Genomic DNA, 57,671 nt, shown 5'->3' with positions numbered 1-57,671 from the left:
TTTTGCAGACGGACCTGAGCCTGTAACAGCTCGGCTTGCATCGCGGTATTTTCACGACGTAACTGGGCTTCAGACTTGGTTTGTTGATTGAGCCATTCTCGCGATAACACCGGATAACTTGCTATGGCATATATGGGGTTATATGCCGCATACAAGACATCACGTGCGGGCTGAATCACATGTGGCATGCGCCAGTTAAAAAACAGCACAACCAGACATGTGATGACCGCAATGATAAATGAGCGAAAAGATGGCGGTTGTCGAGAAAACAGTTGTGTTTGCACCCGCCTTGTCCTTAACTTAACCTACAAATAACATGTCGTGATTTGGATTATCAAAGAATTCCAAGACTTTACCACCACCACGCGTTACACAAGTCAACGGATCTTCAGCCACAACAACTGGCAAACCTGTTTCTTGGGCAAGTAATTTGTCCAGGTTACGAAGCAATGCACCGCCACCCGTCAATACAATGCCACGTTCTGCAATGTCAGACGACAATTCAGGAGGTGTTTGCTCAAGTGCTGATTTCACAGCAGAAACAATATTTTGTAATGGATCTGAAATCGCTTGGGTAATTTCATCAGAAGTCACGGTAATGGCACGAGGTACACCTTCAGCCAGGTTACGACCGCGCACTTCAATCTCAAGTGTTTTCGAATCAGGATCTGGCAAGGCCATGCCGACTTCTTTTTTAATCACTTCGGCAGTCGTTTCACCAATTACGCAGCCATGCGCCTTACGCACGTAGTTGATGATCTGTTCATCAAATACGTCACCACCGATACGTAGAGAATCTGCGTATACACAGCCTTGTAATGAAATAATCGCAATTTCTGTGGTACCACCGCCTACATCCACAACCATAGAACCGCAAGCCTGCTCAACCGGCATACCGGCACCAATTGCTGCTGCCATTGGCTCTTCAATTAAACGCACATCACGTGCACCGGCATTGAAAACCGCTTCACGAATGGCACGGCGCTCAACCAATGTCGATTTGCATGGTACACAGACGACAACACGCGGTGCCGGTGGAAACAAACGCTTTTCATGCACTTTACCAATAAACTGGTTCAGCATGGTTTCGGTGACTTCGAAATCGGCAATCACACCATCTTTCATTGGGCGGATTGCGGTAATATTCGCAGGAGTACGACCAAGCATTTGTTTAGCATCAAGACCAACAGCGGCAACGATTTTTTGTGAACCACTGTGACGAATTGCCACAACAGTCGGTTCATTTAATATAATGCCTCGTCCTGGTGCATAAATAAGTGTATTTGCTGTACCTAAATCAATGGCTAGATCGGGCGAAAACAAGCCAATTAGTCTTTTTAGAATCACGGAGACGTTCTCGATTAAACTTTATGTGGACGCAAGGTGGCAACTTTAACTAAATGTGATGATTTGAACAAGTCAATCGCTTATTATAACGCACGATATTTTGAATTTTTTTAATACTGATTAGGTAATATTATGTCTACATCGGATGCACAGCATTCTGCAGATTTAAATGCACAAACAGTTTCAGGGATTGCACATCTCGCACGTTTATCGCTGAATGATACGCAATCTGCTGAATATGCTCAAAGTCTAAATAAAATTTTAGGCATGATGGAAACCTTAAAAGGCATTGACACTGAAGGTGTTGAGCCACTTAAAAGCCCATTTGACAATCCGCAACCCTTACGTGAAGACGTGGTAACTGAAGAAAATCATCGTGAAGAATATCAAGCTGTTGCACCTGCTGTGCAAGAAGGCTTGTACCTTGTTCCTCGCGTGATTGAATAATTTCCATTCAGTTAACCATTTTTGTTAAATTAAACGTAAAGAAATATTTCTCATGACTGATTTACATCGCTTATCAATTCGTGAACTTTCTGAGGGTTTGGCAAGTGCTAAATTCTCTTCTCGCGAATTGACTGAACATTATTTAAAACGCATTGAAAAAATTGATGCGCAAGTGAAGTCTTATGTGACTGTGACTGCTGAACAGGCACTTGCTCAAGCCGATGCAGCGGATGCGGCTATTAAAGCGGGTAATGCAACAGCATTAACTGGTGTGCCGATTGCACATAAAGATATTTTCTGTACCCAAGGCATTAAAACCACAGCTGGTTCTAAAATGCTGGACAATTTTATCTCTCCTTACGACGCGACCGTTGTAGCGAAAGGTAAAGCTGCGGGCCTTGTCACTTTAGGTAAAGTGAACATGGACGAGTTTGCCATGGGGTCAACTTCTGAGAACTCTTACTACGGCGCAACGGCTAACCCGTGGAACTTAAGCCATGTACCGGGCGGTTCATCAGGTGGTTCTGCTGCGGCAGTTGCTGCTGACCTTGCTCCGTTTGCAACAGGTACAGACACAGGCGGTTCTATTCGTCAGCCTGCTTCTTTCTGTGGTTTAACTGGTCTTAAACCGACTTATGGTCGTGTTTCTCGTTTTGGTATGATTGCGTATGCATCATCTTTAGACCAAGGCGGCCCAATGGCGCGTTCGGCTGAAGACTGTGCCTACCTGATGAACGTGATGGCCGGTCATGACGCCAAAGACTCAACTTCGGTTGAAAAAGACGTAGACAACTACGTTGCAAACTTAAACGGCACATCTGTAAAAAGTTTACGCATTGGTATTCCTAAACAGTACTTTAATGTTGCTGGCTTAGATGCTGATGTAAAAGCACGCGTTGAAGAATCACTGAAAAAGTTAGAAGAAATGGGCGCAACTTTGGTTGAGATTGATCTCAGCATGACCGATGCTTATGTTCCGACTTACTACCTGATTGCTCCTGCTGAAGCATCTTCTAACTTACAGCGTTTTGACGGCGTACGTTATGGCTACCGCTGTGAAAACCCGGTGGACTTAATGGACTTGTACAAACGTTCACGTTCAGAAGGTTTTGGTAAAGAAGTACAGCAACGTATCTTGATTGGTACATACGCGCTTTCTGCGGGTTATTACGATGCTTATTATGTAAAAGCACAAAAAGTACGTCGTTTAATCCAACAAGACTTCTTAAAAGCATTTGAATCTGTAGATGTGATTGCTGCTCCTGCTGCACCAACGACAGCGTATAAGATTGGTGCAAACCTCTCTCCAGTTGAAATGTACTTGGGTGACATTTACACCATCGCGGTGAACTTGGCAGGCTTACCTGCAATTAACGCGCCTGTAGGTTTTGACAAAGACAACTTACCTGTTGGCTTACAGCTGATTGGTAACTACTGGTCAGAATCGCAATTGTTGTCTGTGGTGCATCAGTACCAACAAGCAACCGATTGGCATACAAAACGCGCTGCAATTGCTGAGGAGAACGCATAATGGCTAAAAATGCTGCGAAACCTAAGTCTAACCTGATTGATGGTTGGGAAGTGGTGATTGGTATTGAGATTCACACTCAGCTTGCCACCAACACTAAAATTTTCTCAGGTTCTTCAACGACTTTTGGTCAAGACCCAAATACTCAAGCCAGCCTTGTTGATTTGGCGATGCCGGGCGTATTGCCAGTATTGAACAAAGAAGTGGTTGATCTTGCGATTCGCTTTGGTTTGGGTATCGATGCTTACATCGACCAAGCGTCTGTGTTTGCACGTAAAAACTATTTTTACCCTGACTCACCTAAAGGCTACCAAATTAGCCAAATGGACAATCCGATTGTGGGCTTGGGTCATATCGATATCCAACTTGAAGATGGCACAGTTAAACGCATTGGCGTAACACGTGCACACCTTGAGGAAGATGCGGGTAAATCGATTCATGACCAATTTGAAGGCATGTCAGGTATCGATTTAAACCGTGCGGGTACGCCTTTACTTGAAATCGTATCTGAACCCGATATGCGTTCGGTTGAAGAAGCGGTTGCTTATATTAAAGCGATTCATACTTTGGTGCGTTGGTTAGGTATCTCTGACGGTAACATGGCAGAAGGTTCTTTCCGTGCCGACTGTAACGTGTCGCTGCGTCGTCCGGGTCAACCGTTCGGTACACGTTGTGAATTGAAAAACCTCAACTCATTCCGTTTCATTGAACAAGCGATCAATGTTGAAATTGAACGTCAAATGGAAATCTTGGAATGGGACGGCACCATCGACCAAGAAACACGTTTGTTCGATCCTGTGAAGATGGAAACACGTTCAATGCGTTCAAAGGAAGAAGCCAACGATTACCGCTACTTCCCTGATCCAGACTTGTTGCCTGTGATTATTGCAGATGCGCAAATCGAAGCAATTAAAGCGACTATGCCTGAGCTTCCTGCTGCGCGTCGTGCGCGTTTCGTGGCGGACTTTGGTGTGACTGAGTACGATGCGCATGTATTGACGCTGACTCGTGAAATGTCAGAATTTTACGAAGATGTGGTGAAAGCTGCTGGCGGCGCTGCTCAAGGTAAAGTGTCTGCAAACTGGGTAATGGGCGAATTCTCAGGTGCTTTAAACAAAGCTAGCCTTGAGCTTCATGACTCTCCTGTATCTGCGGAAAAACTTGGCGGTATGATCGCGCGTATTGTAGACAACACCATTAGCGGTAAGATCGCGAAACAAGTGTTCGGCTTTATGTGGGACGAAGGCAAAACTGCGGATGAAATTATTGCTGAAAAAGGCTTGAAACAGGAAACTGATACAGGCGCGATTGAAGCGATTATTAAGGAAGTGCTTGCAGCGAACGAGAAGATGGTTGAAGAGTATAAATCTGGTAAAGAGAAAGCTTTCAACGGTCTTGTTGGTCAAGTAATGAAAGCGTCTAAAGGTAAAGCTAACCCTGCACAAGTGAATGAATTGATGAAGAAATTGATTGGTTGATTTATTAGCTAATCAATTGATTTCATGTTATAAAAACCTCGCTTAATGCGGGGTTTTTTATGAAAAATATGTTCTTTAATCTTATTGTTGTAAATGATCCATCAGAAATAGATGGTTTCGGGCAACCAACATTTTCAATTACCTTACCTACTTATAGATTTTTAGAACACACTAATGAAGAAATATATAATAATTTCAGAGAAGCTATCGATAATTTTTTATATGAAATAAAATATTATCCAACAATAATTGCTTTTGAAAACTTAAAATATTCAATTACTTTAGCAAAAATCACTGACACCATTATCTTTGATGAAAATAATAAAAAAATTACTGCTACTTTTAAAAAATTGATTACTAAAGAACTGGACGATTATGAATCAATAGAATTTATAGATAAAATTGATTACAGAGAAAAAATCCACGCTATTGATGATGAAAAAAGGATTTTAGCAAGTGCATTATTATTTTCTAAGCTAGAAATTTACCGCACCCATTGGGCAATCAAAAAAGCTAATTTATTTTCAATAGCTAAAGAAATTTCAATACTTCAAAACTTTTTAGAATTTCAAGACTCATTCCCACCAAAACCACAAAAATTAATTCCTGAAGGTAATATTCAAACTAATTTTGGTTTTTCCTCTATATCTCAAATATCATATCAACATAAAGAAATTATTTTTGTAAAAAATGTCTCTCAGTATATTAAAGAGGTACTATCTATTACAAATGTAAAATATAAAAAGGATATAAATGAATTTTTTTTTAGAGGACACAGTAAAGACACATATAAACTCAAACCATCATTGTTTAGGCCATATGGTAATAATGGAAAGGTTTATGAAAGTAGTGAACACTTATTATATCGTGAATTAATCACAGCAGAACCGAACTTTTTCAACCAAGAACCTTCAGCTATTGATACACTAGCTAGAATGCAACACTATAGTATGCCTACAAGATTACTTGACATTTCAAGCAATCCCCTTACTGCACTATATTTTGCATGTAAAGATCCTGATCATCACTTTACATTTGTGGATTATGACCCTGCACAAAAAATTAGTTCCGATGATGAAATCATTATAAAAGATAATAAATATCAGAAGAAAATATTTAGTAATGGTGAAGTAATATTATTTTTCATAAAAAAAGATTCTATAAGCTTTTATGATTCGGATAAAGTAACCTGCATAGCAAATCTAGTTAAACTTAATGATAACCAAAAAAATCATATAAGTAGATTAATAACAAAAAATACTCCAAGCTTTCATTTTATAAAAAAACATCTTCTATTTATATCAAACCATGTTAATAAAAAAATAAATATCAACTATAGGCTTCCCTGCGGCGATGTTATTTGTTCTCAATATTTACACTTTATTAGAAGTGAAAAACCATACTTTGAACCAAATATCTTGGTTCAAGATCTCAAAAAAATCATTTGTATTAAAGCCAAAAAACTAGACAAAAGAATTCAAGCCCAATCTGGATCTTTTTTACTCTTTGGATATGCTGATGAGCTACCACCTACCGGTAATGAAAATATCGAAATTATAAGATTTAAGATCAAACATGAGGATAAAGAAACAATATTAAGGGAATTAGATCTTCTAGGTATTAATGAAGCGACCATTTATCCTGATATTGAAAATTCTGCAAAATATATTAAGGAAAAACTCAAAAGAGAAAGTTAACCTGATGAGAATCAAAAAAGTATCCTCTATCGCCAAACTCGAAGACTTAGGGCGCATTCAGCTCTCAAAGTCATTTGTTATGCGTGACTTCTAATTGCCCTCATCCCCCGCCTTCTCCCAGTGGGAGAAGGAGCCTCCATTACAAATTAAATTCCATCATGAATTCTATAATGAATAATTCCCTCTCCTTCCAGGAGAGGGCTAGGGAGAGGTTTTTCTAAAAAAGAAGTGCAAGCGAGAATTATATTTATGCTATAAAATCAAAAATATCAAAGAAAAACAAAAATGACACCTGAACTTTTACTATTCACTATCCAAATTGCCATTAGCATATTTGCACTGATTATCATCATTTTGCTGATGATTCCTAAATGCCGTAAACGACTCTCTGAAATGCAACCTGAACCACGCAGAAAACAGCGTGGATTAGGTTTAGCCGATGGAATCGAATTTATTTTCTATCCTATTATTTGGCTATTTAAAATCATTACTGCCATATTTAAGTAAGCCAGCACTGATACCTTACATCCCTCTAATCGAACCCAACTTATTCCACACATCTGGCGTCAAAAAAGTCATCACCAATTTATTTAAATCTACATAGTGCACCACGCCTTTCAGCTGGTCTTTCACTTCTGGCGTTTTTAAAATTTCTTCACCCGTAATACTGCCGAGTTCCTGAAAACTATCACCCACAGCCTGCATGCCTTCGGCCTGAATCACTGCTTTGGTCTGAGCTGAACATTGCTCAACCAATATGCGTTGCAACACAGTGGCCAAGTTCTTATCTAACTGAGTTTTCTGCTCATCATTCACATTGCTGAATTTCTTCAAATCTGGATGTGCAGACAAAGCTGCAAAAGTCCATTGCAATACGGCGGTTTTATCTGCTGCGGTAGTAGATTTCACCAAACAGTTACTCAGCTGATCCACTGTTGGCCCAGCCACCGCGACTTGTGTTGTTCCCATAATGGCAGCTGCCATCAAAAGAGAGCCACCAATTCGGGAGAATCTACGATTAAAACCAGTAAAAATATTGTGCAACATAACTCGAATTTCCATTCTGAACTGCTGTCTTTGTATCATAAAGCACAGGGTACAGCCTGTTATGACTCTGTAAAATGACAAATCTCTAGTTCATCCTACGGCAAAATTCTGTTGTTTTAACTTAGGCCTTCATTCGACTAAAGAAACTTTTCCTTTACTGATATCTGTCATCTGCATGTGCTAATGTGAATTAAAAAGCAATATAAATCATATTCAAACAGAGGGAAAAATCATGGCTAAGCAAATCTTGATGCTCGTTGGCGACTATGCTGAAGACTATGAAACTATGGTGCCATTCCAGTTTCTAACAGGTCTGGGCTATACCGTACACGCAGTCTGCCCGGATAAAAAAACCGGTGACAGCATCGCTACAGCCATTCATGACTTTGAGGGCGAGCAAACCTATAGCGAAAAGCGCGGTCATAACTTTGCCATCAATTATGACTTTAATGCGGTCAATACTTCAGATTATGTCGGACTAGTGATTCCGGGCGGACGTGCGCCTGAATACTTACGTATGAATGCACGTGTTGTGGAAATTGTGCGTGAGTTTGATGCCGTTCAAAAACCGATTGCAGCCGTATGTCACGGCGCACAACTTCTTGCAGCAGCCGATGTACTTAAAGATAAAACCTGTTCTGCCTACCCGGCATGTGCAGCAGAAGTGAAGCTTGCAGGTGGTCAATATGCTGACATCGCCGTGACGGAAGCAGTAACGGATGGACATCTGGTCACTGCTCCAGCTTGGCCTGCCCATCCTGCTTGGATGGCGCAATTTGTGAAAGCACTCGGTGCAACGATTAGCCTGTAATACTCTGGCCACATTAAGATTTGAAAATTCAATATTCACGTTCCGTCGCATGATGGAACGTGACACTGATCAAGATGAGTAAAATCGTTTTTTACTTCATCTGTCTGAGCATATTCTTCGCTCCAGCGTGATTATAATTATTGGCCAGGTTCTGTAAGACTTTCACCGCTTGTCCTTTGGAATTGGCAAAGCGGTTGCTATAACTTGGTACACTGGTTAAACAACGTGCCACCAGCATTCCAGACTCCGTATAGACTCTGGTTCCCTCAGTTCCTTGCAACTTGCCATAATTATAAGCCCGTTGTGCATTATTACAGGCGGCCACCTGATTTTTCCCGCTGTTTAAATCACGGCGTGCAGCCACGTAAAATTTCATCTGTTGCTGCTGTGGCGTTTCCGCTACTTTTACAGTTTCCTTGACAGCCTGATCTGTTGCAGGCTTCACTTCTTTTTTCAGATCAGTGTCTTTTTTTACTTCCAGCTCTTTTTGAGCGGCAGACTTGTTTAACGCCTTTTTATTGCTTTGCTCATTGGCAGTTGTCTTTTTATCGGTAGTGTTTGTAATCGCTCCGCTATTTTTATAAAACTTTTTTGCTTCTTCTGCAGACATGATTTTAGTTTGCAGACTGACTACCCGTGCATCACTACCATCAGTCAATTTACGTTCAGCCACCGGTTCAATCGAGGCAATCCAGCTTTGACCATTATTTTGCACACACTTATATGCCCCTATGCCTTGCTTAACATTACCAGAAGCAGAGAGCAGTTTTTTATCCGACAGATTTTTGACCAAAGACATGGAACTTTTATATAAAAGCGTAAATTTGCCGTGCTTGGCCGAACAATAATTATTTAAATACTTTCGTGGATATAACGACTGTGGTTCTTGATCACTTTGTTTTGATCCCCAGGCATAGACATATTCCTTCGCCCGTCCATTGGGCTGATTGATATTTTTTTGCACAATCAGCTCCTGTGCTGAAGCAAATTGCTGAACAGAATCTTCCGAGCTTAAACTGTTCAGGCTGGTACAGCCGTGTAAAGCAATACCCACGCCCCCCATCAAAATGACTGTTTTGAAATTCACGTATTCATGCTCAATGCTGCTTTACTAGTGAAAATATATGAAAATCAGTAAAATCTCAAACACAGTACTTTGATTTTATTATTAATTTAACTTCACCGCTGTTGAATTTCTTATTCAAAAATGCGCCAATATTGCCAATTTTTTAAACATTTTGAGCTTAAAACCAGAACTGGATAACAGTTAATTTATGCTAATAAAAAAGTGGTCATTGGCTGAGGTTGCGTTATGACGCAGTCCATTCGACATTTTCCATAATTAACCGACGAAAAATGCATCTATTTAAATAAAATAGATGCTTCATCATTATCACTTTTTAACGGCTTATTTCACTACAGCTTCTATCAGATACAAATCCCAAACTCCGCCAGGAAAACCTTTGCACATGCCCGACCAGCGATCGAGAGTTTTAACAAAAGCTTTACCATCCCAAGTCCATTCACTGCTGGCCCAGCAATCTCCTATGCCGCGTCCCTTTTGCGCGCTGCCAATTTCACCTGATGCAAAACCTGAAGCAAATTCAGTGACAAAGGTAGCTTTACCTTTTAAGGATTGATCCAGCACCCAGGCACCATAGCCTTCATTATAGGCACCGCGCCAGCAAAGCGTGGTTGCCAATACTTTGTTATTGGTCAGTTTATACAGTTCTATGGCCTGAGGTTTGGCATTTTCATCTTCATAAATACCTTCACAAAACACATGGGCATCTTGCAGTTCTGGCTGTGCTGCCATTAAAACACTATGCAATGCCTGAAATTGAGTGCTATTCGGTTGAAGTGTTAAATAGGGTTTATCAGCGGTTTTTACTTTTTTGACTATAAGTTTTGGCTCGGCAGCTAAAACACTGGATTCGTTTTTTGTTCCCTTTTTGACGAGCGCCCCGACTGTACCAATCCGTTGTTGAAATTCATCCATTTTCAGTAAGGTGGCAGTCATCCCCAAATCAGAAACCGGCCATGAATAAGCGCTATTTTTAAATACAATTTTTACATTTTTCTTGGTGTACTGTAATAACGCATTTAGTTGTGAAGTTGTCAGTGTTCCAGTTAAAGGCTTGGCCGTAGCATCCAGATTGACGGCACCATAATCCTTGCTATTCAGATAAAAATGAATATTTTTAAGTTTTTTACTCCCCACCGCCTGATCTTCATTTGCTAATGCAAACTCTGCCTGAACCGGCTGTTTTGCTCCAGCCCGGCGTGTCAGTAAAATTGATGCCGGTACAAGGTCGCTATCTTTCTGATAACCTGCTGACCGACAGGTTCCGGTATTACTACAATGAACTTCCCAATCCTGGTAGGTAAATGCCTTACCCTGAATATCTTTGGCCACAGTCAAGGGACTTACAATGCTTAAACACATCAGAGACATCAAACTGTAGAAATTTTTCATCTTTTCATATCCCTCCCTTTTTTAACAATATACATCGTAATACTGATAGCAATGTTGCTGAATCATTTCAAAATGCTTTTATTCATTCTCTATTTTAAAGATGAATTAATGGAACTCGAACCAATTGAATACAGCGAAAAATTAAAAAGCCCGCATCAAGCGGGCTTTAAATTCAGTAGAGCTTAGTCGTCCAAAGTGGATTCAAATGCTCTTAAACGCTTATAGATCGAAAGCAATTCAATAATCGTCGGCCAAGATCCAATTAAATACTGGAAAGACTCACGCACATTACCAAATACATTGGCAATCTGAGTCATCAGCCCCAGCGTAATGGCTCCTGCAGCAATACTTGGGAACAACACAAATAAACCGTACAGATTGTCCAGTTGCAGATACCAAATACGCACCATATTGAAATAGGCATAGTGGAAATACAGACGGAAATAATTAAAACGTACCCGACCGAACAATTCTTTTAAAGTCAGCGGATCTGCACGGTCAGCATAATCCTCACCATAGACCAATTCCTTACGATATGCCGCTTCAACCTTTTGGTTGTTAAATTCCAGTCCCGGTAGTTTATAACCAACCAGCATCAATACCACTGTACCCAACACTGCCCAGCTAATGGCAGCCCAGACCAGTGCATAGGGAATTTCTCCAATGATAGGTAAAGCCTTTACATGTGAAGACAACTGCAAAAGCACCGGTAGAAATGCCATTAAGGTCATCAGGGCCTGAATAAAACTGACCCCCAAACCTTCTGTGGTTTTGGCAAAACGCATGGTATCTTCCTGAATACGCTGCGAAGCCCCTTCAATATGACGTAACTGTTCCCAATGCGCGGTGTAATAGTCATTCATCGCTGTACGCCAACGGAAAATATAATGACTGACAAAAAACAGGTTAAACACTGCAATAGTGACGTAGACCATAGCTACATAAAGGAAAGTCATGGTTTGGCTGTAGAGTAAATTAACATCTCCCCCACCATTATTGAGCATTTTCTGAATCAGGTCATAAAATGGACTATACCAGGCATTGACCACTACATTCACTTGTACTGAAAACCAGATATTGAACAGAATAAAAGCTGAGCCCCAAACCGACCAACCTTGCCAGGGATTGTTCGATTTAAATTTCCAGAACAGGGAAAAAATAACGGTAGAAACAAAAAACCACAGATAAAACCATAAAAAGGAAGGCGTCCAGAAGCGGCTTACCCCAATGGGTAATTCGGCTGTAGTATAACCCGGTGCAAAACCTAAAATTGTTCCCCAGCCACTACCACCGGAATACCACAAGGCAATATTGATAACAAACCAAAGTACCAACGACAAAAAGAACCACTTCGGATTCGGAAAAAAAGATTTAAACATTACCTTTGGATATTCCTTTATTTTTTAGTGTACAAGCTAAGCGATCAGCACAAAACCCAGCAAAAATGAGTTAAATGGATGAGTCGGCCATTATTCTAGTCTTTGCACCTTTGTAGCAACTTCTTCACTGTTTGTGAAATGTTTTTTCAAGTGAAATTGCTTTACTTCGGCATCATTTCAATAAACATAATGTAATTTAAATATCCTCTATTGAAGATGCTTTTATTACCCCAGTCGCGTGAAACAGCACATATAATTAGGACTAATATCGTGTGAACAGTTACATTCACACCTCTGAAACATCATAGAATCGATAGATTTTTTTGATTTCCATTTCACTGCTAGATAGCATTGCTCCAATGTGTCAAAGCATGATCTAAGTTCAGGCTAACTTGACTAAATTAAAACAGTATTAAAAATTGAATTCCCCCTTCATCACTCTTAAGGAAATGAATTTAGAGAAATTTAAACTATAAATTTTAAGCATTACTCTTTTTTGTCTTCGACACACCAACTGCACTCACAATTTCGTCCGTTTGTTTTTGATTTAATTCGCAAAACTGCTAAAATTGGTTAAATAGCTATCAAAACATGTTATGATTTAAATATATTTAAAACATTCGGGGAATACCAAATGGAAAACGTTGTCATCGAATTATTAAAACCAATTATTCTAGAAAAAGAAAATTGCAACCCTCTGGTTTTTGAACAAGGCACGATTTTAAAAGTCGTAATGCATACACCTACCGGCCTACTGGTATCAGATGATTCAAAATTCAATTTCACTGTTTCTTTAAACGATGAAAACAAAGTCTGGCGTCAACTATAAATTTCATTAGATTTTTCTAGTGATAAAGATAAATAATTTAAAAAACTTCAAACTTGAGCGCGACTTCCCCAAATGCTCAAGTTTGAAAAAAATCTGATCTACCCTCTTTCAAATATAATGACCGAGCTGCAGTTGCGCTGCTTGTTTAGGGAATACTGTCCCATGAATGGTCATTTTCAAAATCATCTTCATATATAGTTTTGTCACCCAACTCTTAACATGGCTGCACGATCACAAGGATCATACAGTTCATTCAATCAATATCTGTATTAAGTTCAATCAATTTCGTACACGCTAAACAGTAGCTTTTCCTTTTCTGAAATTGCCCAATAAGGATGTAACCTTTGCTTTACATCATTTAAGCTGATAAAGCTCCGCTCCATACAAGCTTGTTCTACCCTCTTGATAGGTTTTTCAGAACCATAAACAATAAAAGAATCATGCACTTCATGATCATTATGATCTTTTGACCATTCATCTGGCTGTACATAATGGATATTTGAGTGAAGGCTTTTCCAACGCTTTTTAATGGTCGGCTTAATACATTCTATTCCTCCTTTGTTTACTTGTTTCCCTGACAATCTAACTCTTTCTAAAAACTCCTTTTTTGTAGATTCATCCAAAGGATAGACCATGACCCAACTACCAGAGTCTCCAACATGCATACGTTTGTAAAAGAATATATGTTCAGTTAAAGATGGGAAAACCTGATGATCATACGTTTGACTCATCATCAATCTTTTGGCATTTTGTTCATCACGTATCTGACCAATCCAAATCATGAGTGAAATATATAGGATAAGGAGGACAACCAATACGAGTACCAAAGTGTAACCAAGCAGCTTTAAAATCCCATTTAAAATTTGATTGGAAATATCAGCAATCTTATCCAAGTGTGTTTTTGACACTTTTTTTCCTATTGATTTTTATTTTCCATCATCTTACTGAAATTTATGATTAAAAAACAACAAAGCTAATCAAGATATATTCGTCCAAACTGATTTTTCAAAAATCTTGAAGCATTTAAAGATCAAATTGTATTTTAAGTAGAGCTCATATAAATGTAGCACTAGCGATCATCGGTAAAATAAACACTAAACAGCAGCCCTTCCTGTTCATTCACAGCCCAATAGCCATGTTCAAATTTTTTGTATTTACTAGGCGCTGGTATGCCTGGAAAGCGTTTAAACACCTCAAAACATGCTCTTTCTACTCGGGGCAAATACTTCGTAGAACCGTGCACCAAAAATGAATCATGATTGGCATAATCATGATGGCTCAAAAATTCCGGATTGGGTTGCACATAATGTAGGCTCAGACGCCAACCACGCCAACGCGTTTTGATGGTTGGCTTGACACACTCGACATCGATGGTATTTTCCAAACTCAAGTTTTGAATCTTATGATCAAAATACTGTTTCATTTTGCTGTCTAGCGCATAAACTAGAACTACACTGCCTCCCCAGACAGAATGATTTCGGGAAAAAATTAGTACCGGTTTTGAAAGTACTGGAAACTGCCGATGATCCCACTGATAGGCATAATCCAGCTTGCGACGAAATTCAGACTGTTGCTCAAACTGTGCCTGAGTAAGCACCCCGACTATTAACATCGCTACAGGCAGGCATAGAAACATGGCTGTAATCAGCACAATCAGAACCGTATTTCGCAATAATGTCCAAAACTGTTTGAATGATGTTTTCGCTACTGCTGACATGCTGCCTCCTGCATTTTTGTTATTTGAATGTAGGCATTTTTTTCTTCAGCTATTTTGAGTGTATGGACAGTTACTGTGAATATTCAAGATGCTCTTTGCAGCGTTTTGAAAACTTTTCACTGAATCCCTTGTGCATCTGCCATGCAAGTCATGTAAAATCTATCACCTTGCATAAAATACGAATGAGAGAGTTATATCCGTGCGTAATATCTTAGTCACTAACGCCCTTCCATACGCCAATGGTCCCATCCATATGGGTCACTTACTCGGTTATATCCAAGCAGATATTTGGGTTCGTGCCATGCGTGCAATGGGTCATGATGTGACTTATGTATGTGCGGATGATGCTCACGGTACAGCGATCATGCTGCGTGCCGAAGCCAATGGCATTTCACCAGAAGCGCAAATTGCCAATGTTCAAAAAGAACATATGCGTGATTTTGACGGTTTTGGTGTACATTTCGATCACTATGATTCAACCAACAGCGATGCCAACAAAGCGCGTTCTCAAGAGATTTATATCAAGAACCGTGAAGCTGGCAATATTGCCGTTCGCCCTGTAACGCAATTGTTTGATCCTGAAAAAGGCATGTTCCTGTCTGACCGTTTCATTAAAGGTACTTGCCCAAAATGTAAGGCGGAAGATCAATACGGCGACTCATGTGAAGTTTGCGGTACAACTTATAACGCAACAGAACTGCTGAATCCAAAATCAACTTTAAGCGGTGCTGCACCTGTAGAGAAATCTTCAGATCATTACTTCTTCAAACTGCCGAACTTTGGTCAATACCTGCAAAAATGGACCCGTGATGAAGGTCGTTTGCCTGTGTCGATTGCCAACAAGTTAGATGAATGGTTTGAAGCCGGTTTAGCCGATTGGGACATCTCGCGTGATGCGCCTTATTTCGGTTTTGAAATTCCAGATGCGCCAAACAAATATTTCTACGTTTGGGTAGATGCACCGATTGGTTATATGTCGAGTTTTGAAAACTACATTAAAACCAAACGTCCAGAACTCTGCTTTGAAGATTACTGGAAAAAAGATTCAAAAAATGAGGTGTATCACTTCATTGGGAAAGACATCGTGTATTTCCATGCGCTGTTCTGGCCTGCGATGCTTGAAGGTGCAAACTACCGTACCCCAACAGGTTTATTCGTCAACGGTTTCTTGACTGTGAATGGTCAGAAGATGTCGAAATCTCGTGGGACTTTCATTAAAGCAGAAACGTATTTAGAGCACTTAAACCCTGAATACCTGCGTTACTACTTCGCGTCTAAACTTTCTGACAAAGTTGAAGATTCTGATTTGAATCTGGATGACTTTGTGCAAAAAGTGAATTCAGACTTAGTCGGTAAAGTGGTGAACATTGCTAGCCGTTGTGCCAAATTCATCAATACCAAATTTGATAATAAATTGTCTGCGACTTGTGCAGAGCCTGAACTGGTTCAAAGCTTTATTGATGCCGGTACATCAATTGCTGCTCAATACGAAGCGCGTGAATTCTCTGCTGCGATTCGTGAAATCATGGCATTGGCTGATAAAGCTAACCAATACATTGATGAGAAAAAGCCTTGGGCTTTAGCTAAAATTGAAGGCGAAGAGCAACAAGTTCACGACGTATGTTCTGTCGGGATTAACCTGTTCCGTCAATTGGCAGTTTACTTGGCTCCAGTCCTTCCAACATTGGCTCAACAAGTTCAAGACTTCTTACAATTAGCTTCTTTCGACTTTGCTTCTCGTGAAACGATTCTTGTGGGTCATGAAATTGCATTGTTCCAACCTTTAATGCAGCGTGTTGACCCGAAAGCGGTTGCTGCCATGGTCGATGCTTCTAAAGATTCTTTAGCTGCGCCTGCTGAAGCACCAAAAGCAGAAAAGAAAAAAGAGAAGAAGAGCGATAAGAAAGCTGAACCTAAAGTCGGTGAAGCAGAGATCATTGGCATTGAAGATTTTATGAAAGTTGACCTTCGTGTTGCAGAAGTTTTAGAAGCTGCACACGTTGAAGGTTCTGACAAGTTACTTCAATTGACTTTAAACGTTGGTGAAACTGAACCACGTAATGTATTTAGCGGTATTCGTGAGTTCTACCAACCGGAAGACTTAAAAGGCAAATTGGTGGTGATGGTGGCTAACCTTGCACCACGTAAAATGCGTTTTGGTATTTCAAACGGTATGGTTTTAGCTGCAGGCAATGGCGATGGTGTTTGGGTGATTTCACCTGAGTCTGGTGCTAAACCGGGTGATAAAGTGTCTTAATTGTTAGATTAAGATGATAGAAAGCCTCTACGTTGTAGGGGCTTTTTTATATTTAAATTTTTTTGTCGCCAAAATTCTTCGAGATTAAAATTTGAATTCTTTATGATGCGTTTACTCAAACAAACCATCATGGAGATTCAAAATGAGCAACTCAAACCAATCTAAATCAGTGGCAAACAATGTATCTAATCAAGTCAATGCCAACAAAGGAACCAATGGTACAAACATCGCTTATGATAAAGCACAAGGTCATCGCGGTACTCAATTAAATCCTAACCGTAAAAAGTAATTTATTCTTCCAAAGAAGCATTCGACAGAATGCTTCTAGTTTTTTATATAGTCATTATAGGGACATCATGCACGCTTTAGCTCAATTTCCATCACAAGGTGATTTAATCAAATTCATTTATGATGCTTTAGGAATAATTCCAAGCAAATCTGAACAAATTTTAGATCTCAAAATTGAGAATAAAAGCTTGCAAAAAAGTTTACAACGCTTTGCTAAAGAAGAAGGTTCTAATTTTTTAGAAAACTTTGATTTGCACATGCAAGCCCTACATTCTGCAATCGCTGATCTCTTCCCAACATGGCATTTGCAGCACTCAATTTTAGATACACTAAAAGATTTATTTCAATGCTATCTAGGGGCTGTCCTTGAAAATCATACTTATTTAAATAAAAAAGATTCTTTTGAGTTTATTATTCAAACCACTATTCTTCCAAGACTTCCAATTTCAATTCTGAAATATAAAAAGTCCTACGCAGATTTTTTTAAAGATGTTCATGCACCACAAGATTTTTATTGGTTTTTAGAGACGAACAATCAAACACCTTTAAGCAACATTATGCAATGGATTTATACGTCTGAAAACTTAGATCAAAACAACTTTCACTCATTAGAACAAGGTCTTTTAACTACCTCTGAGAGTGATCAACAAGAAAAAGACTTATGGAATGTTGATAATTGGTTAAAAGATAAAACTGTGCCTGCTTTTGCAATGCTTAAAGCTACATTTGATCGAGCCTTTAAATCACATGCTATTCCAAAAGAAAGACAAGAAGGTTATTTATTCTTTTTACTCATTGCACGCTTTTGTACTTATTGTTCTCAGCAAATTAAAGAAAATTATGGAACAAGTTTTTTACAAACAATGTCTGAAAAACTTAGATCTTATTTAGATGCAATCTATAAAGATTTTCATATTTTTTATAATGATGAAATGAAAGCTATAATGAATGAACAAAGAAATATAATGGCTTCAGACCCATACAATATCGAAAATAACGTTAATATTGAAGAAATGACTAATTTTTTAGTATTTCAATCATTCCAAAAAAACTGCTTACAAGCTGGTGCAGAATTAGCTTTGCATGTACAACGTGTCGGGCATACCAATGATTTACCTGATTTTGATGATCATTTCCCTGCTAACTTTAACTTAATTACATTAAAAGATGGCTTTCGATATTTGCAATCTCAAGCTAATCCTGAACAGTTTTTAGCAAATATAGAAAACTATCATCATGGTTATTTTGATGTCCTAAATAAACAAATGTCTTTTGAGAATTGGTTTAAAGAGTATCAATCTTGCCACAATTACATCGTTTATCCTTGGCTAGAACAATGGATTCGAGGCGTTCTTTTGTTTAAGCAAAATGACATTGCAGAAGCATTAAATTTTATGGATAGTGCCTTTAAAACAATTCGTTATTCAGCAGGCAAACATCAAGAATGCTTTTTAGAAGATTATCTTTTAATTAGTCTAGCTAATCCCAAAGGTTATAAAAGCTTTAAACAAGCCTATAAATGGGGAACATTTATGAATCATTTTGGCGGTTTAAAACCTTTATTTAACTTAGAAAGTGATGAAGAAATTAAACAGCTTTATCAGGCTAAAAAAGATGCTTTTAAAGCATTTGAAAAAATGAAGAATAAGATGGACATGAAAACCCTAGCTAAAATGGTTTTTCATTGGAGATATGACCAAGGTTAATTTATAGAATGAATTACTCTTATTTGTATATAACGCTAAATGGATAATCTAATGTTTTCATGCTAAAAAATAGTTTATCCATTTAGAACTTATAAGAATCCCATGCAAACTTTACACTAAGCACAGCAACCATCACCACAACTCATGTTGCTGAGCCAAGCACCTAAACAAGTTGCTGGCTACTACCACCACCAAATCGGTAATACCCAAATCACTGCCCGACTTGATCTATCCATTTTAAGGTATCTAAAAACTTTCTATAGACAGCCTAATTCATACTTTTATTGCAGTACAAATTCCCAAATCACAAAACCAATTCCAAAGCCAAGAAAGGAATAAAGCGTAATAATAAAAAATACGAAACTGGCTTTGTTTTTCTTTTTCCAGAAACTCATACGACCACCCTAAAATACAAATTTGCACCATGTTAGCGCGTATTAAAACAAAAGTGAAATCAATCTAAGTATTTATTAAATAAAAGTTTTTATTAAAATAAAAAGCAGAAAGTCAATATACAGATGTGTGTTAAATTTCTAATACAGATGACATCCTCGACTGTAATAAGAGTCGTAACACATGAATCTTGAAACTTATTCAAATTTGCCAATATCCATGCTAATACATAAGCATCTCTTTAAAAGCACAAGAGTAGCTATGAACATTTTCAATAAAAAACTCGTTGCTATCTTACTCTCTAGCAGCACACTACTCATGAACATGAATAGCGATGCTGCTGAACCAACTTCTATTGCACAACATAAACAGGTCGCTGGTTTTTACCAATACCCATTAGGCCATACACAAATCACAGCCCTACTCGATGGTACCAATTACCTCTCACCGGCAATATTTAAAGGCATTCCGGCAGCAGAAGTAACACGAATCTTAAAAAAATATTATGCAGACCAAGCCAAAGGTGTCCAAACCTCAGTAAATGCCTTTTTAGTCAATACCGGTTCAGGTCTGGTATTGGTCGATAGCGGTTCATCCAGCTGTAACGGACCAAATTTCGGCTCTGTGATCAAGAATATGAAAACAGCCGGTTATCAGCCCGAACAGGTCGATACTATTTTACTGACGCACTTACATCCGGATCATGTCTGTGGCATCAGCACTAAAGGCACAGCCAATTTCCCGAATGCGACAGTCTATACTTCAGAAGCTGAGGCAAATTACTGGCTCAATCCGCAACAACTTTCTAAACTGCCCAAAGACCAACAACCCAGATTCAAACAGATTGCCGAGAAAATTCAACAAGCCCTACAGCCCTATCAAAGCCATAAACGCTTTAAAACCTTTAAATACGGCGACACACTCAAAGGCTTTGAAGTCATGAATACATCCGGCCATACACCGGGACATGCCAGCTTTGCCTTCAGCTCGGGTCATGAAAAAATCGTGTTTATTGGAGATATTGTCCATTCACACAGCATTCAGTTTGATCAACCTCAAACGGCGATTGATTTTGATACCGACGCTAAAAAAGCAGTACAAACACGTTTAGCTCAGTTTGCCCGATTGGCTAAAAATGGACAGGCTGTGGCAGCTCCCCACTTACCTTTCCCCGGTATTGGGCATATCTATTCAGCCGATGGCAAACACTATCAATGGATACCAGTACATTTTAAAGACTAAACTCAGCAGTGCTAAAATGATTTTCCCTGCATTTGAATAGCAAAAGGTTATCCAGTTATTCGCCTCAATCATGCAGCAAAAGCACCGCACAAATTTTATAAAATTCACAAGAATAATCAGGATCAACGCATGAATACGATTGTCTACTTTGAAATTCAGTCCTCCAATCCAACGCGGGACATCGATTTTTACCAGTCTGTTTTTGGCTGGAAATTTAGTAAAGTTGAAGGTTTACCTATTGAATATTATCAAATTGCCACTGAAAACTTATCCGGTGGATTACTGAAACGCCCTGCCGAAGTTCCGCCCACACATTGTGGTACCAATGCCTATACCTGTTCTGTTTTGGTGGATAATTTTGATGAAACCTCAAACAGGATTCTGGCTGCCGGAGGACAAATAGCCATGCCTAAATTTGCCATTCCAGGGCGTTGCTGGCAGGGATATTTTCTCGATCTGGACCAGAACACCTTTGGACTGGTTGAAGCCGATGAAAATGCGAAATAAAAAACTGAACAATTCTAATTAATTAACATGACTTAAGCTGTCGCACCCGAGATGAATTGCAGAATAAGCCACTGCATTTATGGTAATTTATAGCCTCATCATGCATTGTGATTTGGGGCGTTAGATGGCTGTTCACTTTTTTCATACATCAGATTGGCACTTGGGGCAATTTTTTTACAACCACTCCCGCCAGTATGAACATGAACAGTTTTTAAGTTGGTTACTTGAACAAATCAAGCAAAAACAGCCCCATGCCCTGCTGATTGCCGGGGACATTTTTGATGTCATCAATCCGGCATCCAGTGCACAAAAGCAGCTTTATCAATTTTTAGCCGATGCCCATGCCCTTGCCCCGCATATGCAAACGCTGATGATTGCCGGCAATCATGATTCAGGATATCGCATTGAACAGGTCGAACCTTTACTGGAAAAATACAATGCCAAAACGGTTGGCGTGATTCATAAAAATGCCGAAGGCCAGATCGATTTAGACCGTTTACTTATTCCGATCTATAATCAGCAACAACAGATTGTGGCCTGGTGTTTGGCGCTGCCATTTTTACGCCCTGCGGAAATTACCGGGTTTAATGAACACACCAGCAATAGCCAGAATGCGATTGCCTATTTGCACCTGCAACTGATTGCTGAAGCTAAAAAGCGTAAAACGGATGATCAAGCACTGATTTTGATGTCGCATGCACATATGCAAGGCGGTGAAACCTCGGATTCGGAACGGCCGATTATTATTGGCAATGAAGAAGCCTTATCCACTGCCTTATTTGATGACTGCATCGATTATGTGGCGCTGGGGCATTTGCATAAACCGCAAAAAGTTGGACAGCCCAATATCCGTTACAGCGGCTCACCTATCCCCTTGTCTTTTAGTGAGATTAACTATAAACATCAGATTGTAGAAGTGCAGATTGATGCGCTAAAACAAGATGAATCACGCTTTCAGTTTGAAACACTTGCCATCCCACGCAGTATTCAGCTGCATAAAATTCGTGGCGAATTGAATGAAGTGATGCAAAAACTCAAAACCTTGCCTGAAGGTGAAATTGAACATATTGATCAGCGTGAATATGTCGATATCGAATATCACACCCTGACACCGCCCTTGCCCAATTTAAGACAGCAATTTGAAGAAGCCTTACCTAATAATCGCTATCGACTGGTACGAATTTCACGGCAATATTTATCTGCGGAAAATGACAGTTCAACCATTGCAAAAATTTGCCTGGAACCTCCAACACCGGAAAAACTGTTTCAGCAAATCTGGGAAAAACAGGGCTATAGCGATGATGAAAATGTTTTAAAAGATTTTATCAGTCTGATTCACGAAGCACAAAAATCACTTGAAGATCATCAGATTCATTAAGGTTCATGCATGAAAATTTTATCCATTCGTATCAAAAATTTGGCCTCGCTTGCCGGTGAACATTTTATTGATTTTGAAAGTGAACCTTTGGCCAGTGCGGGTTTGATTGCCATTGTCGGCAAAACCGGTGCCGGTAAATCGACCATTTTAGATGCCATGTGTCTGGCGCTGTTCAACAAGATTCCACGGCTTAAAGACAGCGATGGTAAACTGCTGGATGTGGATGGTTCGGAATTACTCACCAACTCACCTTTAACCGTTTTACGTCGCGGCACGGCGCATGGTTTTGCCGAGCTTTGCTTTGTGGCACAGGATCAAAAAAGTTATTTAGCACGCTGGGAAATTAAACGTGCCCGCGAAAATGCATCAGGTAAATTGCAAAGTGTGCAGCGCTATTTAAAATGTCTGACTGATGGCGTAGTGATTGCCGATAAAGCCAAAGCCGTCGATGCCAGTATTCATCAAATTAGCCAGCTCAGTTTTGAGCAATTTACCCGCGCTGTGTTATTGGCACAGTCGGAAGTGACGGCATTTTTAAAAGCTCGGGATAATGAACGCGGTGAACTGCTGGAATATCTGACCAATTCCAACATCTTTGGCAAAATTGGCCAACTGGCTTATGAAAAAACCAAACAGATTGCCAATCAACGTAAAGAATTAGAGAACATTCTTGGGCATATTGAGTTGCTGTCTGAAGAGGATTTCACGGCCTACTCCTCAAAACTTCAACAACTGAACCAAGATCATCAAAAACTGGATATTGAAAAGCAAAATCTACAAAAGCAGCAACAATGGTTTGAACAAAAACATAAACTTCAAGCTGATGTACAAACACGTCAGCAATATTTGGAGGCCCAGCAACAATATCTAGATGCACTTGCTCCGCAAAAAGCACAACTGCAACAACTTGAACGCTTTTCCTCTATTCGGCCTAGCGTGATTCTGCAGAAAAATTTAAATGCTGACCTTGCAATACTGCAACCCAAATTAGAACACGTTCAGAACCAATTCACAGGGATTGAACAACAATTCAATACTGAAAAATTGACCTTTGAAAAAATAGATAACGCACAAAAACAGCAACATCAATTTGAAATTCAGCACCAGCAAAATATTGAGGTTGTTCGTGCTCGCATCGCCGATCGACGTGTTCTGGGTGATCAGTTGCTTAAAATTAAAGATGAACTCAAGACCTTACAAGAGCAACACTCTCCTCTTGTCAATGCTGAACAGCAAGTCAAAAATGAGCTTCAACAATTGCAACATGACATTACCCAACACACTGCACTTTTGGCTGAATCTGCACATTTCAATCCTTTGGATGATGGGCTTTCGGCACATTTGAGCCAGTTACAACGCTTTATTCAAAGTTATGCTCAATTTGAAAAAAACCATGGCAATGTCAGTCAAGCACAGCAAAATGTAATGCAACAACAGCAACAGCTTGAACAACTGACGCAGCAATATGGGCAAGATGATGCACTCGATCAAAAAATTGCCTCGGTACGCACTCAGCGTGAACACCATTTACAACAGCTGAATCTACTTGATGTCACACACACACATTGGCAAAACTTCCAAAATATGAGTGCTGAAAACGACAAGCTAGTTTCGGCACAAAACAAGCTGCAACAGCAAATTGAACAAAATAAAGTACAACTTCAATCTGCTGAAAAAGCTTATCAGGATCAAAAAATTGCACGTGAACAATTACAACACATGTTGCAAAAGCAACGTTTACTGCACACTGAAAATGTTGAACATTTAAGAGCGAGCCTGGTCGATGGCGAAGCATGTTTAGTTTGTGGTAGTACACATCATCCGTATATACAAAATCAGGATGCACTTTCAAACGAATTGTTCAAACTGCAAGAGCAACAAGAACAACAAGAACTTGAAAATGAAAAAACGGCTTTCGAAGCATGGCAACATTTGCAAAAAATGTATGCTCAACAAACAGCATCATGGGAAGCCAATACTCGCCAACTAGCAATACTGTCATCACGGCTGCAGCCTGCTCAAACTCAGCTTGAACAACAATTCAATACGCTGAATATCCCCTTTGATTTCTCGCAAGATCATCTGGTATTAGATCAAGCCATGGCGACAAAGGTGCTTGAATTTCAACATACGCAAAAACAACTTGAAGATAATCTGAGTACGCATGAGCAAGTACAAAAACAGTGTCATGCACTTCTTCAAATGATTCAACAGACCAGCCAGCAACTTTCTGTCCTAAAACAAGCTGAAGAAAATATTCAAGATGTTGTGGGCTTATTGAATGACACCCAAGGTCAAGCATGGCGACACAATACGCTGAATACGGCCGAACAAGTTCAAGTCATGTTACTCCAGCGTCAAAACACCTTAAAACAACTGAACGATTTAAATACTCAGCTGAGTCAAAAATCACAACAGCGTGATCAAGCTGTTCAAAATCTAAAATTTAGTCAGGAAAAAATTAAGACGACAGAAACTCGCATAGAAAACCTTACACAAGAAGGCAAACTAAATAGCGATTTAGCCATTCAAGCCATTTTTGGCATGACACAAAGCAATGTTGAAAAACCACATGAATGGTTAGCGCAGTTCGATCAAAACAGACAACAATTGCACATTCAATTTAATCAAGCTCGTCAGCAGTTTGACCAAGGACGTCAAGCTTTTGAAACTGCTCAAAGCACGCTAAAAGAATGTCAAACTCAGCAAACCCAATTTCAGACACAAAAGCAAAATGTTGAACACAATATTCAACAGTGGTTAAGTCAGCATACAGATTTCAATGCGCTGATATTGCAACAACTGAGCGAAATTTCACATGAACAAGAACAGCAACTTAAACAGCGTGTAGTCGACGTTGAACGAGCGCATTCAGATGCTTTAGCAAGTATTAAAGCCATTCAGGAACAGCTTCTACAGCATATGGAACATCAACCTGAAATTGATGCTGAAACACTATCTTCACAGCTGACAACCGTTGCTGAACAATTCAAGCAATTGATCGAACAGCGGGATCAAGTGAAACTCAAACTTGAAATGCATCAACAAAATGTCGATAGACAAAAGCAATTTGCAGATCAAATTCAAGCCATTCAGAGTGAAGAACACCGTTGGGGCAAAATTTCAGGTCTAATGGGTGATGCGACCGGGAAAAAATTCCGTGATTATGCACAGCAATATAATCTGGATATCTTGATTGAGCATGCCAACCAGCAGCTGGCGATGCTCTCACAGCGCTATACCCTCAAACGTTTGGAGAACTCTCTGAGTCTGGCGATTATTGACCATGACATGGATGGTGAAACCCGTTCAGTCGCTTCGCTTTCAGGTGGAGAATCTTTCCTGACGGCGCTAGCCTTATCACTGGCAATTGCCAATATGGCTTCAGGATCCATGAAAATTGAATCTTTATTTATTGATGAAGGCTTTGGCACGCTGGATGCTTCATCTTTACATATGGTGATGAATGCACTCGATCAACTGCAAAATCAGGGTCGTAAAGTGGTGCTGATCTCGCATATTCAGGAAATGCATGAACGCATTCCGGTACAGATTCAGGTCAAGCCATTGGGTGCGGGAGCAAGTACCATTGAAGTTGTGGGGTAATTGGTTATGGAAAAACTGTTTGATTACGATAGATATGTTCCCATTTGTCACTATCACAAAGTTCATAAGTATTTTTTATATGAAGATTCATCATGCTTCCAACTTAAAGGATCAGGATTTTTGGGATTCCCCTGTAACAGTTTAGCCTTTCGACTATCGCTAAGATGCACCAGTGACACTTATTTCCTCCACATACACCGCATATCTTCCTAAAAAGGATGGACAGAAGTAGATAAGACTCGACCTTAAGGGGCTTATTTGATGATTTAAAATGCTGAATTAACGAAGGACTTCAAATTTAGGCTTGTAAAACTGGTTCTTTTCTTTAAAGCAAACAGTAGTACTAGCCTTTCGGGTGAATATCAGTACGAGTTTCCAACTCTACCGATCTTTCGTTAAATGATGATTCTAAGCATCAAATAACTGTACCCACTGAATTTAAAGGAAAAGTCCTCTAAGTTGTAAAACTCAGAGGACTTTTTTATCACGATTAACTTAAATAAGAACCATAACACTACCTAAAACAGTCAAAATGGATTAAATTTACTTTTAACAATCATAATGTTTGAAGATTTTTATGTTTAAAAAAATAATAATTTTTATGACAAGCCTTTTGTTGATCATTAATTCAACTTTAGCCAATGCAGTAACCATTGGAGCATGGACATTGTCTAATCCAACTGCTGTTGGAGCATCCATGCTATACGATGGTTCAAAAGGAGCTGTGACATCATCCATTTTAATCACTCCAAACGCTTCTCAGGTTGCCAAAGTTTTACGGGGTGGTGCAGCAGGTTTTGCACTAACTTTAGCTGTTGAACAGCTATTAGGGGCTGTCGATTGGGTACTTGATCCAGCTAACTCTAAAATTAGGTATAAAGATCAGTCTGACTTAACCTCAACCGCCTATGGCTTTATTATTCCTATTAATAATACTAGTGTTTTATATGGGTTTACTAAGGAAAATGTTTGCTCTAAATACTTTAATTATTATTCTAAACAATACCCACTCAATACTAATGACTCTCAAAAAAATTCATATCGTCAAGAGCTTAAAGATAATAGTTGCTATGTTCATGCAATGCCTTTAAATGTTCAGGCTTCATATGTCTTAATTTATAACAATTCAAATTACAATCCTAATCAAGAAAAAACCCTCTCTCTCGAAACCGTTGCTCAAAAAGTCATTGAAAATGCAGAAAGTGATAACCTCGATGCACAGTTTGCAGTTTTAGCAGCTGCAAATAATATTTTGTCGGAAGCTGAAAATGATGATGCTAAACGTAAACCAATTGAAGATGAATTAGAAAACAATGCTAAATGTCCAAGTGGCATTGTTAGAAATGGTAGTTGTTGGATTTGTGATAAATCCCAATTTATGCCAATAACTAGGGCGACAAGGGATGCTAAGACTGCTACAAGATACAAAGGCTGTAATAGTTCAACAGATCTAACTACTAAAGCCGCTAATGCTATTCTTTTTAGAAACTTAATCAATGCACGTGTTCAGGAAAATGCTTGTTGGTTACCACCTGATCCGAATCACATTTTAAGACTTGCTGAAGATAGAAATGCATTAAGTAATTGTGAGAATTGATAATGAGTGCAGATATACAAAAGTCTATTGAAGAAATTTTCCCTCTTTTCCCATTAGGAGAAAACCGCTCTCTACTTGAATGTGATTTTTATGATACTCATTATGGATATTTTGATCAAATTGATGATGATTACTTATCTGCAATAGAAATGTCAGCAGAAGGTTTACTTCTTGAATATGGATTTGATTGGCCTGAATTTTACTTAAAAGCTGGATTAGAAGCAGCTCGTTCACGTAGTAGACCTATTGAAGGAATCGAAACATGGAAAGATGTAAGTTATCAATATTTAAGCTATTTCGGACAAGATTGTGGTTGCTTAAGTTCAGAAGGTTTTAAATTTTTTTTACCTGCTGCTATTTACCACTTTTTAACAACTGATCAAAACAAAGCTTATATGGATTGGTTTATTTTTAGATTAGAATCGCAATGGGAAAAAGATAACCACGTTTTTAATAATGACCAAAAAAACTTCATTTTTGAGTTTATAAAAGATCATTATAATGGGCATGTTTCTTGGACACCTGAACTCTAATAAAACTACCATCCAAAATCCATACCCCGATCTTGCTTAGGTTGGGGCTTCTCCATTTCCTTTTGCCGTTCTTTTATTTTGATGAGATTCGTCTCAGTATCTCCGAAGTTACGAGTAAGTTCTGCTGTGATTGCAGTACTGTTTGAGAGATTTCTTTTTGCGTCTGTGAGAGATGTTGCAATATTTGCTCGTTGGAGGTCGTGATCTGCTCCATTTTTTGCACTTTGCTCCCAATCTGTTCGGTGTATTCCCATCACGACAAGAAAGTCGTGTATGGGGAACAAAAGGTTTTTCTTGCAAACGTCAAAATATATTTTGACGTTCTCATTTTGGCCTTTCAAAAGTAGAGATATGCCTAGGCAAAGGCATCAAAATGAAATCCATTAGATGAGGCTGTGCTAATTTAAAAAATCAGATTGAACATATTTTAATTTATGCAAGGTGTTTAATAATCATCTTATTGATTAAAAATTTTATTTCGAATAATCCCTTGCACCAAACAGTGCCGTTCCCACCCGTACCATGGTTGATCCTGCGGCAATCGCCTCAGTCATATCTCCTGACATACCCATACTTAAAGTATCCCAGTCTTCAGGATGTGCATGCTGCGCCCTCACCACCTCAAACAGAGCTTTAGCATCTTTAAATGCATCAATATTGCCCGGGGCAGGAATCACCATCAGACCACGCAATTTTAAATGTGGTAGCTGGCTAATCTGTTTCACCAGATCAATCACTTCATCCGGCTGGCAACCATCTTTTGTTTCTTGCCCGTCAATATTCACCTGTAAACAGATATTCAGCGGTTTTTGCGAAGCTTCACGTTGATTAGACAAGCGCTCGGCAATCACCAGACGATCAATCCCATGTACCCAGTCAAAGCTGGCCGCCAGATGCTTGGTTTTATTACGCTGTACATGTCCAATAAAATGCCATTCAATGTCTAAATCATTTAAAGCTTCAATTTTCTCTAACGCTTCCTGCAAATAATTTTCACCAAAAGCCCGTTGTCCGGTCTGGTACATTTCGCGCAAGGATTCACTGGGATGCGTCTTCGATACAGCCAATAACTGCACGCCATTTACATCGCGCTGGGTTTGTTTACACGCCTCTTCGATTTGCTGTATAACTTGATTTCGTGACTGTTGAAGGCTATTCATTGACGAGGTTCTCATTTCATTCATCTTTTTTTGCCTTCCCTTACAACTAACTGTTGGTTAAGCTCAGGGAAAGCCTTATTATTCTATCAAAATAAATAACATTTAAATGAACTCGGGGAAATTATGGATATTACTGAACTTTTAGCTTTTGCAGCTAAAAACGGGGCATCGGATTTACACTTATCTGCGGGGATGCCACCTCTTATCCGTGTTGATGGCGAAGTACGCCGAATTAACCTTCCTGCCTTAGAACATAAAGAAGTACACAAACTGGTGTATGACATTATGAATGATAAGCAACGTCGTGATTTTGAAGAAAAGCTCGAAACTGACTTTTCCTTTGAAGTGCCTGGCGTTGCCCGTTTCCGTGTGAACGCATTTAACCAGAACCGTGGTGCAGGTGCCGTATTCCGTACCATTCCTTCAAAAGTTTTGACTATTGAAGATCTGGGTATGGGACAAATCTTTAAAGATATCTGTAATTTCCCACGCGGGATCGTGTTAGTCACCGGTCCTACCGGTTCAGGTAAATCTACCACACTGGCAGCTATGATCGACTATATTAATGATCAGCGTTATGACCATATTTTAACAGTCGAGGACCCGATCGAATTTGTACACGAATCTAAAAAATGTCTGGTGAACCAACGTGAAGTACACCGCGATACCCATGGCTTTAATGAAGCACTTCGTTCTGCACTGCGTGAAGACCCGGATATTATTCTGGTTGGTGAGATGCGTGACCTTGAAACCATCCGTTTGGCATTGACTGCAGCGGAAACCGGTCACTTGGTCTTCGGCACACTGCATACCACCTCTGCAGCAAAAACCATTGACCGTGTAATTGACGTATTCCCGGCCGAAGAAAAAGACATGGTACGTGCCATGTTGTCTGAATCTTTACAAGCCGTAATTTCACAAACCCTGCTCAAGAAAAATGGCGGTGGCCGTGTCGCTGCACACGAAATCATGATTGGTATTCCGGCTATTCGTAACCTGATTCGTGAAAATAAAGTGGCACAAATGTATTCTGCAATTCAAACCGGTGCCAACTACGGTATGACTACACTTGATCAGAGTTTGAAGAACCTAGTTTCAAAAGGCATTATCAGTCCGCAGACCGCCCGTACCATGGCAAAACAACCAGAAGCATTCTTATAAATTGAAAATGGATTGAGGTTTTGATTATGGATTTTAATGACTTACTCAATTTAATGGTTCAACAGCAAGCATCGGACTTATTTATTACAGCCGATGTCGAACCATCTATGAAAATTAATGGTCAGATTCTGCCCATTGCAAAAACCAAACTGACTGGCGAAGTTGTGGGACAGCTTTTAAATTCAATTATGACTGACAAGCAGCGTAAAGAGTTTGCTGCGACTCGTGAATGTAACTTTGCCATCAGCAACCGCGACAAAACCGCACGTTTTCGTGTGAGTGCATTTCAACAACGTGATCAGCCGGGTATGGTGCTACGTCGTATTGAAACTGTGATTCCAACCATGGATGACCTCAAGTTACCGCCTATTTTAAAAGAATTGGCGATGACCAAACGCGGCATCATCATTTTTGTGGGTGCGACCGGTACCGGTAAATCGACCTCTTTAGCGTCAATTATTGGTTATCGTAACCAGAATTCCAAAGGTCATATCATTACCATTGAAGACCCGATCGAATTTATTCATGAACATGCAGGCTGTATCATTACCCAACGTGAAGTCGGTATTGATACAGATACCTTTGAGATTGCATTAAAAAATACTTTGCGTCAGGCACCCGATGTTATTCTGATTGGTGAGATTCGTTCCCGCGAAACCATGGATTATGCCATTGCCTTTGCTGAAACCGGTCACCTGGTTTTTGCCACCCTGCATGCCAACAACGCCAACCAGGCGATTGACCGGATTATTCACTTCTTTGATGCGGACCGTCATAGCCAGTTATTTATGGATTTATCCCTCAATTTAAGAGCAATTGTGGCGCAGCAATTGATTCCAACCGTAGATGGCAACTCACGTCGTGCTGCAATTGAGATCCTGATCAACTCGCCTTTAATTTCAGATATGATCCGTAAAGGCGATGTGCATGAAATTAAAGACCTGATGAAACGTTCACGTGAACTGGGCATGCAGACCTTTGACCAGGCCTTATTTGACTTGTACAAAGCCAAGCAGATTACCTATAAAGATGCACTTAAACATGCCGATTCACCGAACGATCTGCGCTTGCAAATCAAGCTGTCTGAAGAAGGCGGAGACCGTTTAATGCGCGCTGGTTCGAATATTACCTTCGATGGTCAGGCTTAAAACACAGACTAAAATACAAAAAAACAGGCTTCAAATGAAGCCTGTTTTTTTAACCTGATTCCAAGTCAGTGTTATTTTTTACGCAATGCTTCCTGGCATTCAGGTGCATCGCAATAACCGTACAAATTCAAAGAGTGACCAGTTAAGGTAAAGCCAAACTTCTCAGCCACTTCATGCTGTTCATGCTCGATCACATCGTTGGTGAATTCGACCACTTTATTACAGTTTTGGCAGACAATATGATCATGATGATCTTCTTGCATGATTTCGAAAACTGAATGATTATTTTCAAAATGATGACGTTGGATAATACCCGCAGCTTCGAACTGTGTTAACACGCGGTACACAGTTGCTAAACCGACATCTTCACCTTGTTCAAGTAAAGTCTTATAAATGTCTTCTGCGCTTAAATGATGTTGTCTTGAATTTTCTAGTAATTCCAATATTTTTATTCGTGGAAGCGTAACTTTAAGTCCAGCTTTGCGTAAATCTTGATTTGAAATAGGCATGTAAAAGGGTCTCTCAACAAATTTAAAGTTGGAATATGCAACAAAGTTAAGATGCAGTATGATCTATCCGTGGATCAAATGCATCATAATTAATTTGGGATAGTGTAGCAAAATGCAAAAAATCATGTTGACGTTATTCGTCACTTCACTGCTCGCAGGCTGTTCGACCTTGGGCGTTTATAAAGTGGATATTCCCCAAGGGACACCATTAACTCAAGCACAAGCGTCAAAAATTCAAGTCGGTATGAGCCACCAACAAGTTCGCTTTTTGCTGGGTAGTCCTACAGTAAGTGATCCAATGAATCCTTTACGTTGGGACTACATCTACAACTATATACCAGGTACTTATGCTAAAAAAGCAAAAATTCCAGCAGCCCATGGTCAACATTTAAAAATTTACTTCGATCAAACCGGTACGGTCATCAAGATTGAAGGTCTAGAAACTATTCCAGAATCTCAACCCGGTTTACCAGGATCTAAAGAAGCGATTTTAACTGCGCCCCCACTATAGACGCTTTAAAATAAAAATAAACCCCTCTCTGAGGGGTTTTTCTTATTACTTCAATTGTTTAAAGCGATTTCCACGACAATAACGTCCAACCGGATTTTCTGCTGCACGTTTTCGGCGAATGTCTTTCGGATTAATGGTTAAGGGACGATAAATTTCGACACGATCCCCCACCTGTAACAGTTGATGCAAATTTTTCAGACGCACACCAAAAATCCCCAAAGCCAGGGGCTCGGGTAATTGAACCTGAGTCGCAATGCCACTTTGTTCAATTGCCGCTAAAGCAGTCAAACCCGGCTGAAATGGCACAGCAATATGAAACTGTTGATCTTGGGCGGCATAAGCCACCCAAACTTGCTGGATTTCATTCATTAGAACAATTGTCCAATGATCGAGATCATCGCCAAGATAATCGACAGCGGTAACACCACACGCACAGCAATACGCCATACGTTATAAAACAATTCATTGCTGAAATTCATCGATTTACGCAGATGACTAATCTTCATGATCCATCCAACAAAAATGGCATAAATCAGACAGATAATTAAGCCCCAAAGCATCAGTACGATATTAAATATTGAACTGATAGCAGGAATCGCCCAAACCAGGACAGCAACCAAAATGATCAACCATTGCAGCACAATATTTAGCTGACGATGCAGTAACTGTTCACGTGCCATTTGTAATAACAAGGCAGCCGCGCTAACGACAGCGATGACAAAAGCAAGACTCGGAATTTGTGCATTAGCTGCAAAGAAAGCGAAAGCAATCACGGCAAATAACTGCGCAATCCAGATTGGCAATACGGTTTGCGTTGCAATGTCTTGCTGTTTAACGCTTGCCAGACTACTTTGCCAGTACAAGCCCATGCCTAGACCACTCGCAACCAGTGCCAGTACAGTTGCACTACCCCACTCACTGAATGCGACCGGAGTCACATGCCAGGCCGGTAAAGCCGTCCCCATGACATTGGCCAAAATCAAAGATGCCAATACGCCAATCACGCTTAAAATCAGAATCATGTTGCGCGGAGCAAATGACAGTAAAACAGCTGCAACAGCTAATCCGACAAAAAGCAGGTTGGAGGCAATGCCATTGAAAGCAAAATGACCTAATAACTGGCTGGCATTGGACAGCATACCACCAGCCAAAAAAGGAATAAAAACAACTGCCAACCAACCCACAATACGCCATTGTTGCGATGCATCCGCATCACGGGTCAAGCTAGACAAGGCATTTAAGGCTGTGGTTTTAGAACGTTTTGCCAGGGCAATTTCTAAATAGCAGATCGGTAAAGCTAGAATCAGCATGGTACCCAACCATAACAGCCAAAAATCTATTTGGCGGTCAACCTGTATCCCTACAATCGGTGCTAATGTGGCAATGATGATAAATGATAAGCAAAATGCCATCAGCGGTGATAGCCATCGTGTCATAGCATTGTCCTGCATGATGCGTTCCTAAAAAAAGTCTGTTGCTATTTTGCCTTTGTCATAGTGGAAAATCAAAAAGAAAAAGCAAACCAACATGCCTGATGGTTTGCCGCGCAAGATTATTATCTTTTTTAATTCTTGTTATCCCGTTTATCTTTTATGAGAAAAAACGAGCAAACCAGTTTTTGCCTTTTTTCTTTTCCTTTTCTTTAATAATGCCCATCATGTTTTCTTTTACAGCACCCACATAATCTGCATCATCGTGCTGAATATGATTGATCAGCCATTTTGAAAGAACTTCATGCAATTCAGCTTCAATGGCATGCCCCATTTCAAAGCGGTCACGATATGACTCAATCTTTTTAATAAATAAATCATGCACACGTTTATGTGGTACGCGATATTTATAACCAGCTTCTTCTTGCAAAGACTCTTCGAAGGTAAAATGCGATTGAGTATAATCAATAATATTTTCAAGAATCTGTTTAATACGCGCACGGTCGGTATTTTCAGCTACATTGTCAATTTCATTGATATAATCAAGAATCCTTTTATGCTGATCGTCAATCACATCGATGCCAGTATTATATTCTGGAATCCATTTCATTTTCATTACGACCACCTATCAAATATCAATGATTAATCACATAAAATCATAATATATTGATTTTAAACAAATAAAAATAAACCAAAATACTCGGCTTTAAATGATTTTCTGCATTAATAGCATAACTATTTGATATATATTTAATTATATAAAAACTCCAACCAAAAAGATAAAGTATTTTTTAACCAAAAAACATTCAAATAATGGCCGTCTTATAAGTTTATTATGATTTTATAAACTATGTTTTTCAAATTTATTTTTAATAAAATCCAATAAACATTATCGTGATTATATAAAAAATTTAAAATTAAGCTCTGACCATAAAATAAAAAATCATTCAACTCACCATAAATAATAAAGCCAGATATTTAACTAATATCTGGCTTTCAATTTTTACCTAAAATATCGTGGAATCAATATTGATCTGCTTTGGTCATTCTTTTTAAAGTCGGATCTAATCGCTCACGTTCTAAACGTTCAACATGCGTCAGTTGATGTCGAACTGGACGTCCCTGCTGAAACAAAATCATTTCACCCGGTTTAAAAGCGGTCCACACTTCATTTTGCGTTAAAGGCTCTGTGGTGATGACCGCAACACGATCTTCAGGCGTCGTCACCTGACTAAAATCAACTTCGACATCCAGATCAATCAATTGTGCCGGTTTAAAAGGATATTCGCGTACCAGCCAATGCAATTTGGTAATGGCATAGGTAAATAATGCCTGACCGTTCGACAGGCAGAAATTGAAAGTTCCGTGTTCAGCGATTTGTGGCGATATTTCTGCCAATAAGTCAAAAATCTGATCCAGTTTAGGCTCATGATAACCAAACTTATGCACAAACTGATCTAGCAAAAAACAGAACGCACGCTCACTGTCGGTATTACCAACTGGCGTAAAGCGTCCAGACAATGTCGGGGTAAAATCGTGTAAATCACCATTATGGGCAAAAATCCACTGCCGTCCCCAGAGTTCGCGACTAAAAGGATGTGAATTTTCCAGATTGATTTTACCCTGCGTAGCTTTACGGATATGGGCAATCACATTGCGAGATTTAATTGGATAGTTACGGATTAACTCGGCAATTGGAGATTCAACGGCCGATTGGTTATCCACAAAAAGTCGGCAGGCTTTATCTTCAAAAAAAGCAATACCGAACCCATCACAATGATCGGATGTAATGCCAGCACGTTGAGAAAAACCACGAAATGAGAAAGTCACATCCGTTGGCGTAGCACAATTCATTCCGAGTAACTGGCACATAAGTCTTCATCATCTGTTTAATCAACCACCATGCTATTTTGCATGACTCTTAGGCCATTTCAAACAGTAAAATTAAGGTTTCTTATGCCTTTTCAAGACTTAGTTCTGATTTTTTCTGCAGAATAAAGTTTTTCTTCAGCTGACTTACTTCAAGAAAAACAAAATAATCCAAACAATTAAAAGCTTCATCATAAAAAGCCTGAGTAGATAGCTGCGCCTGCATGCTCAGATAAACATCAAAAAGTTTCGGAATGCGTTCATCCTGCTGAAAGCTATACTGCGGATATGGCGGTTCAAAGGCCTGCTGCGACTGAATATGACCCATAGATTGTTTAGCTAAAGACTTGATGTATTGATGCGTATAATAGGCTCGAGCCTCATTGCCCTGCATGCGAATGCTGACACAGCCAATTAAATACTGGGCACGCATTTCCCCAATAATTTTGGGTAGCAGATTCGTCCACAGTACTGAAAGTGCTTTTCCTGAACGATAATGTGGGTGCACACAAGTACGTCCGATTTCGACAATATTATCTAAGTGACCCAATTCTTCAGCAATTTTAAATTCCTGCTGGCTATAGCTCTGTTTCAATTCGTGGCCTTGAAACAGTTTTAAGCGTGTATAAGCAATAATTTCATTGCTCCATGAATCTCTCAATACTGCATGTTCACAACCAAAGTCATATAAATCCTGATCCAGGCCCGATGAAAAATTAATGCCATACTGCTGTGAAAACTGCACTGCACGAAAATGCTGGGCTTCCTGTAGGGTTTTTAAATTATCTATCCACTCAAACTTATACGTTGAATTTCTGGCAGATGTTTTTTGAAATGGAAAGGTAAAATTTTGGCTATCCTGATTTAACTGATCCAACATCACATGCAATCCTGGTGTTTTTTTATACACTAGACATGACCGATGACATTTTCATGACGTAAAATGGATTTCCAGCAATAAAAAAGCCCCATTCAAATGAGGCTTTTTTTTGTGCATATAAAAACTCTGATTTATTTTTAAGTCAGAATTTCAATGACAGGTTTTTATGCTTTTTTTGGATGACTGCGGTTAGTAATTAAAGTACCAACACCGTGATCAGTAAAAATTTCCAATAAAGTAGCATGTGGCACACGACCATCAACAATATGCGCACTAATCACGCCGCCTTTGACTGCGTCCAGAGCACAACCGACTTTGGGAATCATGCCACCATAAATCACGCCAGTCTCAATCAAACGATCCACTTCCTGAGTTGTTAAACCGGTCAGCAGATTTTTATCTTCATCCAGCACGCCAGTAATATTGGTCAGAAGAATGAGTTTTTCTGCACCTAAAGCTTCCGCCACTTTACCTGCAACCAGATCGGCATTGATATTATAGGTATTGCCTTCTTCATCCACACCTAAGGGTGCGATGACTGGAATAAAATCACCTTGAGTAAACATTTCCAGTACGTCGGTTTTCACGCCAACGACTTCACCCACCAGACCTAGATCAATCTGTTGTACGCTGCCATCTTCAGCCGTTTTTTCCATCAATAGTTTTTGTGCACGAAGCAAATTGCCATCTTTACCGGTCAGACCGATAGCACGCCCACCATGCTGATTGATCAGATTGACAATCGACTTGTTGACACTACCACCCAGCACCATTTCCACTACTTCCATGGTGGCAGGATCGGTCACACGCATACCATCAATACGGTCAGATTCACGGCCCAGCTGTTTCAAAAATGAATCGACTTGTGGACCACCACCATGAACCACAATGGGATTTAGACCCACTGTTTTTAACAAGACAATGTCACGTGCAAAGGAACTTTCCAGCTCAGGATCGGTCATTGCGTTGCCACCATACTTAACAACGAGTGTTTTACCTGCAAAACGTTGAATGTACGGCAAAGCTTCAGTCAAAATTTGTGCTTTGTCGATGCCAGTATGCTGATGTGGCATTCGCCTCTCCTTATTGAGCATCTAAAATGTCTTGTGCGATTTGAGGATATCGGTCACTTAACATGGAAACAAATGTGTGTCGGATATGGTTTAATCTTAGAGGATTATCTGCATCAAAACGCACGGTAAAATACTCACCGGTATTTGATGCTCGAATAATGCCAAAACCATCTTCAAAATCAAGTCGTATGCCATCAATTTTACTTAATTGTGCATCTAAAGCCTGACTTTTAATTTCAACATCACGTAAAACCGCGGCTGGTTCGATACTATGCGTGCTGATATAGGTATCTTCGGTACAATATCGTTCAGGGTAGGCCTGCAAGGCTTGAGATAATGTAAGATCGGGTTGCTGGCTTAAATATTCCAGTACCCTTAAAGCTGCATACAGGCCATCATCATAACCAAAACCACGGCCATCATTAAAGACATAATGCCCGGCATATTCACCGCCAAAAACAGCTTTACCTTGGGACTGCGACATATAAGTACGTAAAAAAGAACTGCCTGTACGAATCATCTTTGCCTGTCCACCCAAATGGCGCACAGTATTAGCCACCATCGTTGAACATTTCACATCGTAAACAACTTCATGACCAGGATGGGTATTTAGGCACATCTCTGCAAATAATGACAGCATTCGATCCGCTGAAATAATCGTACCCTTTTCATCAATCAGCACCAATCGATCACCATCACCGTCCAGGGCAATGCCGATATCGGCCTGTTGCTCGAGAACCGTATTTCTTAATTTAACTAAGTGCTTTTCCTGTGAAGGATCTGGCGCATGATCCGGAAAATGACCATTGGCTTCACAGCGGATGGTGGTCAGATCACAGCCCAATTTTTTTAATATTAGCGCTGCACAGCGCCCAGCTGAACCATTTAAGCCATCTAAAACCACTTTAAATGAACGTTTTAACTGGATATCGTTTAACAGTGCGTGTTGATATTCAAGGCAATATTTCACCACAATTTCGTGTTGAACTGGTTGAATCACAAGACTTTCAAGTGAATCAAAAGCAATAATCGCACTCTTGCCGACCTGTTGAATCTTGTCTGGACACGGCGGTTCGCCTTGAATAATCCATTTAATTCCATTATCCGTTTTAGGATTATGACTTGCTGTCAGCATAATCCCATTACCATCAAATTGACGGGCAATAAAATATAATAGTGGAGTCGAACAACACCCCAGTATTGTTGCGCTCAAGCCTTTTTCTTCACAAACCAGCCGAATAATCTCTGCATATTCAGGGCTACTTAAACGTGCATCATAGCCAATAACAAGCCGTGTCTGTCCCGCCTTCTGATATTGGTCAACCAATCCATAGGCAGTCGCTTGTACAATTTCAGGTGTCAAAAGTGATATTTTGCCACGAATATCATAGGCACGAAAAATCTGTAAGGGGAATTGTTTATTCTTCAAATTCATACTGAATTTTTCTATTTACATTAAGCCATAAAAGTTAACTTTTATAGTCTGCTGGATCAGGTCAAAATTCACAACCAGTGCGTCATCTAATGAAATGAGAAGATGAATATTTAAAAGCATTTCATATTTTTAATCAACGGTAAAAGTTTCTTACAATTTTCTTTGTAGAAAACATTATTTAATTGAAAAACCAATCATTTATGTAATTTAAAACAACAAACTTAAAATATATTTAATTTAAAGAACAATTATTTACAAAAACAAAGAAATATTATATTAACAATTTAATTTCATTATAAAATATCTAAATTTCAATAAGATAAACAGCTAACATTTTAAAATTTTTATAAAACTGAAGAGTACTATCAATACCGTCCTATCTCATTGAATTAACAAAACCTGAAAAATAAAGATCATTCTTCATTTATCAAGTTTTGTCATTGAGTCACCAAATTAGATTTTAGCCTTTACCGGTGTGACCGAAGCCCCCTGCTCCACGTTCAGTTGCAACAAACTCTTCCACTTGTTCGAATTCTGCATGTACCACCGGTACCAGCACATATTGCGCTAAACGTTCACCTGGTTCTAAAGTAAATGCAATATGGCTACGGTTCCAAACGGAAACCATCAATTCACCCTGATAATCTGAATCAATTAAGCCCACAAGGTTGCCTAAAACAATCCCGTGTTTATGGCCCAGACCTGAACGCGGCAAAATCAAGCCAGCAAACTGGGGATCTTCAATATAAATAGACAACCCGGTTTTCACCAATACGGTTTGTCCCGGTTCAATAACAGTCGCTTCGTCTACACAAGCACGTAAATCTAAACCCGCTGAACCAGAAGTCGCATAGGTGGGCATAGGCCATTCATTGCCTAAACGTTTATCGAGTACTTTGACTTGAACTTTCATCTGTTCTTTCCTAATTGCATGGTTTAAAGAGTGGATTAACGCTTGATTAGCGCACGTAAATTTTCAAGATAATGCTGGGCCTGCAATTTTGGATCAATATCACCAGCCAATTTTTTCTTACGACCCAGCCATTCCAGTTCATCCTGTGGTAATTCATCCAGGAAACGGCTTGGGGTCATCTGTTTCATCTGACCGCCCGCCTTACGCTGCTCGGCCAAGGTAATGGTTAAACCTTGACGCGCGCGGGTAATGCCTACATACATCAGGCGGCGTTCTTCTTCTACGGTGTCGGCCACAATCGAGTTTTTATGTGGAAGTAATTCTTCTTCCAGCCCAATCAGATACACATAGGGAAATTCCAGACCTTTGGATGCATGCAAAGTCAGCAAATTAACTTTGTCGGTGTCTTCTTCTTCCTGTTGTTGCTCCAGCATGTCCAGCAACACCATTTTGCGAATCACACTTTCAATATTCTTCTCGTCGACATCTTCAGCGCGGTTAATCAGGCTTTGAATACTGCTATACAGCACTTCAATATTGTCCAGCTTGGTTTTTTCCTGCGCCGGTGTCGCTGCATTTTCCTTGACGTAATCAATATAGCCAGCTTCATGCATCATCTGACGAATAATCGGTACGGGCTCATCATCATCCAGCAAATTACGGGTGAAATTAGCAATAAAGTCTGCGAACTCAGCCAATTGCGTGGTGGCTTTTTTAGGAATAGCCATAGTCAGGCGCTGATCACCAGCTGCAGACAGTAAAGATAAATGATTTTCCTGTGCAAACAGTCCCAATTTTTCCAAGGTGACCGGACCAATGGCACGTTTAGGTGTATTGATAATGCGCAGGAAAGCACTGTCATCTTCAGGATTAATAATTAAGCGTAAATAGCTCATCAAATCCTTGATCTCTGCACGTGCAAAGAATGACTGTCCACCAGAAAGCTTGTAAGGAATCTGCATTTGACGCAGTTGGGTTTCTAATGCACGGGCCTGAAAATTACCCCGATACAAAATCGCGTAATCTTTCCAGTTTTTACCATTCATTAACTTATGTGTGATCAAATCCTTGACCACGCGTTCCGATTCATCATCATCATTACGGCAGGTAATAACCCGAATCACCTCACCATGACCTTTATCTGACCAGAGTTTTTTGTCAAAAATATGCGGATTGTTACCAATCACCGTATTGGCCGCTTTCAGAATACGACTGGTCGAACGGTAATTTTGCTCGAGTTTAATGACTTTTAAATTTGGAAAATCTTCTTTCAATAGCGCCATGTTTTCGGGTTTTGCACCACGCCATGCATAAATCGACTGGTCATCATCACCTACCGCGGTGAATTGTCCCATCACCCCAACCAGCAGTTTGACCAGAATATACTGCGCTGTATTGGTATCCTGATATTCGTCGACCAGCAAATAACGCACACGATTTTGCCACTTGTCACGGACTTCGGCATTTTCCTGTAACAAACGGGTCGGCATCACGATCAGATCATCAAAATCTACCGCATTATAGGCACGTAAATTACGTTCATAGAGTTGATATAAATGCGCAAACTGCACATCTTCGGCTGTTTCACAGGTGGCATGCGCCTGTTCTGGCGGAATCAGATCGTTTTTCCAATCTGAAATCATTTTCATGGCTTTGGCAATCAGCTCTTTACTTTCCGCACCGGACAAATTATCACGGTGCATCAAGTCCATCAGAATACGTTTGCAGTCATCGGCATCTAAAATAGAAAAATTATTCTTTAATGGCGTATGTTTGAGTTCCAGACGCAGCAAATTCAAACCGAAGGTATGGAAGGTCGAAACTGAAAGACCTTTCGCTTCTTCACGGCTCAATAGCTTGGTCACACGCTCTTTCATTTCACGTGCGGCTTTATTGGTAAAAGTCATCGCGGTAATGCGATGCGCAGGAATACCGCAATTCTTTACTAAGTGCGCGACTTTTCTTGTAATAACGGAAGTTTTACCTGAACCTGCCCCTGCAAGTACTAACAAGGGTCCTTGAGTGTATTTCATGGCTTCAAGTTGCTTGTCATTGAGTTGACTTGCCAGCGACATAGTTTTTCCTCTTTTTAATTCGCTGATGATTATAGTCATCTGTATACAACTTGCATAACCTAAAATACAGATTTGACATTCAAAAAAAAACCACCCGAAGGTGGCTTTTTACGTGACTGAACTAAAAGTCTTATTTAGTTTCGTACACAGAAATTTCTACACGACGGTTTTGTTCACGGCCAGCCGCTGTTGAGTTGTCAGCGATTGGAGAAGTTGAACCATAACCTTTTGCAGTCATACGTGAACTTGAAATACCTTGAGAAGCCAAGTAGTTCAATACCGAACTAGCACGGTTTTGAGACAATGGATTGTTGATTGCATCAGTACCAGTGTTGTCTGTGTGACCATGAATAACCAAAGCTAATTTGCTTGCAGTACCATCTTCACGAAGAACTTTAGCAACATCATTCAATGCAGTTTGGAAACGTGGTTGAATTGTAGAAGAGTTAGTCGCAAATGTTACGCTCGGCATCACAAGATTGATTGAACCATCTTGGTTACGACCTACATCTACGCCAGTACCAGCCAATTCCTGACGAAGACGTTTTTCTTTCTTATCAAGAAGTAAACCTGCACCACCACCAACAACTGCACCAATTGCTGCTGCTTGACCCATTTTATCTTTGTCGGCGTTAGAGTATGCAATACCCGCACCCAATAAAGCACCTAAACCAGTACCAATTGCGGTTTTGTCATATTCCATATTTTGACAACCAGAAAGTGCCAATGCCCCAACTACAGCTGAAATAACTAGTGCACGCATCGCATGCCTCCTTCTTGTGTTTTATCGTATGGTTGAATGATGAATTAAAAAAAATGGGCATACCATTGATTTTTTGTAAATAATACATGCAATAGTTACAATTTGTAATACTTTATACAGATGTAAGGAGTAGCTTAATCACAATTTCTTCATACTTGCATGAATAGGCTTTTTTATTTTGAATTCTGCAATTATATTGAATATTGAAAAAAAACATTCGACGATTTTCTTTTAGGGCCGTTTTTTATATGTCACTTCAAAACTCCAAGCAACCGATATTAAAAAAAATATCTCGTGGGCTGACTGTAGGATCAGTGATTACGGGAAGTACTTTTTTTCATGGTCCTCCCGTGCTTGCATTGGGATTGACCAAGCTGATAAAAAAATCACGTAAAGTCGATGAAACCAACATTCAAATTACCAACAGCTGGCTCGGCGTAAATAATTGGTTAATTGATCATGTGCTCCCTCACTTAAAATGGGAGATTAGCATTGATGATAATTTAGCTCTGAGCATGCAAGGTCGTTACCTGATGACCTGTAATCATCAAAGCTGGGTCGATACCACGGTCAACCAGTATTTTGGTTTAACCCGGATGCCATTAACCCGATTCTTTACCAAGTGGGAACTGATCTTTATTCCTTTTGTGGGACAGGCCTTCAAGATTTTAGGCTTCCCGATGATGAAACGGCATACCAAGGAACAAATAGCTAAAAATCCTGAACTTAAAACCCGGGATATGGAAGAATCACGTAAAGCCTGCGAGCAGTTACTCAGCCAGCCTTTTACGTTATTGAATTATTTGGAAGGTACCCGTTTTACGCCGGAAAAACATGCACAGCAACACTCCCCTTATAAACATTTGCTGAAGCCGAAAGCCGGTGGTTTAGCCTTGGCTCTAAATATTCTGGGAGACAAAATTGATGCCTTGGTTGACATGACCATTATCTATCCTGAAGGTGCACCAGGTTATGGTGATTTCTGGTTAGGAGATGTCAATCGCATTGCTGTGAATTTACGAAAAATCCAGATTCCAGATTGGGTCTTGGGTGGAAACTATGAAGATGATGCCGAATATCGTGAACGTTTTCAGCAATGGGTTCATGAATTGTGGACTGAAAAAGACCAACTAATTGAGCGCATGAAGCAGGACTTGGCTGCTACAGCATAAAAATTCAAGGAAGATCATGAATCAAGATGAGCAGATACCCTCACCGACCTTTGATTTTGTAAAGAAAGGCTCGTGGGGATGGAAAGTTGCACTGGGCTACGACATTTTTATGATGGTGATGATCATCATCAACCTGATCTGCCTGAGTGCCAATGCCCTACTGATGAGTGATTTTGGTGGCTGGCTGTTTGACTTCATTCATCTTCCTGAATTGTTAAAGTTTTACCGGACTGAATTACGTCCTTGGGTGATCATTACCGAAAGCTGGTTTACCAGTTTTCTGGTGATTGAACTGCTGCTGCGCTGGGGCATCGCCATTATTGGACAGCATCATAAGCGCTGGTTTTTCTTTCCCTTTATTCACTGGTATGAAATTCTATCGATTATTCCTCAGCTGCGGTTTTTACGTTTATTACGTGCTGGTTCAATTGCCTATAACCTGCATCAACATGGCTATAAAGTCATACCGGATAGCTGGTATCAGCGCGGCAAGTTTTATTACCACATGCTGCTGGAAGAACTCACCAGCCGTATCGTGATTACCGTTTTGGATGGCATAAAGCGTGAACTGTCGACCAGTACCACGCATAAACAGCTGATTGAAGATCTGGTTGCGCATCACCGTGACATGTTTGCCACGGCGCTGGCGGATATTTTACAAGAATCCTTAGGCAAAGAATTACAGGCACAACGTAACACTATTGCCAAAAATGTCGGCAGCATTGTCAATCAGGCCATTGAAGATACGCCCGAACTCACACAATTATTACGCTTGATTCCAATTGTCGGTGGACGTATCGAACAACAGATCCAAAGTATCGGGCAACGTTTGGGTGAAAACATTACCCAAGGACTGATCGAGCCCTTCGCTCAGGAAAATAAAAATAAAGAAAATCTGGCTTATTTAGAAATTTCAAATAAAATCAGTCAAATACAATTTGAAAATAATCAACATGTAGAAAAACTGGTGGAATCGGCGGTTTTTGAAAGCTTAGAGGCCATTCGCCAGCAAGTAAAAGTAAAACAATGGCAACAAATTCTGGAACAGCACGATCAAGTTAAAGAATGAACATCAGTTTAAAAATATTGAAAACGTGGCTAGAGAAAAGCTGCGATTTGTTCTAGGATTTGCTCTATTTACAACATCACTTCGACATAAAATTAATGAGTCAGAAGTCTTAAGGAATAATTATGGCTGATATACGGATTACAGGCAGAATGGTTAATTTTACCCGATTAACTTTTGACACCAATGATCATGATGCAATCCGCCAGCAATTGACTCAAATGCTCCAAGAGACTGCCTCACATGGCACGCTGGTCATTATTGACAGTACGGTCGAACAGGAACTGATTGCGCTGATTCAGCTCCTGATCAGTCTTGATTTACAACCGATGGGCGTCATTGATGGCATTCTTTCCGATGAAGCCCGTGCCATTCAATTCCCTATTCTGCCTTCAGACAACAGACCGCTACAACGCATCAAGCCGACCAAAGAGCAAGTGGTTGAGGTAAAAGCTGAACCGGGGCAAGACACCCAAGTTCCAGATGAAGCCGAAGCTAAACCTGCTCGCGTTGTCAGTCATGTGACTTCTTATCACGATGAAATTCTGCGCACCGGTCAATGCTTAGTTCAAGATCATGGCGATATTATCCTCAATGCAGGGATTAACAGTGGTTCTGAAGTGATTGCTTCAGGAAATATACATATTTATGGTAGCGTCCGTGGTAGAGTCATCGCCGGCGCGGGCGGGAACAGTGCAGCGCGTATTTTCTGCCATTCCCTTGAAGCGGAATTGGTATCGATTGCAGGTACATATTGTGTGGCAGATGACATTCCGCCGCATGTCCTGAAAAAATCGGTACACATTTACTTGAATGATCAACAAGAACTTGTATTTGAAGTTCTCGAATTTTAATGTATAAATAAACACCAAAAGCCCCATTTAAAAAAGGGGATTTGAACCATAACAGGAGTGGATTCGGTGGCGAAAATTGTTGTCGTAACATCAGGCAAAGGTGGCGTAGGTAAGACTACTACAAGTGCATCTTTTGCAACAGGTTTAGCCCTTCGTGGTCACAAAACTGTTGTGATCGATTTTGACGTAGGCTTGCGTAACCTGGATTTAATCATGGGTTGTGAACGTCGCGTTGTTTATGATTTTGTCAATGTATTGAATAACGAAGCTCGCCTGCAACAGGCTCTGATTCGTGATAAAGATATTGAAAATTTATACATTTTGCCTGCATCACAAACACGTGATAAAGATGCCTTGACCGATGAAGGTGTTGCACGTGTAATGGATGAACTTTCTCAAGAGTTTGACTACATTATTTGCGATTCACCTGCCGGTATTGAGCGTGGCGCAATTTTGGCAATGTATCATGCGGATGAAGCGATCATTGTCACCAACCCTGAAATTTCTTCAGTGCGTGACTCGGATCGTATTATTGGTATGCTGGACAGCAAAACCAAAAAAGTAGAACAAAATGAAGGTCGTATCCGTAAACATTTATGTATCACACGCTTCAATCCGGAACGTGCGGATAAACAGGAAATGTTAACGATTGACGATATTTCTAAAGATATTTTACGTGTTCCAACCTTAGGCGTGATTCCTGAATGTAAGAGCGTGCTTCAAGCATCGAACGAAGGTAAGCCAGTTATTCTCTATACTGAAGCCGATGCAGGTCAGGCCTATGATGATTTAGTGGCTCGCTTCCTGGGTGAAGAACGTCCTTATCGTCATATTGAAGTTAAACCTAAAGGTTGGTTAGCACGATTATTTGGAGCGTAAGAAATGGCAGGATTCTGGAGTAAATTATTCAGCAACGATGACAAGCCTTCAAGCGCACAAACTGCAAAAGACCGCTTAAAAGTTATTGTTGCTTCTGAACAAGGCTTGGGCAAACGTTTAAGTCAGGAAAAGATTGACCAAATGAAGAAAGAAATCATGCAGGTGGTCAACCGTTATGTTCGTGGTGTAGATGAACAGCACATTCAAATGTCGGTTCGTTCTGAAGCCAATATTGAAATGCTGGAAATGAATATCAATTTGCCTGAAGAGCGTTAATCTGAATTTTGATTAGTCAAGCAAATTGAATCAAGGCAAAATATGAGCCTTGCTGAACTGGTATTTTATCCCATTCAGCTCACTTGAAGCATAGCTTCAAGTCTTACGACTAGGCAAAGCACTGCTTTGCTGGTCTAGTCTCATATTTTGCTTCTTTTATTTTAATCAGTATACCAAGGAGATTGCGATGGCATTATCTCAGCCAGCAACGTTCAATGAAGAATGGTCAGATGAGCGTGTATTTGCCTATTTAACTCAGCTCCCTCCTGCAGGCGTTAATGCTGATTTTCACGTGCTTTATCATGCATTCAAGCACATGCGCCCAAATGATTATGAGCGCTTGTTGACTCAATTCGTTGCCGATGGCCGAGATGTCAATGCAACCAATCCTGAAGGTCAACGTATTCACGACGTGATTGCACAATACCCGCGTCAAAGTGAAGGTTTCCTGGAAGTATTGGCAAAATTTGCTTAATACTCTTCTTAATAAAAAAGCCTGCATTCATGCAGGCTTTTTTATTACTAGCAACTAGAAAAGTAGACTCATCAATACAGGAAAGCTCACAGCAAAGCATAAAGTTTGCAAGCTAATCACTGCAGCCATCAGAGCATGATCACCTTGATACACCCGCGTTAAAATATAAGAGGCTGATGCCGTCGGCAACATGAAAAATGTCACCACTATCATGCTGTCCAATCGACTTAAACCAAAGATCTGACAGAGTCCGTAAGCCAATAATGGCATCAGTACTAAACGCCCAAATACATTCATCAATAAGCGACTGCTATGAGTCTTAAACTGATCAAACTGTAACGCAGCCCCTACCGAAAATAATCCCAATGGCAAACTCATGGCAGCCAATAATTTAAATAACTGCTCCACGCTATGTATTAATTTCAAATCAAGCAGATTAAAAGCTACCCCAACAATACATCCTAAAATTAATGGATTTTTAGTAATTGAAATGATGGTTCTTCCAAGTGTGCTCCAGCTCAGACTTGATAGCGCCAGTACCGACAAGATATTCACCAAAGGAATCGCAATAGCGATTAGCATGGCAAACATCTGCATCCCTTTCGGCCCAAATAAAGAGGCCATCAGTGACAGACCGATATAAGTATTAAAACGCACCTGGCTCTGCATATAGACGCCAAAACGTTGTACCGGAATGACATAGATTTTTTTCAGAATAAACAGGATCAATGCAGCAATAAAAATAGCCAGAACCAATACCGTAAGTACGCTAGATACTGTCGCCAAATCCAGCTCGACACTTTCCAGATTTAAAAACAATAAAACGGGAAACAAAATAAAATAATTGAGTTTTTCCGAATTTCCCCAAAACTCATCTGTCACAAAGCACGTCTGTTTCAGTAAATATCCCATTGCAATCAGAATGATCAATGGAAATAACGCCATGACAATATTCATTTCTATACTCGTGCAATCAACAATCGTGAGAAGATTTTCTCTGATGAAATGCAATATAATCCTCATTAAGCCTCATAACAAAATGAGTATTTACTCATAGCCATTCCTATGACATTTACACAATTAGAAATCTTTGTTGCTGTTGCCGAATTTAAAAATTTTACCTTGGCAGCCAAACAATTAGGCATTTCACAGTCGGCCGTTTCACATGCCCTGAAAACGCTGGAACAACACTGGCAAGTGTGTTTATTTATTCGTGAACAAAACCAGACCCAACTCACCCATATTGGCGAACAACTGTTAAGTCATGCCAAGGAACTGTTAAATACCCAAAATGTCATGCAACAGGAAATTGCTGCTGCACGCGGGATTCAGCATGGCATATTACGAATTGGTTCCTTTGGTGCATCTTCGTCTATTCATTTATTGCCCGAATTGTTACAGGCTTATCGGCAACGTTATCCCAACATTGAAATTTATGTAGAAGAAGGAACCGATCACGAAGTAGCCCAAATGATTTTAGAAAAGCGTGTTGATGTCGGCTTTTCAGTGCTTCCGCAACCGAAGTTGCATACCTTCCCACTGATTACCGATATTTTTATCGCGCTGATTCCTGATAGTTATGCGATTGCTACCCAAAGCCAAATTCATTTAAGTGATTTAAAAGACTATCCCTTTATCCTGACCAAAGCCGGCAGTCAGCCCCATGTAGAAGCCTTGCTGAAACAACATGATATTTATCCGAAAATTAAGTATCAGTTATCGCAGCTACTCACGATTTTAAATATGGTCAATTTGCAGGAAGGGATTTCGATTGTGGCCGATATGGCCATGACACCGGAAATATTGGCGCTTCATCCTCATGTGGTAAAACGGCCATTGATCCCGAATACCCAGCGTCATATTGGACTGGCAGTACGCAATGAAGCTTCCATGAGTCCAAGCACCAAAGCATTTATTGAATTGGCACAAAAATTTTTCCTCAAATAAAAGGCCTGCAGATGCAAGCCTAAAATTTGCGATAAAAGTTTAAACTAGAATATCGCGTTTACCGTTCGCACCCATCCCGCTAACAATGCCGTTTTCTTCCATCTGGTCAATAATCCGTGCAGCACGGTTATAACCCAGACTGAATTTACGCTGTAAGGATGAGGTCGACGCCTTGCGGGTTTCCAGTACAAAGGACACGCATTGATCATAGAGCGCATCACGGTCTGCCCCCCCATCGCCATCTTCAAAGCCACGCGAGGTTGGCTCTTCATCATAAGGGGTAAGAATTTCATCCACATAATTAGGTTCACCGCGTTCACGCCATGCATCACAAATGCGGTTTACCTCATCATCGGCAATAAAAGCACCATGCACACGCTCAGGCTCAATCTTGCCCGGGCCAAGGAACAACATATCACCATGACCCAACAGGTCTTCTGCCCCACCTGCATCCAGAATGGTCCGCGAGTCAATTTTCGAGTTCACGCGCAGTGCGACACGGGTCGGAATGTTGGCTTTAATCAAACCGGTGATCACATCTACTGAAGGACGCTGGGTGGCAAGCAGCAAGTGAATACCAGCAGCACGGGATTTTTGTGCCAAACGGGTAATCATTTCTTCCGCCTTTTTACCCACCTGCATGATCATGTCGGCAAATTCATCTGCCACAATCACAATGGATGGCAATGGGGTTAGACGCGGTGCACGTTCACCTACAACGGAGTCGCTCGCCTTCCAGGTTGGATCAATCAGATCTTCACCATTGGCAATTGCTTCTTCGACCTTACGGTTATAGTCGCTGAGTTTACGGATTTTCAGGAAAGACATCAGCTTGTAGCGGCGTTCCATTTCATTGACACACCAGTTCAAGGCACTGACCGCATCTTTCATGTCCGTCACGACTGGTGTCAGCAAATGCGGAATATCGTTATAGTTGGCCAATTCCAGCTGTTTCGGATCAATCAGAATCAAACGCAATTGATCAGGCGTGTATTTCAACAACATGGAGAGGATCATCGAGTTGACCGCAACCGATTTACCTGAACCGGTGGTTCCGGCAACCAGCATATGTGGTGCTTTACCCAGTTCAGTAATCACCGGGTTACCGGAAATGTCTTTACCCATGGCCATGGACAAAATGCCATTTTCATCTTCAAATTTCGGTGTTTTGACCAACTCGATCAGACGCACCATTTCACGCGTGCTGTTCGGTACTTCAATCCCGATATACGGTTTACCCGGAATCACTTCCACCACACGCACCGATGCCATTGACATGGAACGTGCCAAGTCACGTGAAATATTGGTTACTTTAGAGGCTTTGACCCCCGGTGCCAAATCCAGTTCAAAACGGGTCACCACAGGTCCCGGTTGAGCTTCAATCACTTTGGCCTTGACATTAAACTCTTGCAGTTTAATTTCAAGTAATTCGGATAATCGTGCCAATTGCTCGGCAGTGAAATTCACTTTCTTGTTAGGGTCAACTTCATCCAGTAGCTCCAGACCTGGCAATGGCGGCAAATCACGACGTTTTTGCGCCACCTGCATGGAACGAGACATCGGACGGCCCATGGCATCGGTTAAAGGCGCATCCAGATCAAAATCATCCTCATCCAGTTCAACCTCGTCGACAGGTTTTCCTGCCGTTTCCTGCCAAACTTCACGGAACACATCTTTGTTTGAGGCAATTAAGGCTTTTTCATCTTCGGAAATGCTTGGCTTCGGCTGCAATTGGGTATTAATTTCTGCACGAACAAAGGCTGAAGATTGAGCATAATTGCTGGTGGTACGTACTGGGGTTGGCTGTTCAATATCATCAATCAGCAGATCATCCAGCTCATCAAAGTCATCATCCAAAGCACTGTTTTTAGGCGTAGGATTTGGCACAGGTGCAGCAGAAATCACAGGAGATGCAATCACCACTTTTTCTTCAGCAATCGCTGGTGGTGCAACATCTTCTGCTGGATTAAACGGTGTATGGACATCTGTTGCGGTCTTTCCGCCCGGAACGGCTGCGAGCAATTCATCAAAGATTTCGTCATCATCCCAATCCAGATTTTGCTTGGTTGCAGATGCTGTCTCTGCTGCAGGTTGCTCATGTACAAATGCTTTGAAATGGTCATGCGGAGTGTGCTGTTCAGACTCTTCTGCTGCTTTTAGCAAGGCATCAATATCTTGTTTGTGCTGTTGATTTTCATCTGAATTTAATGCACGCCAGACTTCCCCGGTTGCAACCACACGCTGGGTATTTTGTTCTAGGCGATGGGCTTTTTCCAAGATTTGCTGGAATTCAGCCTCATCTTCATCGTCAATCAGTTGTTGCTGGGCATAATGCTCTTTTTCGACCATGTCATCGAACAGGCGTTCCGCTGCCTGATCACGTACAATGGGTGACAGTTCAACTTCTTTATGCTCTGGTGCTGCACTCAGCCTTTCAGCTGCAATTTTTTGTTTAGTACTCGCCAATGGTTTTTTTACTTCTGGCGTGGTTCGATCGAATGCAGATTCAGTTTCCGGCACATTCTTATAGAATAGGTCTTGTAGATACGCCGGAGTGGCTTTCAGGGTCACCCATGTTTTGTTCCACTTTACGCCAAAGGCCAAGGTAAACAATACAATCCAAAACAGCACCAAGAACAAGGTTGCCCCGTAAATGGTGAGTACTTGAGACAGGCTTTCCCCCAATTCATAACCGATAATCCCGCCGGATGAATTGTCCAAGGTATCTGCCGGAACCTGCCAGTACAGATACAATAAACTAGCGGTGGCCAGCAGAATGAAGAACTGTGCGGCATAGCGGAATGGCCGATTGAGGAAACTATAAGGCCACCAGACCTGAATCGCTTCTACAAACAAAAAAATTGGGATCAGTAAGCTGGCCCAGCCTAAAAAGCCGAACAGCAAATCTGCGATCCATGCGCCGGCAACACCGCTGGCATTGGACACCTGCTGGGTATCACTGGATATGTGCATCCAGCCCGGATCAAAAGGCGTATACGTCACTGTTGCAAGGAATAAATAAATTCCAAACGAGACTAAAAATAATGTCATTATTAAGCGCTGTGCATAAACACTCGACACCGCAGTCATATACTGTCCTGTAACCAATTTTTCATTCATGTTTTTTGTAAAAAACCAAGAGCAAAGCGTTTCACAATAAACTCGGTATTATGCACCTGTTCCAAGAAAAAAGATGCAATATTATGTAGTGGCTTTTGCTAGTTCATCCCCTGAATAGAGTATCTAGCACCGCGCGGTTCTTGTATATAGCTCAAATCGATTTGAATGATCAATAATATCGACATCGAACTCACACAACTGTTATAGAGTTTCACGTATAATTCCACAAATTTCTAAATAAAAAAAGGATGCTGCGAATGAGCGCTCGTCACTCACGGTTGATTATTCTAGGTTCTGGCCCTGCGGGTTACAGTGCTGCTGTTTATGCTGCACGTGCCAACTTAAAGCCAACACTGATTGCCGGCTTACAATTGGGCGGTCAGTTGACCACTACAACTGAAGTCGACAACTGGCCGGGTGATCCTGAAGGTTTAACAGGCCCTGCATTGATGGAACGTATGCAAGCACATGCTGAACGTTTCGGTACCGAGATTGTGTATGATCACATCAATGAAGTGGATTTAAGTGTGCGTCCATTTGTCCTGAAAGGCGATATGGAAGAGTTCACCTGTGATGCCTTGATTATTGCGACAGGTGCAACTGCTCAGTATTTAGGTCTTGAATCAGAAGCAGCATTTATGGGTCAGGGTGTCAGCGCATGTGCGACCTGTGATGGTTTCTTCTACAAGAACCAGAAAGTGATGGTGGTCGGAGGTGGTAACACTGCGGTTGAAGAAGCGCTTTACTTATCAAATATCGCTTCACACGTGACTCTGGTACACCGTCGTGATTCATTACGTTCAGAAAAAATCTTGCAAGATCATCTTTTCGAAAAAGAGAAAGAAGGCAAAATCAGCATCATCTGGAATCATCAGGTTGATGAAGTGCTGGGTGACAGCAAATCAGGTGTTACATCCGTTCGTCTTCAATCGACTAAAGATGACTCTAAACAAGATGTTGAAGTGACTGGTTTATTTGTTGCGATTGGTCACAAGCCAAATAGCGGCATGTTTGAAGGTCAATTGAATCTGCGTGACGGTTATATTCAGGTACATAGCGGTACAGCGGGTAATGCCACTGCTGCATCTGTGCCAGGTGTATTTGCGGCCGGTGATATTGCGGACAGCGTTTACCGTCAGGCGATTACATCAGCAGGTTCAGGCTGTATGGCTGCGCTGGATGCTGAAAAATATCTGGATGCATTAGGCAATTAATTTTTGCCAAGCAAAAAAACCGTCCTCTAAGGGCGGTTTTTTTATGTATGATATTTTCAGTGCTCTTAGCTTTGAATGAATGATTTATGCAAATTTTGCCGCCTTCAGAATATATTTTCCCTAATCCCGTGGAAGCCGACCCTGAAGGACAAGGACTGATTTGCATCGGTGCTGACCTCTCCCCTTCCACCCTGTTTGAAGCCTATACCCACGGCCTGTTTCCATGGTTTTCTGAAGGTGAGCCAATCTGCTGGTGGTGTCCTGAACCGCGCTGCATTATCCGGCCACACGATTATCACCCCAGTAAATCCCTAGTGCGCAACATGAAAAAGTTTGATTATCAGATTACGGTTAATCAGGCTTTTGAACGGGTAATCCGCTCATGTTCCCTACCGCGTAGCTATGCCGATGATACATGGATTTCCGAGGATATTATTGAAGGATACTGCCAATTATTTGATGCAGGTTATGCCTATAGCATTGAAGTTTGGGATGAAGGTAAAGTGGTCGGTGGACTGTATGGTGTGACCATTGGACATGGCTGTTTTGGGGAATCTATGTTTAGCACCCAAACCGATGTTTCTAAAATGGCTTTTTATTGCTTAATGCTGCTTGGTCAGGAAAATCAATTGCCTTGGATTGATTGTCAATTGGTGAATGATCATCTTTTAAGCTTAGGTGCCTGTACACTTTCTCGCCAAGCGTATCTTAATTCGTTACAAGATGTGATAAAACAGCCTGCTATCGATTGGAAAAAATATCAGGAGGGTGTATTTTCAAGTAAAACTATAGCGCAAAACGCGCGTTTAATTGAATGAAAATAACAGAGGGATATTGCTATGAATTCGTATCACCCAAAATCCCTGCTCAATGATTTACAGTATTATATTACGCCACCACATAGCTGTAGTTATCTGGAAAATAAATCTGCACGGATGGTCTTTCTAGATCCGGCTCATCGTATTGATGTGGTTACTTTATCTGAATTGTCTCGCGTGGGCTTCCGCCGTAGTGGTGATTTCGTCTATCGTCCGGAATGTCACTTGTGTCGTCAATGTTTATCTTGTCGGGTGCCTATTGATGAATTTCAAATGAGTAGTGCACAAAAAAAAGCATGGAAACGCAATCAGGACCTGACTGTTAAAATTACCCGTACTGCAGATGCGACCGACGTACATTATGCCTTATATGAACGTTACATCTATGAACGGCATGCCGATGGCGATATGTTCCCCCCAAGTCTCGATCAATTTGAAAAATTTTTAGTACACAGCTGCACAGACAGTTTTTTCTTGGAATTCTGGAAAGATGATCAACTGATTAGTGTTTCTAGCTGCGATCCATTGGATGATGGGGTTTCTGCGGTTTATACTTTCTTTAACCCAGATGAAAGTCACCGCTCACTTGGTGTCTTTGCCATCCTCAAACAAATTGAATATGCCAAGAGCTTAAATTTGCCTTATGTTTATTTAGGTTATTGGGTGCCACATTCCAATAAAATGAATTATAAATCCCAATATGTCCCTTTAGAGTTATTGATTGATGGACAATGGCGCCGTTTAAATCGTCTGTTGAATCAGGAAGAAATCCAGCAATTGGGCAATTCGCTGATGACGACACTGCCCTCTGGCTGGAATAATCCGATTATTAAATAAACCGGTTTAATTATTTAAACAGTTGGGCAAAATCATCACTGCAAGATTTCACCATAATAATGGCATGTTCACGTGTACCATCCACATTTGGATAATAATTTTTACGTAAATCAATTTGATGAAAACCGGATTTTTCATACAGCGCAATTGCAGCCCGATTGCTTTCACGCACTTCCAGAAAAATTTGTAGCGGATTATTTTTCAGTTGAGCAACAGATTCTTCAAGTAATTGATAACCCAGCCCCTTGCCTTGCTGACCCGGATGGATTGCCATTAACAACAGATTTGCTTCATCCAATACTGGCTGCAAAATGCAGAACCCTACCACCTGCCCCTGCTGTTCAATCACGGTGCTCTGATAAGAATCGATAGACTCTTCAAACTGCTTGATAGTCCAAGGATGGCTTTGTACTAATTTTTCAATGTTTGCAACGGTTTGAACATCCGCATGCTGCATCAAACGAATCATCTTCGTTCATCTTTTAAATAACAGAAACTTCGCATTATAGGAATTTTGGATAAAAAATCGAGCAAAAAAATGGGCAATCGAAATTGCCCACAGAGTCAACACACTTTAAAAACCCAATTTTGCTTTCCAGTTCGCCAATAAGCCCACTGTATCCAAATCATTCGGATGAAAACCAGGCTTAAAATAGGCCAACATTTCCTTACCCATACCGGTAATAATGCCTTTTGAAGGACTGTAGGCATAGGTATAAATATCTTTTAAAGATTCAATATTTAGCTGCTTATCTTCACGTAATAAACGTGCCAGGAAATAAGACTGGGTAATAAACAGAATGACCATTGCCAAGCTCAGAGAAATGGTACGTAATGCATAAGCTTTTAATCCACGACCAAATACCCCCTCAAAAACATCATAAGCAACCGCTTTGTGTTCATTTTCCTCAATCGCATGCCATGCCCACATGGTTGCCATAGTTTCATCACTCATCAGTTCCTGTATATGCGGATTACGTAATAGTTCAGAAGCAATGGTTGCTGTAAAATGTTCTAGTGCTGTTGTTGCAGTTAAATCAATCATTTCCTGAGTAATGCCTGCCGGTTTTGCCAGCTTGGCAAAAATTTTACGGAAGCTTTGAATAACTGTATCGGTCTTTGCTTCTAAAGCAGCAACATCATGCCCATATTTTTGAGCAGATGCATTAAAACCCACATGCTCTTGAGTGTGCATGGCTTCCTGACCGATAAAAGCACTGATTTCTTTTTGTAATGCTTCATTATCTTTTATTGCAGGATGCTGACGCACGGCACGAACACTATCAATAAAGAATTTTTCGCCTGCTGGAAACAAGGCAGAAAGTGCAGTCATAAAATGAGTTAAGCCAGCTGAACCACTCATCCAATATTCAGATACATTCTCAAAATTAAAATTCATGCGACGAACTGGAAAACTTGCACCTGCGCGATTGGTAATATTGACTTTAGCATTCATGACATTCACTCCTGACTCGCAAAATAACTTTGCCAAGTTCACTACTGTTTTGTTTTTCTTGATTCTTATATTACGGATTTAAAAATTTGCTATAAGTGCAGATAAGGTCAGGAGATTATCACTTAAGGACAGCTTTAGTTAGTATTGTCTAACAATTTGTTTATTCTGCCGATATATACTTCTTTAATTTTCAGGCATAAAAAAAGCGCCCCAAAGGGACGCTCTTTTTACACAATTCGTGATTATGCAGTTACTTTAGCAACTACACCAGCACCAACTGTACGACCACCTTCACGGATCGCAAAACGTAGACCTGGGTCCATTGCGATTGGGTGGATCAATTCTACTGACATTTCTACGTTGTCAC

General features: G+C 40.4%; 54 protein-coding genes and 1 pseudogene (1 of these 55 running past the window's edge). 29 read left to right on the top strand and 26 right to left on the bottom strand.

The window, feature by feature from the left end:
- Both mreC and FB6_RS03690 read right to left on the bottom strand, forming a co-directional pair.
- A protein-coding gene (mreC, locus tag FB6_RS03695; protein ID WP_174558704.1) for a rod shape-determining protein MreC crosses the window boundary here: on the bottom strand, positions 1 to 284 show its start. The gene continues 574 nt to the left of window position 1, outside the view; 284 of the gene's 858 nt are visible here — the first part of the coding sequence; its start codon is at positions 282 to 284; its stop codon lies beyond the left edge, outside the window.
- 16 nt (positions 285 to 300) lie between these two features.
- On the bottom strand, positions 301 to 1,347 hold the full coding sequence (locus tag FB6_RS03690) for a rod shape-determining protein (protein ID WP_174558703.1): 1,047 nt from the start codon (positions 1,345 to 1,347) through the stop codon (positions 301 to 303).
- A gap of 132 nt (positions 1,348 to 1,479) precedes the next feature.
- On the opposite strand from FB6_RS03690, the gene gatC reads away from it, so the two are divergent.
- The 5 genes from gatC (at position 1,480) to FB6_RS03665 (ending at position 7,004) form a co-directional block, all read left to right on the top strand.
- Positions 1,480 to 1,794 (top strand): Asp-tRNA(Asn)/Glu-tRNA(Gln) amidotransferase subunit GatC, encoded by a 315-nt coding sequence (gene gatC, locus FB6_RS03685; RefSeq protein WP_174558702.1) that lies wholly within the window; start codon positions 1,480 to 1,482, stop codon positions 1,792 to 1,794.
- Positions 1,795 to 1,846: 52 nt separating this feature from the next.
- Entirely contained in the window at positions 1,847 to 3,325 is a 1,479-nt protein-coding gene (gene gatA, locus FB6_RS03680; protein ID WP_174558701.1) for an Asp-tRNA(Asn)/Glu-tRNA(Gln) amidotransferase subunit GatA, read from the top strand.
- The gene (gene gatB, locus FB6_RS03675; RefSeq protein ID WP_174558700.1) at positions 3,325 to 4,800 is read left to right on the top strand and encodes an Asp-tRNA(Asn)/Glu-tRNA(Gln) amidotransferase subunit GatB; all 1,476 of its coding nucleotides are present in this window, start codon (positions 3,325 to 3,327) and stop codon (positions 4,798 to 4,800) included. Before gatA ends, gatB begins: the two co-directional genes overlap by 1 nt.
- Before the next feature lie 59 nt (positions 4,801 to 4,859).
- Positions 4,860 to 6,497, top strand: a complete 1,638-nt coding sequence (locus FB6_RS03670; RefSeq protein WP_174558699.1) for an FRG domain-containing protein — start codon at positions 4,860 to 4,862, stop codon at positions 6,495 to 6,497.
- A 285-nt stretch (positions 6,498 to 6,782) separates the two neighbouring features.
- Positions 6,783 to 7,004 carry a hypothetical protein gene (locus tag FB6_RS03665; RefSeq protein WP_174558698.1) on the top strand — a complete coding sequence of 74 codons (222 nt, stop codon included), beginning with the start codon at positions 6,783 to 6,785 and terminating at the stop codon, positions 7,002 to 7,004.
- Positions 7,005 to 7,019: 15 nt separating this feature from the next.
- Here the strand turns inward: FB6_RS03665 and FB6_RS03660 are convergent, their stop codons facing one another.
- Positions 7,020 to 7,544 (bottom strand): hypothetical protein, encoded by a 525-nt coding sequence (locus tag FB6_RS03660; RefSeq protein WP_174558713.1) that lies wholly within the window; start codon positions 7,542 to 7,544, stop codon positions 7,020 to 7,022.
- A 232-nt stretch (positions 7,545 to 7,776) separates the two neighbouring features.
- On the opposite strand from FB6_RS03660, the gene FB6_RS03655 reads away from it, so the two are divergent.
- Positions 7,777 to 8,355, top strand: a complete 579-nt coding sequence (locus tag FB6_RS03655; RefSeq protein ID WP_174558697.1) for a DJ-1/PfpI family protein — start codon at positions 7,777 to 7,779, stop codon at positions 8,353 to 8,355.
- A gap of 91 nt (positions 8,356 to 8,446) precedes the next feature.
- Here FB6_RS03655 and FB6_RS03650 read toward each other — a convergent pair whose 3' ends face one another.
- The 3 genes from FB6_RS03650 to sbmA form a co-directional block, all read right to left on the bottom strand.
- Entirely contained in the window at positions 8,447 to 9,442 is a 996-nt protein-coding gene (locus FB6_RS03650) for a hypothetical protein (RefSeq protein WP_174558696.1), read from the bottom strand.
- A 321-nt stretch (positions 9,443 to 9,763) separates the two neighbouring features.
- Positions 9,764 to 10,831 carry a DUF1176 domain-containing protein gene (locus FB6_RS03645; protein WP_174558695.1) on the bottom strand — a complete coding sequence of 356 codons (1,068 nt, stop codon included), beginning with the start codon at positions 10,829 to 10,831 and terminating at the stop codon, positions 9,764 to 9,766.
- A gap of 182 nt (positions 10,832 to 11,013) precedes the next feature.
- A complete protein-coding gene (sbmA, locus tag FB6_RS03640; RefSeq protein ID WP_174558694.1) occupies positions 11,014 to 12,210 on the bottom strand; it encodes a peptide antibiotic transporter SbmA in 1,197 nt (398 codons plus the stop codon).
- A gap of 634 nt (positions 12,211 to 12,844) precedes the next feature.
- On the opposite strand from sbmA, the gene FB6_RS03635 reads away from it, so the two are divergent.
- Entirely contained in the window at positions 12,845 to 13,039 is a 195-nt protein-coding gene (locus FB6_RS03635) for a hypothetical protein (RefSeq protein ID WP_174558693.1), read from the top strand.
- A gap of 275 nt (positions 13,040 to 13,314) precedes the next feature.
- On the opposite strand, the gene FB6_RS03630 is transcribed toward FB6_RS03635, so the two are convergent.
- Together FB6_RS03630 and FB6_RS03625 are read right to left on the bottom strand one after the other, a co-directional pair.
- Positions 13,315 to 13,947 carry a hypothetical protein gene (locus FB6_RS03630; RefSeq protein WP_254592187.1) on the bottom strand — a complete coding sequence of 211 codons (633 nt, stop codon included), beginning with the start codon at positions 13,945 to 13,947 and terminating at the stop codon, positions 13,315 to 13,317.
- Positions 13,948 to 14,108: 161 nt separating this feature from the next.
- Positions 14,109 to 14,756: a hypothetical protein gene (locus FB6_RS03625; RefSeq protein WP_174558692.1), complete on the bottom strand. Its 648-nt coding sequence runs from the start codon at positions 14,754 to 14,756 to the stop codon at positions 14,109 to 14,111.
- A gap of 199 nt (positions 14,757 to 14,955) precedes the next feature.
- On the opposite strand from FB6_RS03625, the gene metG reads away from it, so the two are divergent.
- The 3 genes from metG (at position 14,956) to FB6_RS03610 (ending at position 19,007) form a co-directional block, all read left to right on the top strand.
- Positions 14,956 to 17,013, top strand: coding sequence for a methionine--tRNA ligase (metG, locus tag FB6_RS03620; RefSeq protein ID WP_174558691.1), 2,058 nt, complete (start codon positions 14,956 to 14,958; stop codon positions 17,011 to 17,013).
- 142 nt (positions 17,014 to 17,155) lie between these two features.
- Entirely contained in the window at positions 17,156 to 17,302 is a 147-nt protein-coding gene (locus FB6_RS03615) for a hypothetical protein (RefSeq protein ID WP_174558690.1), read from the top strand.
- 67 nt (positions 17,303 to 17,369) lie between these two features.
- Entirely contained in the window at positions 17,370 to 19,007 is a 1,638-nt protein-coding gene (locus FB6_RS03610) for a hypothetical protein (protein ID WP_174558689.1), read from the top strand.
- A gap of 281 nt (positions 19,008 to 19,288) precedes the next feature.
- On the opposite strand, the gene FB6_RS03605 is transcribed toward FB6_RS03610, so the two are convergent.
- A complete protein-coding gene (locus FB6_RS03605; RefSeq protein ID WP_174558688.1) occupies positions 19,289 to 19,402 on the bottom strand; it encodes a hypothetical protein in 114 nt (37 codons plus the stop codon).
- A gap of 259 nt (positions 19,403 to 19,661) precedes the next feature.
- Here FB6_RS03605 and FB6_RS03600 point away from each other — a divergent pair, with 259 nt between their 5' ends.
- From FB6_RS03600 to FB6_RS03575, 6 genes are all read left to right on the top strand, one after another.
- Complete coding sequence (locus FB6_RS03600; RefSeq protein ID WP_217427321.1) at positions 19,662 to 20,642, top strand: MBL fold metallo-hydrolase; 981 nt, start codon at positions 19,662 to 19,664, stop codon at positions 20,640 to 20,642.
- A 129-nt stretch (positions 20,643 to 20,771) separates the two neighbouring features.
- Positions 20,772 to 21,149 carry a VOC family protein gene (locus tag FB6_RS03595; protein ID WP_174558687.1) on the top strand — a complete coding sequence of 126 codons (378 nt, stop codon included), beginning with the start codon at positions 20,772 to 20,774 and terminating at the stop codon, positions 21,147 to 21,149.
- Between the two features lie 124 nt (positions 21,150 to 21,273).
- A complete protein-coding gene (locus FB6_RS03590) occupies positions 21,274 to 22,527 on the top strand; it encodes an exonuclease SbcCD subunit D C-terminal domain-containing protein (RefSeq protein WP_174558686.1) in 1,254 nt (417 codons plus the stop codon).
- A 9-nt stretch (positions 22,528 to 22,536) separates the two neighbouring features.
- Positions 22,537 to 26,133, top strand: coding sequence for an AAA family ATPase (locus FB6_RS03585; RefSeq protein ID WP_174558685.1), 3,597 nt, complete (start codon positions 22,537 to 22,539; stop codon positions 26,131 to 26,133).
- Between the two features lie 577 nt (positions 26,134 to 26,710).
- On the top strand, positions 26,711 to 27,730 hold the full coding sequence (locus tag FB6_RS03580) for a hypothetical protein (protein ID WP_174558684.1): 1,020 nt from the start codon (positions 26,711 to 26,713) through the stop codon (positions 27,728 to 27,730).
- 2 nt (positions 27,731 to 27,732) lie between these two features.
- The gene (locus FB6_RS03575) at positions 27,733 to 28,263 is read left to right on the top strand and encodes a hypothetical protein (protein ID WP_174558683.1); all 531 of its coding nucleotides are present in this window, start codon (positions 27,733 to 27,735) and stop codon (positions 28,261 to 28,263) included.
- A 473-nt stretch (positions 28,264 to 28,736) separates the two neighbouring features.
- Here FB6_RS03575 and FB6_RS03570 read toward each other — a convergent pair whose 3' ends face one another.
- Positions 28,737 to 29,423, bottom strand: coding sequence for a YggS family pyridoxal phosphate-dependent enzyme (locus tag FB6_RS03570; protein WP_174558682.1), 687 nt, complete (start codon positions 29,421 to 29,423; stop codon positions 28,737 to 28,739).
- A 123-nt stretch (positions 29,424 to 29,546) separates the two neighbouring features.
- Between FB6_RS03570 and FB6_RS03565 the strand changes: the two genes are divergently transcribed.
- Positions 29,547 to 30,584: a type IV pilus twitching motility protein PilT gene (locus tag FB6_RS03565; RefSeq protein WP_174558681.1), complete on the top strand. Its 1,038-nt coding sequence runs from the start codon at positions 29,547 to 29,549 to the stop codon at positions 30,582 to 30,584.
- 26 nt (positions 30,585 to 30,610) lie between these two features.
- Positions 30,611 to 31,732, top strand: a complete 1,122-nt coding sequence (locus tag FB6_RS03560; protein ID WP_174558680.1) for a PilT/PilU family type 4a pilus ATPase — start codon at positions 30,611 to 30,613, stop codon at positions 31,730 to 31,732.
- 71 nt (positions 31,733 to 31,803) lie between these two features.
- Here FB6_RS03560 and fur read toward each other — a convergent pair whose 3' ends face one another.
- Positions 31,804 to 32,241: a ferric iron uptake transcriptional regulator gene (gene fur / locus FB6_RS03555; protein ID WP_174558679.1), complete on the bottom strand. Its 438-nt coding sequence runs from the start codon at positions 32,239 to 32,241 to the stop codon at positions 31,804 to 31,806.
- A gap of 112 nt (positions 32,242 to 32,353) precedes the next feature.
- On the opposite strand from fur, the gene FB6_RS03550 reads away from it, so the two are divergent.
- Positions 32,354 to 32,752 (top strand): outer membrane protein assembly factor BamE, encoded by a 399-nt coding sequence (locus FB6_RS03550; protein ID WP_174558678.1) that lies wholly within the window; start codon positions 32,354 to 32,356, stop codon positions 32,750 to 32,752.
- A 45-nt stretch (positions 32,753 to 32,797) separates the two neighbouring features.
- On the opposite strand, the gene FB6_RS03545 is transcribed toward FB6_RS03550, so the two are convergent.
- From FB6_RS03545 to FB6_RS03500, 10 genes are all read right to left on the bottom strand, one after another.
- On the bottom strand, positions 32,798 to 33,121 hold the full coding sequence (locus FB6_RS03545; protein WP_174558677.1) for an RnfH family protein: 324 nt from the start codon (positions 33,119 to 33,121) through the stop codon (positions 32,798 to 32,800).
- On the bottom strand, positions 33,121 to 34,203 hold the full coding sequence (locus FB6_RS03540; RefSeq protein ID WP_174558676.1) for a hypothetical protein: 1,083 nt from the start codon (positions 34,201 to 34,203) through the stop codon (positions 33,121 to 33,123). The genes FB6_RS03545 and FB6_RS03540 overlap by 1 nt, the downstream gene beginning before the upstream one ends.
- A 139-nt stretch (positions 34,204 to 34,342) precedes the next feature.
- Positions 34,343 to 34,798 carry a bacteriohemerythrin gene (locus FB6_RS03535; protein WP_174558675.1) on the bottom strand — a complete coding sequence of 152 codons (456 nt, stop codon included), beginning with the start codon at positions 34,796 to 34,798 and terminating at the stop codon, positions 34,343 to 34,345.
- Between the two features lie 407 nt (positions 34,799 to 35,205).
- Positions 35,206 to 36,054, bottom strand: coding sequence for a class II glutamine amidotransferase (locus FB6_RS03530; protein ID WP_174558674.1), 849 nt, complete (start codon positions 36,052 to 36,054; stop codon positions 35,206 to 35,208).
- Positions 36,055 to 36,136: 82 nt separating this feature from the next.
- Positions 36,137 to 36,931, bottom strand: coding sequence for a GNAT family N-acetyltransferase (locus tag FB6_RS03525; protein ID WP_174558673.1), 795 nt, complete (start codon positions 36,929 to 36,931; stop codon positions 36,137 to 36,139).
- A gap of 164 nt (positions 36,932 to 37,095) precedes the next feature.
- Positions 37,096 to 38,004 (bottom strand): acetylglutamate kinase, encoded by a 909-nt coding sequence (argB, locus tag FB6_RS03520; protein ID WP_174558672.1) that lies wholly within the window; start codon positions 38,002 to 38,004, stop codon positions 37,096 to 37,098.
- 10 nt (positions 38,005 to 38,014) lie between these two features.
- On the bottom strand, positions 38,015 to 39,439 hold the full coding sequence (locus tag FB6_RS03515; RefSeq protein WP_174558671.1) for a phosphomannomutase/phosphoglucomutase: 1,425 nt from the start codon (positions 39,437 to 39,439) through the stop codon (positions 38,015 to 38,017).
- A 460-nt stretch (positions 39,440 to 39,899) separates the two neighbouring features.
- Positions 39,900 to 40,352, bottom strand: coding sequence for a dUTP diphosphatase (dut, locus tag FB6_RS03510; RefSeq protein ID WP_174558670.1), 453 nt, complete (start codon positions 40,350 to 40,352; stop codon positions 39,900 to 39,902).
- 35 nt (positions 40,353 to 40,387) lie between these two features.
- Positions 40,388 to 42,427 carry a UvrD-helicase domain-containing protein gene (locus tag FB6_RS03505; protein ID WP_174558669.1) on the bottom strand — a complete coding sequence of 680 codons (2,040 nt, stop codon included), beginning with the start codon at positions 42,425 to 42,427 and terminating at the stop codon, positions 40,388 to 40,390.
- A gap of 130 nt (positions 42,428 to 42,557) precedes the next feature.
- Positions 42,558 to 43,190, bottom strand: coding sequence for an OmpA family protein (locus tag FB6_RS03500; protein WP_174558668.1), 633 nt, complete (start codon positions 43,188 to 43,190; stop codon positions 42,558 to 42,560).
- A 248-nt stretch (positions 43,191 to 43,438) separates the two neighbouring features.
- Here FB6_RS03500 and FB6_RS03495 point away from each other — a divergent pair, with 248 nt between their 5' ends.
- The 6 genes from FB6_RS03495 to FB6_RS03470 all read left to right on the top strand — a co-directional run bounded on the left by FB6_RS03495 (position 43,439) and on the right by FB6_RS03470 (position 47,912).
- On the top strand, positions 43,439 to 44,362 hold the full coding sequence (locus FB6_RS03495; protein WP_174558667.1) for an acyltransferase: 924 nt from the start codon (positions 43,439 to 43,441) through the stop codon (positions 44,360 to 44,362).
- Positions 44,363 to 44,378: 16 nt separating this feature from the next.
- A complete protein-coding gene (locus FB6_RS03490; RefSeq protein WP_174558666.1) occupies positions 44,379 to 45,431 on the top strand; it encodes a preprotein translocase subunit SecA in 1,053 nt (350 codons plus the stop codon).
- Between the two features lie 122 nt (positions 45,432 to 45,553).
- On the top strand, positions 45,554 to 46,282 hold the full coding sequence (minC, locus tag FB6_RS03485; protein ID WP_174558665.1) for a septum site-determining protein MinC: 729 nt from the start codon (positions 45,554 to 45,556) through the stop codon (positions 46,280 to 46,282).
- Between the two features lie 66 nt (positions 46,283 to 46,348).
- Entirely contained in the window at positions 46,349 to 47,161 is an 813-nt protein-coding gene (gene minD / locus FB6_RS03480) for a septum site-determining protein MinD (protein ID WP_174558664.1), read from the top strand.
- Positions 47,162 to 47,164: 3 nt separating this feature from the next.
- Positions 47,165 to 47,437, top strand: a complete 273-nt coding sequence (minE, locus tag FB6_RS03475; RefSeq protein ID WP_174558663.1) for a cell division topological specificity factor MinE — start codon at positions 47,165 to 47,167, stop codon at positions 47,435 to 47,437.
- Between the two features lie 187 nt (positions 47,438 to 47,624).
- Entirely contained in the window at positions 47,625 to 47,912 is a 288-nt protein-coding gene (locus FB6_RS03470) for a PA4642 family protein (protein WP_086196432.1), read from the top strand.
- Positions 47,913 to 47,966: 54 nt separating this feature from the next.
- Here the strand turns inward: FB6_RS03470 and FB6_RS03465 are convergent, their stop codons facing one another.
- Entirely contained in the window at positions 47,967 to 48,869 is a 903-nt protein-coding gene (locus FB6_RS03465) for an AEC family transporter (protein ID WP_174558662.1), read from the bottom strand.
- A 108-nt stretch (positions 48,870 to 48,977) separates the two neighbouring features.
- Here FB6_RS03465 and FB6_RS03460 point away from each other — a divergent pair, with 108 nt between their 5' ends.
- Positions 48,978 to 49,859, top strand: a complete 882-nt coding sequence (locus FB6_RS03460) for a LysR family transcriptional regulator (RefSeq protein WP_174558661.1) — start codon at positions 48,978 to 48,980, stop codon at positions 49,857 to 49,859.
- 39 nt (positions 49,860 to 49,898) lie between these two features.
- Here FB6_RS03460 and FB6_RS03455 read toward each other — a convergent pair whose 3' ends face one another.
- The gene (locus FB6_RS03455; protein WP_174558710.1) at positions 49,899 to 52,949 is read right to left on the bottom strand and encodes a DNA translocase FtsK 4TM domain-containing protein; all 3,051 of its coding nucleotides are present in this window, start codon (positions 52,947 to 52,949) and stop codon (positions 49,899 to 49,901) included.
- A gap of 287 nt (positions 52,950 to 53,236) precedes the next feature.
- Here FB6_RS03455 and trxB point away from each other — a divergent pair, with 287 nt between their 5' ends.
- The 3 genes from trxB to FB6_RS03440 all read left to right on the top strand — a co-directional run bounded on the left by trxB (position 53,237) and on the right by FB6_RS03440 (position 55,848).
- Positions 53,237 to 54,193 (top strand): thioredoxin-disulfide reductase, encoded by a 957-nt coding sequence (gene trxB, locus FB6_RS03450; protein ID WP_174558660.1) that lies wholly within the window; start codon positions 53,237 to 53,239, stop codon positions 54,191 to 54,193.
- Positions 54,194 to 54,279: 86 nt separating this feature from the next.
- Entirely contained in the window at positions 54,280 to 55,011 is a 732-nt protein-coding gene (gene aat / locus FB6_RS03445) for a leucyl/phenylalanyl-tRNA--protein transferase (RefSeq protein ID WP_174558659.1), read from the top strand.
- 21 nt (positions 55,012 to 55,032) lie between these two features.
- The gene (locus FB6_RS03440; protein WP_174558658.1) at positions 55,033 to 55,848 is read left to right on the top strand and encodes an arginyltransferase; all 816 of its coding nucleotides are present in this window, start codon (positions 55,033 to 55,035) and stop codon (positions 55,846 to 55,848) included.
- A gap of 10 nt (positions 55,849 to 55,858) precedes the next feature.
- On the opposite strand, the gene rimI is transcribed toward FB6_RS03440, so the two are convergent.
- The 3 genes and pseudogenes from rimI to FB6_RS03425 all read right to left on the bottom strand — a co-directional run.
- A complete protein-coding gene (gene rimI, locus FB6_RS03435) occupies positions 55,859 to 56,317 on the bottom strand; it encodes a ribosomal protein S18-alanine N-acetyltransferase (RefSeq protein ID WP_174558657.1) in 459 nt (152 codons plus the stop codon).
- Positions 56,318 to 56,422: 105 nt separating this feature from the next.
- Complete coding sequence (locus tag FB6_RS03430; RefSeq protein WP_174558656.1) at positions 56,423 to 57,304, bottom strand: metal-dependent hydrolase; 882 nt, start codon at positions 57,302 to 57,304, stop codon at positions 56,423 to 56,425.
- Between the two features lie 242 nt (positions 57,305 to 57,546).
- Positions 57,547 to 57,671, bottom strand: a pseudogene (locus FB6_RS03425) (hypothetical protein); the annotation flags it as partial.

Source organism: Acinetobacter bouvetii (assembly GCF_902753875.1).
Taxonomy (GTDB): Bacteria; Pseudomonadota; Gammaproteobacteria; order Pseudomonadales; family Moraxellaceae; genus Acinetobacter; species Acinetobacter bouvetii_A.
This window is presented reverse-complemented; position numbering and strand designations above follow the sequence as displayed.

Coding starts and splice junctions, on each gene's coding strand:
- FB6_RS03430 (WP_174558656.1), bottom strand. CDS start 57,304: ATGAATGCTAAAGTCAATATTACCAATCGCGCAGGTGCAAGTTTTCCA.
- FB6_RS03610 (WP_174558689.1), top strand. CDS start 17,370: ATGCACGCTTTAGCTCAATTTCCATCACAAGGTGATTTAATCAAATTC.
- sbmA (WP_174558694.1), bottom strand. CDS start 12,210: ATGTTTAAATCTTTTTTTCCGAATCCGAAGTGGTTCTTTTTGTCGTTG.
- FB6_RS03525 (WP_174558673.1), bottom strand. CDS start 36,931: ATGTTGGATCAGTTAAATCAGGATAGCCAAAATTTTACCTTTCCATTT.
- argB (WP_174558672.1), bottom strand. CDS start 38,004: ATGCCACATCAGCATACTGGCATCGACAAAGCACAAATTTTGACTGAA.
- FB6_RS03490 (WP_174558666.1), top strand. CDS start 44,379: ATGAATCAAGATGAGCAGATACCCTCACCGACCTTTGATTTTGTAAAG.
- FB6_RS03495 (WP_174558667.1), top strand. CDS start 43,439: ATGTCACTTCAAAACTCCAAGCAACCGATATTAAAAAAAATATCTCGT.
- gatB (WP_174558700.1), top strand. CDS start 3,325: ATGGCTAAAAATGCTGCGAAACCTAAGTCTAACCTGATTGATGGTTGG.
- FB6_RS03440 (WP_174558658.1), top strand. CDS start 55,033: ATGAATTCGTATCACCCAAAATCCCTGCTCAATGATTTACAGTATTAT.
- FB6_RS03470 (WP_086196432.1), top strand. CDS start 47,625: ATGGCATTATCTCAGCCAGCAACGTTCAATGAAGAATGGTCAGATGAG.
- FB6_RS03455 (WP_174558710.1), bottom strand. CDS start 52,949: ATGACTGCGGTGTCGAGTGTTTATGCACAGCGCTTAATAATGACATTA.
- FB6_RS03655 (WP_174558697.1), top strand. CDS start 7,777: ATGGCTAAGCAAATCTTGATGCTCGTTGGCGACTATGCTGAAGACTAT.
- FB6_RS03625 (WP_174558692.1), bottom strand. CDS start 14,756: ATGTCAGCAGTAGCGAAAACATCATTCAAACAGTTTTGGACATTATTG.
- FB6_RS03575 (WP_174558683.1), top strand. CDS start 27,733: ATGAGTGCAGATATACAAAAGTCTATTGAAGAAATTTTCCCTCTTTTC.
- FB6_RS03585 (WP_174558685.1), top strand. CDS start 22,537: ATGAAAATTTTATCCATTCGTATCAAAAATTTGGCCTCGCTTGCCGGT.
- FB6_RS03670 (WP_174558699.1), top strand. CDS start 4,860: ATGAAAAATATGTTCTTTAATCTTATTGTTGTAAATGATCCATCAGAA.
- FB6_RS03565 (WP_174558681.1), top strand. CDS start 29,547: ATGGATATTACTGAACTTTTAGCTTTTGCAGCTAAAAACGGGGCATCG.
- FB6_RS03530 (WP_174558674.1), bottom strand. CDS start 36,054: ATGTGCCAGTTACTCGGAATGAATTGTGCTACGCCAACGGATGTGACT.
- FB6_RS03645 (WP_174558695.1), bottom strand. CDS start 10,831: ATGAAAAATTTCTACAGTTTGATGTCTCTGATGTGTTTAAGCATTGTA.
- FB6_RS03550 (WP_174558678.1), top strand. CDS start 32,354: ATGCAAAAAATCATGTTGACGTTATTCGTCACTTCACTGCTCGCAGGC.
- FB6_RS03595 (WP_174558687.1), top strand. CDS start 20,772: ATGAATACGATTGTCTACTTTGAAATTCAGTCCTCCAATCCAACGCGG.
- FB6_RS03560 (WP_174558680.1), top strand. CDS start 30,611: ATGGATTTTAATGACTTACTCAATTTAATGGTTCAACAGCAAGCATCG.
- FB6_RS03515 (WP_174558671.1), bottom strand. CDS start 39,439: ATGAATTTGAAGAATAAACAATTCCCCTTACAGATTTTTCGTGCCTAT.
- FB6_RS03590 (WP_174558686.1), top strand. CDS start 21,274: ATGGCTGTTCACTTTTTTCATACATCAGATTGGCACTTGGGGCAATTT.
- FB6_RS03505 (WP_174558669.1), bottom strand. CDS start 42,427: ATGTCGCTGGCAAGTCAACTCAATGACAAGCAACTTGAAGCCATGAAA.
- FB6_RS03570 (WP_174558682.1), bottom strand. CDS start 29,423: ATGAATAGCCTTCAACAGTCACGAAATCAAGTTATACAGCAAATCGAA.
- gatC (WP_174558702.1), top strand. CDS start 1,480: ATGTCTACATCGGATGCACAGCATTCTGCAGATTTAAATGCACAAACA.
- trxB (WP_174558660.1), top strand. CDS start 53,237: ATGAGCGCTCGTCACTCACGGTTGATTATTCTAGGTTCTGGCCCTGCG.
- FB6_RS03615 (WP_174558690.1), top strand. CDS start 17,156: ATGAGCAACTCAAACCAATCTAAATCAGTGGCAAACAATGTATCTAAT.
- FB6_RS03540 (WP_174558676.1), bottom strand. CDS start 34,203: ATGCAGGACAATGCTATGACACGATGGCTATCACCGCTGATGGCATTT.
- FB6_RS03580 (WP_174558684.1), top strand. CDS start 26,711: ATGTTTAAAAAAATAATAATTTTTATGACAAGCCTTTTGTTGATCATT.
- FB6_RS03635 (WP_174558693.1), top strand. CDS start 12,845: ATGGAAAACGTTGTCATCGAATTATTAAAACCAATTATTCTAGAAAAA.
- fur (WP_174558679.1), bottom strand. CDS start 32,241: ATGCCTATTTCAAATCAAGATTTACGCAAAGCTGGACTTAAAGTTACG.
- FB6_RS03665 (WP_174558698.1), top strand. CDS start 6,783: ATGACACCTGAACTTTTACTATTCACTATCCAAATTGCCATTAGCATA.
- FB6_RS03605 (WP_174558688.1), bottom strand. CDS start 19,402: ATGAGTTTCTGGAAAAAGAAAAACAAAGCCAGTTTCGTATTTTTTATT.
- rimI (WP_174558657.1), bottom strand. CDS start 56,317: ATGATTCGTTTGATGCAGCATGCGGATGTTCAAACCGTTGCAAACATT.
- FB6_RS03465 (WP_174558662.1), bottom strand. CDS start 48,869: ATGAATATTGTCATGGCGTTATTTCCATTGATCATTCTGATTGCAATG.
- FB6_RS03535 (WP_174558675.1), bottom strand. CDS start 34,798: ATGAAAATGAAATGGATTCCAGAATATAATACTGGCATCGATGTGATT.
- minE (WP_174558663.1), top strand. CDS start 47,165: ATGGCAGGATTCTGGAGTAAATTATTCAGCAACGATGACAAGCCTTCA.
- dut (WP_174558670.1), bottom strand. CDS start 40,352: ATGAAAGTTCAAGTCAAAGTACTCGATAAACGTTTAGGCAATGAATGG.
- aat (WP_174558659.1), top strand. CDS start 54,280: ATGCAAATTTTGCCGCCTTCAGAATATATTTTCCCTAATCCCGTGGAA.
- FB6_RS03500 (WP_174558668.1), bottom strand. CDS start 43,190: ATGCGTGCACTAGTTATTTCAGCTGTAGTTGGGGCATTGGCACTTTCT.
- gatA (WP_174558701.1), top strand. CDS start 1,847: ATGACTGATTTACATCGCTTATCAATTCGTGAACTTTCTGAGGGTTTG.
- minC (WP_174558665.1), top strand. CDS start 45,554: ATGGCTGATATACGGATTACAGGCAGAATGGTTAATTTTACCCGATTA.
- FB6_RS03545 (WP_174558677.1), bottom strand. CDS start 33,121: ATGAATGAAATCCAGCAAGTTTGGGTGGCTTATGCCGCCCAAGATCAA.
- FB6_RS03460 (WP_174558661.1), top strand. CDS start 48,978: ATGACATTTACACAATTAGAAATCTTTGTTGCTGTTGCCGAATTTAAA.
- FB6_RS03600 (WP_217427321.1), top strand. CDS start 19,662: ATGAACATTTTCAATAAAAAACTCGTTGCTATCTTACTCTCTAGCAGC.
- FB6_RS03660 (WP_174558713.1), bottom strand. CDS start 7,544: ATGTTGCACAATATTTTTACTGGTTTTAATCGTAGATTCTCCCGAATT.